The sequence below is a fragment of the Actinomadura litoris genome (assembly GCF_009733595.1).
Lineage (GTDB): Bacteria > Actinomycetota > Actinomycetes > Streptosporangiales > Streptosporangiaceae > Spirillospora > Spirillospora litoris.
In genome coordinates this window covers 1-56,174 of record NZ_WOFH01000018.1, presented here as the reverse complement: position 1 = coordinate 56,174, position 56,174 = coordinate 1, and the positions used below count along the sequence as shown (strand labels likewise).

51 protein-coding genes (1 of these 51 running past the window's edge) are annotated in these 56,174 nt (G+C 74.0%); 20 read left to right on the top strand and 31 right to left on the bottom strand.

What is annotated here, in order from left to right:
- The 3 genes from GNZ18_RS36600 to GNZ18_RS36590 all read right to left on the bottom strand — a co-directional run.
- Positions 1-726, bottom strand: partial view of an NAD-dependent epimerase/dehydratase family protein gene (locus GNZ18_RS36600; RefSeq protein WP_156221466.1) — the 5' portion only. The gene continues 189 nt to the left of window position 1, outside the view; 726 of the gene's 915 nt are visible here — the first part of the coding sequence; its start codon is at positions 724-726; its stop codon lies beyond the left edge, outside the window.
- 80 nt (positions 727-806) lie between these two features.
- Complete coding sequence (locus GNZ18_RS36595; protein WP_156221464.1) at positions 807-1,868, bottom strand: hypothetical protein; 1,062 nt, start codon at positions 1,866-1,868, stop codon at positions 807-809.
- On the bottom strand, positions 1,865-2,230 hold the full coding sequence (locus GNZ18_RS36590; RefSeq protein WP_156221462.1) for a PadR family transcriptional regulator: 366 nt from the start codon (positions 2,228-2,230) through the stop codon (positions 1,865-1,867). The genes GNZ18_RS36595 and GNZ18_RS36590 overlap by 4 nt, the downstream gene beginning before the upstream one ends.
- 79 nt (positions 2,231-2,309) lie before the next feature.
- Between GNZ18_RS36590 and GNZ18_RS36585 the strand changes: the two genes are divergently transcribed.
- Together GNZ18_RS36585 and GNZ18_RS36580 are read left to right on the top strand one after the other, a co-directional pair.
- Positions 2,310-2,960 carry a TetR family transcriptional regulator gene (locus GNZ18_RS36585; RefSeq protein WP_156221460.1) on the top strand — a complete coding sequence of 217 codons (651 nt, stop codon included), beginning with the start codon at positions 2,310-2,312 and terminating at the stop codon, positions 2,958-2,960.
- A gap of 54 nt (positions 2,961-3,014) precedes the next feature.
- Complete coding sequence (locus GNZ18_RS36580; RefSeq protein ID WP_216651562.1) at positions 3,015-3,542, top strand: DUF488 domain-containing protein; 528 nt, start codon at positions 3,015-3,017, stop codon at positions 3,540-3,542.
- 117 nt (positions 3,543-3,659) lie between these two features.
- On the opposite strand, the gene GNZ18_RS36575 is transcribed toward GNZ18_RS36580, so the two are convergent.
- The 4 genes from GNZ18_RS36575 to GNZ18_RS36560 form a co-directional block, all read right to left on the bottom strand.
- Positions 3,660-4,022 (bottom strand): DUF2516 family protein, encoded by a 363-nt coding sequence (locus GNZ18_RS36575; RefSeq protein WP_242891293.1) that lies wholly within the window; start codon positions 4,020-4,022, stop codon positions 3,660-3,662.
- 187 nt (positions 4,023-4,209) lie between these two features.
- A complete protein-coding gene (locus GNZ18_RS36570) occupies positions 4,210-4,629 on the bottom strand; it encodes a hypothetical protein (RefSeq protein WP_156221458.1) in 420 nt (139 codons plus the stop codon).
- A gap of 56 nt (positions 4,630-4,685) precedes the next feature.
- Positions 4,686-5,084 carry a helix-turn-helix domain-containing protein gene (locus GNZ18_RS36565; RefSeq protein WP_156221456.1) on the bottom strand — a complete coding sequence of 133 codons (399 nt, stop codon included), beginning with the start codon at positions 5,082-5,084 and terminating at the stop codon, positions 4,686-4,688.
- 67 nt (positions 5,085-5,151) lie between these two features.
- Positions 5,152-5,931, bottom strand: a complete 780-nt coding sequence (locus tag GNZ18_RS36560) for a TetR/AcrR family transcriptional regulator (protein WP_156221442.1) — start codon at positions 5,929-5,931, stop codon at positions 5,152-5,154.
- 123 nt (positions 5,932-6,054) lie between these two features.
- Here GNZ18_RS36560 and GNZ18_RS36555 point away from each other — a divergent pair, with 123 nt between their 5' ends.
- Both GNZ18_RS36555 and GNZ18_RS36550 read left to right on the top strand, forming a co-directional pair.
- On the top strand, positions 6,055-7,701 hold the full coding sequence (locus GNZ18_RS36555; RefSeq protein ID WP_156221440.1) for a carboxylesterase/lipase family protein: 1,647 nt from the start codon (positions 6,055-6,057) through the stop codon (positions 7,699-7,701).
- 65 nt (positions 7,702-7,766) lie between these two features.
- On the top strand, positions 7,767-8,330 hold the full coding sequence (locus tag GNZ18_RS36550) for a dihydrofolate reductase family protein (RefSeq protein WP_156221438.1): 564 nt from the start codon (positions 7,767-7,769) through the stop codon (positions 8,328-8,330).
- Between the two features lie 81 nt (positions 8,331-8,411).
- On the opposite strand, the gene GNZ18_RS42800 is transcribed toward GNZ18_RS36550, so the two are convergent.
- Entirely contained in the window at positions 8,412-9,308 is an 897-nt protein-coding gene (locus GNZ18_RS42800) for a neutral zinc metallopeptidase (RefSeq protein ID WP_308165908.1), read from the bottom strand.
- A 120-nt stretch (positions 9,309-9,428) separates the two neighbouring features.
- Here GNZ18_RS42800 and GNZ18_RS36540 point away from each other — a divergent pair, with 120 nt between their 5' ends.
- The 6 genes from GNZ18_RS36540 to GNZ18_RS36515 all read left to right on the top strand — a co-directional run bounded on the left by GNZ18_RS36540 (position 9,429) and on the right by GNZ18_RS36515 (position 14,757).
- Positions 9,429-11,153, top strand: a complete 1,725-nt coding sequence (locus GNZ18_RS36540; protein WP_156221434.1) for a DUF2207 domain-containing protein — start codon at positions 9,429-9,431, stop codon at positions 11,151-11,153.
- A 76-nt stretch (positions 11,154-11,229) separates the two neighbouring features.
- On the top strand, positions 11,230-11,598 hold the full coding sequence (locus tag GNZ18_RS36535; RefSeq protein WP_156221432.1) for a hypothetical protein: 369 nt from the start codon (positions 11,230-11,232) through the stop codon (positions 11,596-11,598).
- Positions 11,599-11,754: 156 nt separating this feature from the next.
- Positions 11,755-12,495 (top strand): FadR/GntR family transcriptional regulator, encoded by a 741-nt coding sequence (locus GNZ18_RS36530; RefSeq protein ID WP_216651561.1) that lies wholly within the window; start codon positions 11,755-11,757, stop codon positions 12,493-12,495.
- The gene (locus GNZ18_RS36525) at positions 12,495-13,760 is read left to right on the top strand and encodes a CynX/NimT family MFS transporter (protein WP_246251138.1); all 1,266 of its coding nucleotides are present in this window, start codon (positions 12,495-12,497) and stop codon (positions 13,758-13,760) included. Before GNZ18_RS36530 ends, GNZ18_RS36525 begins: the two co-directional genes overlap by 1 nt.
- Positions 13,761-13,884: 124 nt before the next feature.
- Complete coding sequence (locus GNZ18_RS36520) at positions 13,885-14,166, top strand: hypothetical protein (RefSeq protein WP_156221428.1); 282 nt, start codon at positions 13,885-13,887, stop codon at positions 14,164-14,166.
- 75 nt (positions 14,167-14,241) lie between these two features.
- The gene (locus GNZ18_RS36515) at positions 14,242-14,757 is read left to right on the top strand and encodes a VOC family protein (RefSeq protein WP_156221426.1); all 516 of its coding nucleotides are present in this window, start codon (positions 14,242-14,244) and stop codon (positions 14,755-14,757) included.
- On the opposite strand, the gene GNZ18_RS36510 is transcribed toward GNZ18_RS36515, so the two are convergent.
- Together GNZ18_RS36510 and GNZ18_RS36505 are read right to left on the bottom strand one after the other, a co-directional pair.
- A complete protein-coding gene (locus GNZ18_RS36510) occupies positions 14,758-15,351 on the bottom strand; it encodes an O-methyltransferase (RefSeq protein ID WP_156221424.1) in 594 nt (197 codons plus the stop codon).
- Positions 15,352-15,375: 24 nt separating this feature from the next.
- Entirely contained in the window at positions 15,376-16,059 is a 684-nt protein-coding gene (locus GNZ18_RS36505; protein WP_156221422.1) for a TioE family transcriptional regulator, read from the bottom strand.
- Positions 16,060-16,149: 90 nt separating this feature from the next.
- Here GNZ18_RS36505 and GNZ18_RS36500 point away from each other — a divergent pair, with 90 nt between their 5' ends.
- Complete coding sequence (locus GNZ18_RS36500; RefSeq protein WP_156221420.1) at positions 16,150-17,316, top strand: erythromycin esterase family protein; 1,167 nt, start codon at positions 16,150-16,152, stop codon at positions 17,314-17,316.
- A 48-nt stretch (positions 17,317-17,364) separates the two neighbouring features.
- Here GNZ18_RS36500 and GNZ18_RS36495 read toward each other — a convergent pair whose 3' ends face one another.
- The gene (locus GNZ18_RS36495; RefSeq protein WP_156221417.1) at positions 17,365-18,330 is read right to left on the bottom strand and encodes an asparaginase; all 966 of its coding nucleotides are present in this window, start codon (positions 18,328-18,330) and stop codon (positions 17,365-17,367) included.
- Positions 18,331-18,356: 26 nt separating this feature from the next.
- A complete protein-coding gene (locus GNZ18_RS36490; RefSeq protein WP_156221414.1) occupies positions 18,357-19,184 on the bottom strand; it encodes a beta-keto acid cleavage family enzyme in 828 nt (275 codons plus the stop codon).
- Positions 19,185-19,204: 20 nt separating this feature from the next.
- Between GNZ18_RS36490 and dtd the strand changes: the two genes are divergently transcribed.
- A complete protein-coding gene (dtd, locus tag GNZ18_RS36485; protein ID WP_156221413.1) occupies positions 19,205-19,630 on the top strand; it encodes a D-aminoacyl-tRNA deacylase in 426 nt (141 codons plus the stop codon).
- A 12-nt stretch (positions 19,631-19,642) separates the two neighbouring features.
- On the opposite strand, the gene GNZ18_RS36480 is transcribed toward dtd, so the two are convergent.
- The 4 genes from GNZ18_RS36480 to GNZ18_RS36465 form a co-directional block, all read right to left on the bottom strand.
- Positions 19,643-20,140, bottom strand: a complete 498-nt coding sequence (locus tag GNZ18_RS36480) for a hypothetical protein (RefSeq protein WP_216651560.1) — start codon at positions 20,138-20,140, stop codon at positions 19,643-19,645.
- A 95-nt stretch (positions 20,141-20,235) separates the two neighbouring features.
- On the bottom strand, positions 20,236-21,219 hold the full coding sequence (gene ygfZ / locus GNZ18_RS36475; RefSeq protein WP_156221411.1) for a CAF17-like 4Fe-4S cluster assembly/insertion protein YgfZ: 984 nt from the start codon (positions 21,217-21,219) through the stop codon (positions 20,236-20,238).
- Between the two features lie 48 nt (positions 21,220-21,267).
- Complete coding sequence (locus GNZ18_RS36470) at positions 21,268-21,684, bottom strand: Fur family transcriptional regulator (protein ID WP_156221409.1); 417 nt, start codon at positions 21,682-21,684, stop codon at positions 21,268-21,270.
- A 319-nt stretch (positions 21,685-22,003) separates the two neighbouring features.
- Positions 22,004-22,489 carry a heme-binding beta-barrel domain-containing protein gene (locus tag GNZ18_RS36465; protein ID WP_156221408.1) on the bottom strand — a complete coding sequence of 162 codons (486 nt, stop codon included), beginning with the start codon at positions 22,487-22,489 and terminating at the stop codon, positions 22,004-22,006.
- 200 nt (positions 22,490-22,689) lie between these two features.
- Between GNZ18_RS36465 and GNZ18_RS36460 the strand changes: the two genes are divergently transcribed.
- Positions 22,690-23,052 (top strand): DsrE family protein, encoded by a 363-nt coding sequence (locus GNZ18_RS36460; RefSeq protein WP_156221406.1) that lies wholly within the window; start codon positions 22,690-22,692, stop codon positions 23,050-23,052.
- Between the two features lie 19 nt (positions 23,053-23,071).
- On the opposite strand, the gene GNZ18_RS36455 is transcribed toward GNZ18_RS36460, so the two are convergent.
- The 6 genes from GNZ18_RS36455 to GNZ18_RS36430 form a co-directional block, all read right to left on the bottom strand.
- Positions 23,072-23,722 carry a DUF2238 domain-containing protein gene (locus tag GNZ18_RS36455; protein WP_156221404.1) on the bottom strand — a complete coding sequence of 217 codons (651 nt, stop codon included), beginning with the start codon at positions 23,720-23,722 and terminating at the stop codon, positions 23,072-23,074.
- Positions 23,723-23,829: 107 nt separating this feature from the next.
- The gene (locus GNZ18_RS36450; RefSeq protein WP_156221403.1) at positions 23,830-24,630 is read right to left on the bottom strand and encodes an NAD-dependent epimerase/dehydratase family protein; all 801 of its coding nucleotides are present in this window, start codon (positions 24,628-24,630) and stop codon (positions 23,830-23,832) included.
- A 77-nt stretch (positions 24,631-24,707) separates the two neighbouring features.
- Positions 24,708-25,247: a YdeI/OmpD-associated family protein gene (locus tag GNZ18_RS36445; protein ID WP_156221401.1), complete on the bottom strand. Its 540-nt coding sequence runs from the start codon at positions 25,245-25,247 to the stop codon at positions 24,708-24,710.
- Positions 25,244-25,654 carry a VOC family protein gene (locus GNZ18_RS36440; RefSeq protein WP_156221399.1) on the bottom strand — a complete coding sequence of 137 codons (411 nt, stop codon included), beginning with the start codon at positions 25,652-25,654 and terminating at the stop codon, positions 25,244-25,246. Before GNZ18_RS36440 ends, GNZ18_RS36445 begins: the two co-directional genes overlap by 4 nt.
- Before the next feature lie 131 nt (positions 25,655-25,785).
- Positions 25,786-26,502, bottom strand: a complete 717-nt coding sequence (locus GNZ18_RS36435; protein ID WP_214616477.1) for a type 1 glutamine amidotransferase — start codon at positions 26,500-26,502, stop codon at positions 25,786-25,788.
- The gene (locus tag GNZ18_RS36430) at positions 26,492-27,742 is read right to left on the bottom strand and encodes a MurT ligase domain-containing protein (RefSeq protein ID WP_156221397.1); all 1,251 of its coding nucleotides are present in this window, start codon (positions 27,740-27,742) and stop codon (positions 26,492-26,494) included. Before GNZ18_RS36430 ends, GNZ18_RS36435 begins: the two co-directional genes overlap by 11 nt.
- 427 nt (positions 27,743-28,169) lie before the next feature.
- On the opposite strand from GNZ18_RS36430, the gene GNZ18_RS36425 reads away from it, so the two are divergent.
- The gene (locus tag GNZ18_RS36425) at positions 28,170-29,594 is read left to right on the top strand and encodes a hypothetical protein (protein ID WP_156221395.1); all 1,425 of its coding nucleotides are present in this window, start codon (positions 28,170-28,172) and stop codon (positions 29,592-29,594) included.
- A 140-nt stretch (positions 29,595-29,734) separates the two neighbouring features.
- Positions 29,735-30,877 carry a hypothetical protein gene (locus GNZ18_RS36420; RefSeq protein WP_156221393.1) on the top strand — a complete coding sequence of 381 codons (1,143 nt, stop codon included), beginning with the start codon at positions 29,735-29,737 and terminating at the stop codon, positions 30,875-30,877.
- 13 nt (positions 30,878-30,890) lie between these two features.
- Here the strand turns inward: GNZ18_RS36420 and GNZ18_RS36415 are convergent, their stop codons facing one another.
- From GNZ18_RS36415 to glf, 8 genes are all read right to left on the bottom strand, one after another.
- The gene (locus tag GNZ18_RS36415; RefSeq protein ID WP_156221391.1) at positions 30,891-33,908 is read right to left on the bottom strand and encodes an ATP-binding protein; all 3,018 of its coding nucleotides are present in this window, start codon (positions 33,906-33,908) and stop codon (positions 30,891-30,893) included.
- A 133-nt stretch (positions 33,909-34,041) separates the two neighbouring features.
- The gene (locus GNZ18_RS36410) at positions 34,042-36,138 is read right to left on the bottom strand and encodes a coiled-coil domain-containing protein (RefSeq protein ID WP_156221389.1); all 2,097 of its coding nucleotides are present in this window, start codon (positions 36,136-36,138) and stop codon (positions 34,042-34,044) included.
- A gap of 269 nt (positions 36,139-36,407) precedes the next feature.
- Positions 36,408-38,267: a class I SAM-dependent methyltransferase gene (locus GNZ18_RS41595; RefSeq protein ID WP_216651559.1), complete on the bottom strand. Its 1,860-nt coding sequence runs from the start codon at positions 38,265-38,267 to the stop codon at positions 36,408-36,410.
- Complete coding sequence (locus GNZ18_RS36400) at positions 38,257-40,944, bottom strand: HAD family hydrolase (RefSeq protein WP_156221387.1); 2,688 nt, start codon at positions 40,942-40,944, stop codon at positions 38,257-38,259. Before GNZ18_RS36400 ends, GNZ18_RS41595 begins: the two co-directional genes overlap by 11 nt.
- Positions 40,945-41,036: 92 nt before the next feature.
- Positions 41,037-41,825, bottom strand: coding sequence for an ABC transporter ATP-binding protein (locus GNZ18_RS36395; RefSeq protein ID WP_242891252.1), 789 nt, complete (start codon positions 41,823-41,825; stop codon positions 41,037-41,039).
- A gap of 2 nt (positions 41,826-41,827) precedes the next feature.
- A complete protein-coding gene (locus GNZ18_RS36390) occupies positions 41,828-42,694 on the bottom strand; it encodes an ABC transporter permease (protein WP_156221385.1) in 867 nt (288 codons plus the stop codon).
- Entirely contained in the window at positions 42,691-44,730 is a 2,040-nt protein-coding gene (locus GNZ18_RS36385) for a glycosyltransferase (protein ID WP_312874947.1), read from the bottom strand. Before GNZ18_RS36385 ends, GNZ18_RS36390 begins: the two co-directional genes overlap by 4 nt.
- A complete protein-coding gene (gene glf, locus GNZ18_RS36380; RefSeq protein ID WP_312874946.1) occupies positions 44,727-45,893 on the bottom strand; it encodes a UDP-galactopyranose mutase in 1,167 nt (388 codons plus the stop codon). Before glf ends, GNZ18_RS36385 begins: the two co-directional genes overlap by 4 nt.
- Positions 45,894-46,072: 179 nt before the next feature.
- Here glf and GNZ18_RS36375 point away from each other — a divergent pair, with 179 nt between their 5' ends.
- The 3 genes from GNZ18_RS36375 to GNZ18_RS36365 are packed head-to-tail and all read left to right on the top strand — an operon-like array spanning position 46,073 to position 49,433.
- Positions 46,073-47,290 carry a hypothetical protein gene (locus GNZ18_RS36375; protein ID WP_156221383.1) on the top strand — a complete coding sequence of 406 codons (1,218 nt, stop codon included), beginning with the start codon at positions 46,073-46,075 and terminating at the stop codon, positions 47,288-47,290.
- A complete protein-coding gene (locus GNZ18_RS36370; protein ID WP_156221381.1) occupies positions 47,287-48,498 on the top strand; it encodes a hypothetical protein in 1,212 nt (403 codons plus the stop codon). The genes GNZ18_RS36375 and GNZ18_RS36370 overlap by 4 nt, the downstream gene beginning before the upstream one ends.
- On the top strand, positions 48,495-49,433 hold the full coding sequence (locus GNZ18_RS36365; RefSeq protein WP_312874945.1) for a glycosyltransferase: 939 nt from the start codon (positions 48,495-48,497) through the stop codon (positions 49,431-49,433). Before GNZ18_RS36370 ends, GNZ18_RS36365 begins: the two co-directional genes overlap by 4 nt.
- Here the strand turns inward: GNZ18_RS36365 and GNZ18_RS36360 are convergent.
- Positions 49,415-50,881 carry a family 43 glycosylhydrolase gene (locus tag GNZ18_RS36360; RefSeq protein WP_156221379.1) on the bottom strand — a complete coding sequence of 489 codons (1,467 nt, stop codon included), beginning with the start codon at positions 50,879-50,881 and terminating at the stop codon, positions 49,415-49,417. The two genes, GNZ18_RS36365 and GNZ18_RS36360, sit on opposite strands and share 19 nt — an antisense overlap.
- 195 nt (positions 50,882-51,076) lie before the next feature.
- Here GNZ18_RS36360 and GNZ18_RS36355 point away from each other — a divergent pair, with 195 nt between their 5' ends.
- Both GNZ18_RS36355 and GNZ18_RS36350 read left to right on the top strand, forming a co-directional pair.
- Positions 51,077-52,582: a sulfatase family protein gene (locus GNZ18_RS36355; protein ID WP_156221377.1), complete on the top strand. Its 1,506-nt coding sequence runs from the start codon at positions 51,077-51,079 to the stop codon at positions 52,580-52,582.
- A 168-nt stretch (positions 52,583-52,750) separates the two neighbouring features.
- Positions 52,751-56,053 carry a beta propeller repeat protein gene (locus tag GNZ18_RS36350; protein ID WP_156221375.1) on the top strand — a complete coding sequence of 1,101 codons (3,303 nt, stop codon included), beginning with the start codon at positions 52,751-52,753 and terminating at the stop codon, positions 56,051-56,053.
- Positions 56,054-56,174: the final 121 nt, after the last annotated feature.

Below are 56,174 nucleotides of genomic sequence, written 5' to 3'. Positions count from 1 at the left end.
GAGAGCGCCCGCGATGGCGTCCGTGATCGCCTTGAAGGACGCCTCGCCGCTCTCGACGAAGTAGAACGAACCGGCGGGGGCTCCCTCCAGCGCCCGCACATAGAGCTCCACGACGTCATCGACATGGACGGTCGACCAGATGTTGGCCCCGGGACCGATGTGCCGGGCGACACCGGTGCTCTCGGCCTGCCGCACGAGCAGCGGGATCTGGACGCTGTCCCGCGCGACCCCGCGTCCGTGCCCGTAGATCAGCGTGTTGCACAGCACCACCGACCGCACGCCGTGGTCGGCGGCGCCCAGCACCCGGCGGTCGATGGCCACCCGGGCGGCCTTGTCCGGCGACGGCCGCCAGCCGGGGGCCAGCACCTCCTCCTCGGTCCAGACCCGGTCGGACGCCTCGCCCCGCGCGTCGTCCCCGACGATGCTGGACCCGCTGGTGTGCAGCAGCGGCTTGCCGGAGCCCTGGAGCGCCTCGACGAACGCCTCGACCGCCCCGGCGTGGTCGCTGTCGGCCGCGTTGACCACCGCGTCGGCCTCGGACGCGGCGCGCGCGAGCACGTCGCCGTCGTCGAGCGTCCCCGCGACCGGTTCGATCCCGATCCGGCGGAGCGCGTCCGCCCCTGCCGCCGAGCGGGCCAGCCCGGTGACCGTGTGCCCCTCGGCGACGAGCCGGACGCCGATGGAGCCCCCGATGTAGCCGGTCGCGCCGGTCAGGAAAATACGCATCAGACCTCATTTGTGTGCACTTACACTATCTGCATATACATATATCTTGTGCACCACGCGCCCCACCTGTCAAGCCGCGATCAGGCCGGGGGCCTCCCGTGTCGCCGTGCTCGCGCCCTGGAGGGAAGCTCCACGCCCCGGACGCACAGCATCGCCAGGGCGAAGCCGAGCGCCCCCTCCGCCACCAGCCGGAAGACCGCCTCGGACTCGCCGAACAGCCCATCCGGAACGAGGTCCACGCGGACGAGCAGCGGCGCCACGGCGACCGCGAGGAGCGCCCAGGCTCGGCGCCCCTGGGCGGTGCGCGCCAGCCCCGCCGTGACCAGGACGGCGGCGAGCCGCACGACGGAGTTCTGGAGCAGGTCCCAGGTCCACGAGTAGGTGATCAGGCGGTCGACGTCCATGGAGACCATCTCCTCGAAGTCGAGGTCGCCTCGGAGCAGGAGGCTGAACAGCGGGGTCGTGGAGAACGCGACGAGGGCGGCGGCGACGGCGCCCGCGCCGAGGACGTGGCGGCGTCCCAGGAGGCGCGCTCCATGCGCGGGCCCCGGGGAGAGGAGGAGCGAGGCGGTGGCCAGCACGGCGAGCGCCAGCGGGGGGCCCGCCAGCGACGTCCCGAGCCACGCCCACGGACGGTCGTAGGCGGACGTCCCGTACAGGGCGAACGCGATCTGCGCGGCGGTGACCGCGCAGGCGCCGATCGTGGCCGCGCGCCGTCGTCCACGCCAGAGGAGCAGTGCGATGACGACCCAGGCGAGCCAGTAGGGAGCCGTGCCGAAGTGGAGGGCGACCGTCCGGGGCAGGGAGCCGCCCGTGTCCGGCGGCTCCGGAAGGACGGTGACCCAGTAGGGCACGTTGACCGCGAACCGGAGCCCGTCGGCCAGCAGCAGGCACACCGCCAGGAACCCGGTGATGGAGAACGCCCCCGGCCACGGCGACCCGCCCTCGCCCGCGGCCAGATGGCGCAGGCGGATCCGGAGGGCGCCGTAGAGCAGGTCGGCGGCGTCGGCGGCGGAGGGACGCCGCTGACCGGGCCTCGCGGCGGACAGCAGGACGTCCAGCATCTCCTCCCCGTGCTCCGCGCGGTGATCGGCCGGATAGCAGGCGAGCAGGCGCCGGTAGCGGCTCTCCAGGGCGCTCAACGCGGCCCCCCGTCGAACGCGGGGGCGCCGCCGCCGCGCAGGCGCGGGAGGGCGGCGAGGCGGCGGGCGGCGACCTCCGTGCGGCGGCGCAGGGCCTCGACCTCGGCGGCGAGCGCGGCGGCGCCCTCGTCGGTGAGCCGGTAGTAGCGGCGCAGCCGGCCGTCCACGACCTCTTCCCGGTCGGGGGCGACCAGCCCTTCGGACCGGAGCCGGTCGAGGGCGGCGTAGAGGGTGCCGGCGCGGAGCCTGGTGCGGCCCGCGGAGATCCGCTCGACGTCGGCGATGATCCCGTAGCCGTGCTGGGCGGCGTCCGCGAGCGCGGTCAGGATCAGGAACGTCGGTTCCTGCATCATCTTGCTCATGCGATCTTTATATATCGATCATCTGACTGTAGCAAGTATGCAGTGATTGCAACTTTGCACTCATGGTAATCTTCGCCGCATGGACGAGCGGCCGGCCCCGCGACGCGAGCCCGGAACCGGCCCCGAGCAGGGGCTCAGGGAGCTGAAGAAGCAGCGCACCCGCCGCGCCATCGCCGCCGCCGCGCTCCGCCTGTTCGCCGAGCGCGGCTACGAGGAGACCACGATCGCCGACATCGCCGCCGCGGCCGAGGTGTCCCCGCGCACGTTCTTCGGCTACTTCCCGAGCAAGGAGGACGTGGTATTCGCCGAGGTCGACGACCGGCTCGCGGAGGTCGCCGAGCGCCTGCGCGGGACGCCGGGCGAATCGCCCCTGGAGACGATCCGGCGCGGCGTCGTGGACGTCCTGGAGGCGATCGTCGGCGAGCACGGCGAATACGGATCGGTCCGGACAGGGCTCGTCCTGGAGCACCCCGGGTTGCAGGCGCGCGCGCTGCGACGCCTGACCGCCGCCCAGGAGGCCGTCGAGAACCTGCTGCGCGAGCTGTGCCCCGGCATGGACGAGATCGACGCGGTCGCCTCGGCGGGCGTCGCGGTCGGCGGGATGCGGGCGGTCATCGTCCACTGCCGGCGCCACGGCCACGGCCCGGCCTCCATGCGGACGGCGCTCGACCGGGCGACCCGCGTCGTGGAGAACGGCCTAGCCTCGGTGGAGACCCTCGTCCGCCCGTGAACCCGATCGGGATACACGACACAGGATGTCGTGTTTCGTTGCGAGGCTGGTCGCATGACCAGCAAAGACACCGGCCACCGAACCGGGGGTGAGGCGATGCGCACGATGGTGACGATCGGCGTCTACGGCTTCGACGGCGAGTCCTTCCTGCGGCGGCTGCGGGAGGCGGACGTCCGCCTGCTGCTCGACGTCCGCCAGCGCCGCGGCGTCCGCGGCCCCGAGTACGCCTGGGCGAACTCGCGCCGGCTCCAGGCCGCCCTCGCCCAGGCCCGGATCGCCTACGAGCACCACCCCGAACTCGCCCCGACCACCGAGCTGCGCCGGCTCCAGTACGCCGAGGACGACCGCCACGGGGTCGGCAGGCGCTCGCGCCGCGCGCTGGCGGCCGACTACATCCGCCGCTACACCGCCGAGATCCTCGACGCCGCCGACCTCGGGCCGGTCCTGTCGGCGCGGCCGGACGGCGGGAGGGCCGCGCTGTTCTGCGTCGAGCGCGACCCCGAGGCGTGCCACCGCTCGCTGATCGCCCGGCGGCTGGCCGAGCGGCACGGCGTCACGATCGAGGACCTGCGCCCGCTGTGAAGCCGCGCGCCGGGCTCGCGGCCGTTCGGAGATCCCGACGCGCGGGCGCCGGGACGGCGGCCTCCCGTTCGCGCGGGTCCTGGTCGTCCGGTTCGAGCCGGGTGGTGCGCCTCGCGGTCACCAGGGGCCGTAGGGGCCCATGTTGCCGCCGCGCCCGCCGTTCTTCTTCTTGTACGGGGCGACCGCCGGACGGACGTCCGCCAGGTACACCGCCGCCGCGATGAACGCCGCCACCGGCAGGATGCCGAGCAGCAGCCCCACCGGCCTGATGCCGAGCGCGAGCGGCGCGACCGCGTGCGCGATGCCGAGCACCGCGGCGACGATCAAGATGATCAGCCACAGCTTCTTGCTGAGCTTGCCGGCCGCCGCGTACGCGCCCTCCGGCACGGTCAGCGCGTCCAGCAGCGCCCACCCCTCCATCACGAACGCGATGATCAGGAGAAGCCAGAAGAAGTAGTCCAGCACATTGAAGTCCGCCACCGGGGATCAGCGCTCCTGCCTGTCTCGGACGGCGACTCCACGTCGCACCCATGGGATCACCGTCCCAACCCTACGGGCCTTGTCCACCCTCGGACGGGGAGGCGCCGCGAGGCGCGTGGAATGCCGCGGCCACCTGGAAAGACGACGGGGCCCGGCCGGGTGTTCCCGGCCGGGCCGCCCGCCATGATCAGGCGCCGCGCGACGACCCGCCATCGGTGATCTCGGCGGCCTCGCCGTGCACGACCTTCCTGCCGCGCTCGGCGAGCCCGTCGATGAACTCGACCGTCCGGGTGCCGACGTGCGTCACGTAGGCGATGGCCGCGCCGGGCAGTTCCTTGGTGTCGACCCGGTCCTGCACCTTGGTGACCTCGACGCGGTAGCGGCCCACGGCCTCGCGGACCTGCTCGCGGTACCGGCCGACCGTCCCGCGGACGTCGCCCTGGTAGCGCGTCGCGGCCTCGCGCGCGCGGTCCTGGTAGCGGTCGAGGTTCTCGCGCGCCCGCGTCATCTGCTCCGGGACCTCGCGAAGCTTCTCCACCGCGAGATCGCCGGCGCCGGCCACGGTGTGGACCGCCTTGTTCTCTCGGAGGCTGCTGGCCAGCGTCATCTGACCCCGTCCTTTCCGCTCGTCTGTCTGCTTCGGGTGCCGCGCGGGGCGGCTCGTCATGGCGCGCGGGTCGTGTGCTCGTCGCCGAGCGCGGCCTCGTCCTCCTTGAGCGCGGCCTCGTTCTCCTTGAGGAACGAGGCGTAGATGTCGAGGAGCACCTGCTTCTGACGCTCGCTCAGAAGGGCATCGGCCCGCACGGCGGCCATCACATCGGTGTCGGCCTCGCGGTCCTCAAGGATTCCGGCCTGCACGTACAGCGCCTCGGCGGAGATCCGCAGCCCCTTGGCGATCTGTTGCAGTATCTCGGCGCTCGGCTTGCGCAGCCCGCGCTCGACCTGGCTCAGATACGGGTTGGAGATGCCGGAGGAATCCGCGAGCTGCCGCAGCGAGATCTTCGCCCGGGTGCGCTGCTCGCGGATGTACTCCCCGAGGGAGCCGACCTTGGAACCTGCCATGGCTCCACCATGCGCCAGCATGCTTGCAATTGCAAGCGCTCTAGCTAGCACTCACCGGTGATACCCCTCACAACGGCTTTTCGCGTGATCGACTCCGCGAAGGCGGCTCCGCGGCACGTTTCGCCGCGACCAGCACGCCGATCCCGTCCAGGATCCGGTCGAGCCCGAAGGCCACGTCGTCGTCGACGACGTCGTCGGTGTAGTCGTCGCCCTCCATCATGGACGCCAGGACCGAGTGGCCGCGTTCGCGCAGCCGGGGCAGGAGGAACGCGGCCACGGTGTCCGACCGCGTCGGAGCCGCGGTGCTGTACCGCAGGTCGCGGCGCATGCCGCCGATCTGCCGCGCATAGCCGTCCAGCACGAACGCGCACCCCAGAGCCTCGGCGGGGGTCAGCCCGGCGCCGGTCAGCACCTTCAGGATCGCCTCCGTCCAGTCCAGCAGGTTCGGCGTCACCGGGGCCCCGCGGACGGGGAGATCGCACAGCCAGGGGTGGACCTCGCACCGGTCGATCATCGCCCGCGTCCACCCGCTCGCCGCGTCGCGCCAGTCCCCCGTCCCGGACGCCAGGTCCGGCGCCGCGCCCCAGGCGGCCTCGGCGACCAGGACCAGCAGCTCGTCCCGGGACCTCACATACCGGTAGATCGCGTTGGCGGTCAGCCCGAGCCGCCGGGCGATCCTGGGCATCGACAGGGCCTCGAATCCGTCCGCGTCGGCCAGTTCGAGGGCCGCGGCGACGATCTGCTCGACGCTCTGCGACGGCTTGCGCCCGAGCTTGGTCGTCTTGACGGGGAGGCCCCACGCCAAGGCCAGCCCCGGCGGCAGCCCGGGGTCCTCCGCGATCGGCATCCGGCGGCCTCCTCCGCTCGACCGGGGATCCCTGTCACGCCGACTCTACCTTGACTTCGTGTATGCCCCACACTTAAGTTTGTGTGACCCACACACGAATAATGATCGCAGAGGGAGCGCGACATGGAACCGCCGTATCGACACCCCGCGCCGGGCCGGCGCACCCGGCGGCTCGGCGGTGTGGTGGTGCTGCTGACCGCGGCGTTGCTCTCCGGCTCGGTCGCCGGCGGAGGGGCGGCCGACGCGCTGCCACCGGACCGCGGCGACGCCGTGGTCCGGACCGACGCCGGCGCCGTCCGCGGCAGGGTCGATTCGACCGCCAGGGTGTTCCAGGGGATTCCGTACGCCGCGCCACCGGAGGGCGACCTGCGCTGGGCCTCGCCGCAGCCGGCCGAGCCGTGGCGGGGAGTGCGGGACGCCACCGAGCCCGGCAACCGCTGCGCCCAGGCCAAGGGGCTGGTCGATGAGGCCAGCACGGACGAGGACTGCCTGTTCCTCAACGTCACCACGCCGCGCCACACCGGGAAACGCAGACTGCCGGTGATGGTGTGGATCCACGGCAACGGGTTCATCAGCGGCGCCGCCAGCCTGTACGGCGCGAAGCGGCTGGCCGCCGAAGGCGACGTGGTCGTGGTCAGCCCGAACTACCGGCTCGGAATCTTCGGGTTCCTGACCCACCCGGCACTCGACCACGGCAAGGCCCGGAACCTGTCCGGGAACTTCGGTCTCGAAGACCAGCAGGCCGCACTGCGCTGGGTGCGGCGCAACGCCGCGGCGTTCGGCGGCGACCCCGGCAACGTCACGATCTTCGGCGAGTCCGCGGGCGGGACCAGCGTCTGCGCCCAGCTCGCCGCGCCGTCATCGGCGGGGCTGTTCCATCGGGCGATCGTGCAGAGCGCGCAGTGCACCGGTGCGAAGTGGTCGCCGGGGCCTGCGACCTGGTTCCCGCTGCCCCGCGCCGACCGTCGGAAGCACGGTCTCAAGGTGGCGGCCGAGCTCGGCTGCGCCGACCCGGCGACCGCGGCGACCTGCCTGCGCGACGTGGACCCCGGCGAACTGACCAGGTGGTCCGACATCGGCGTCGGGTCGGGTCCCACCGTCGGTGGCGGTTTCCTGCCGCTCAGCCCGGAGCGCGCCTTCGCGACCGGCCGCTTCAACCGCGTCCCTGTCATGCAGGGGACCACGCGGGACGAGCACCACCTGTTCACCGCGGCGATCGAGGCCGCCACCGAAAAGGAGACCACCCCGGAGAGCTATCGCGAGCAGCTCGCCGCCTTGTTCCGCCCGGCCGACCTGCGGCGGGTCATGGCCCGGTATCCGGTCGCCGGGTTCCACTCCGCGGGCGAGGCACTGTCCACGGTCGTGACCGACTGGGCCTGGGGATGCCCCGCCCAGGACCGGGACCGCGCACTCGCCGCGCACACCGCGGTCTACGCCTACGAGTTCGCGGACGACACGGCGCCGTGGTTCAAGACCCTGCGCAAGCCGAACTTCCCCACCGGCGCGTTCCACGGTGCCGAACTCCAGTATTTGTTCGACGACGAGCAGCTCCCCGGCCCGCAGACGCCCGCCCAGCAACGGCTCGCCACGACCATGATCAGCTACTGGTCCCGGTTCGCCGCCGCCGGAAACCCCAACAGCAGCGGACGACCCCGGTGGATGCCCTTCCAGGGCGACGACGGGGTGCAATCACTCGCGACCACCACGATCGGCCAGACCGACCGCGACGCGGAACACCGGTGCGCCTTCTGGAGGACCATCGATTCCTGACCCGATGATTTTCGCGCGCCGTGCTGGTCTGTACGCCGAGTACCGAATCACAGGAGGCGCACGCGATGCGGAAACTGACCTTCGGCATGAACATGAGCTTGGACGGCTACATCGCCGCGCCCGGCGACGACCTCGGCTGGAGCGCACCGAGCGACGAGCTGTTCCAGTGGTGGTCCGACCGGGTGGCCGCGACGGAACTGGCGCTGTACGGGCGCAGGCTGTGGGAGACGATGAGCTCGTACTGGCCGACCGCCGACCGGGAGCCCGGCGCCGCACCGGCGGAGATCGAGTTCGCCCGCCGCTGGCGGGACATGCCGAAGGTGGTGTTCTCCTCGACGACCCGCGCGGTCGACTGGAACACCCGCCTGGTCACCGGCGACGCGGTCACCGAGATCACCCGGCTCAAGGCCGAGGACGGCGGCCCCATGGACATCGCGGGCGCCACGCTCGCCGCGGCGGCCATGCGGGCCGGGCTGATCGAGGAGTACCTGGTCGTCACCCATCCGGTCCTGCTGGGCGGCGGCACGCCGTTCTTCACGGCCCTGGACAACTGGGTGAACCTGAGCCTGGCGGAGACCCGGACGTTCCCCGACGGCGTACTCCTGGCCAGGTACGAGACCAGGCGCTGAGGACCCGGCCCCGGCGACGCGGAACGGCGCCTCGGGCTCCGGCCGGTGCGCCACGACGGACCAGGTGGTCGGTCCCGCCCGTCAGCTCACCTTTTCGGGGCGGGCCGTCCAGGTGTTGCAGACGGCCAGGCGGCGGCCCTGGAAGCCGGTGACCACCCAGCCGGCGTAGTTGCGGCCCGAGCCGTGGTCGCGTTCCTCGGGCGGCAGCCGCTCGTCGCCGCGGCCGCGCACGTCCATGACCATCGCGACGTACTGCTCGCGCGTCATCGGGAGCGTCGCGCGCTCGGCGCCGAGGAAGGCGCCCGCGAAGCACTGCGCCTGGAGCTCGATGCGGCGGCTGGCCTCGTTGCGGGCCATGATGTCGGCCTTCTCCATCTCCTCGTGCCCGTAGAGGAGGATTCCGGCGCGGTCCTGGACGTGGTGCCCGTACTCGTGCGCGATCACCCGGGCGAACACCGCGAAGTGCGACAGCGGCTCGCCGCCTGAGGTCTCCACGATGTGCCGCAACCCCACGTACATCGTGTTGTTGGCGGGGCAGTAGAACGCGGACGCGCCGGGGCTCGGGTACGTCCCGCACGGGCTGCGGCCGGACTGCTCCCAGAACACCCGCTTCGGCGGGTCGAACCGGGCGTCGATCTTGGCGAACTGGCGCGTCCAGGACGTGTCGAGGCAGTCGCTCAGCACGTCCATGAACCGGCGCATCGACCCGGCGGCCGGGGTGATGCGCGGCAGCGCGCACCGGACGGGGGTCAGCGCGCCCGTCGTGTAGAGCTTGTTCGCGGTGGCCGCCGAGCGCGGCGCGCCGCCGCCGGAGGCCGAACCCGGCCGCGCGCCGATGCCGCCGATGCCCCCGATACCTCCGTCGCCGCCGAGGACCGAGAAGGCGAGGATCGCCAGGACGACCAGCGAGGTCAGCCCGCCCACGACGCCCGCGACCGTCCCGCCGGCGCTGCGGCGCGGCGGCCTGCGCGCGGGCACGTACCGGTACTGCGGCGGGCGGTAGGCAGGCGGACCGTACGGTGGCGCCGGCGGGGGCGGGGGGCGGTGACCTGCCATAGCGAAGAATCATCGCACGCGTTCCCGATACTATTTGCGCCCATGTCTGCTCATGCGGCGTTGTGTCGTCTGCGACCGGCGGTCCTGATCTTGACGGCCGCCGTCCTCGTCCCGCTGACCGCGAGCGCCCCCGCGGCCGCGGGGACCGCCGCGTCGGAGCGGGTCCTCAAGGACGAGGTGGTCCTCACCGCGGGCAAGGGCGGCCTGACCCGCGTGAAGGAGACGATCGTCTACCGCTTCGCGGGCAGCAAGGGCTTCAAGCGGACGTTCGTCACCCGCGACCACGACAGCGTCACCGAGGACCGCGTCTACAGGATCGAGGGCCTGCGCGCCTCCAGCCCCAACGGCGGGCCGACGAAGGTCCACACGTCCGAGAGCGGCACCCGGACCATCGTCAAGGTCGGCGGCGGGACGTCCCTCACCGGCGAGCGGACCGTCGTCCTGGAGTACGGGCTGCGCGGCGCGATCGCCCGCATGGACTCGGTCGAGGAGCTGCGCTGGCCCGCCGTCGGCGGCTGGAGCGTCCCCGTGGACGAGGCGCGCGCGACCGTCACCGGCGGCGCGACGATCAACAACGTCAACTGCTTCGCGGGCCCGCCCGGGAGCACGATCGGCTGCACGCAGTTCTACACGAACCACACGCGGACCGAAGGGATCTTCAGCCAGCAGCGGATGCTGTCCGGGGAGTCCCTCACGGTCGTCGCGGGCTTCCCCGCCGGGACCACCGGCGGCACCGCCCTCTACGAGCGCCGGCACAACGTCGCGACCGCGTTCTCGGTCAACGCCGTCACCGGCGGCGCGCTGCTCGGCCTGCTCGTCCTGCTCGGCGGCGGCCTCGCGGCGCTGTACCTGCTGCGCGGCCGCGACGCCCGCGTCGTCGGCAAGAAGGCCGCCGAGGGCGACCAGCCGCCGGTGTCGGGGGCGGAGTTCGAGCCGCCGGACGGCGTCCGCCCCGGCCAGATCGGCACGCTGATCGACGAGCAGGCCGACGTCATCGACGTCACCGCCACGATCGTGGACCTCGCCGTCCGCGGCTACCTGCTGATCGAGGAGGAGGACCGCGCCGCCACCGGACGCCTGGACTGGACGCTGCGCCGCCTCGACCGCCCCGTCGTCGACCTGCTCCCCTACGAGCGGATCCTGCTCGACGCCCTCCTCACCGCGCCCGACGGCAGCGGGCGCGACTCGGTGAAGCTGTCGCAGCTCGGCGGTACGTTCGCGACGCGGCTGGCCCAGGTGCGCTCCGCGATGTACGACGATGTCGTGAAGCAGGGCTGGTTCGCGCGGCGGCCCGACACCGTCCGGTCCCGGTGGACGGTCGCCGGGATCGTCGTGACCGTCCTCGGCGTCGCCGGCACCGTCGCGCTCGCCCTCACCACCGAATGGGCCCTCGCCGGGCTCGCCCTGGTCATCGCCGGGGCCGCGCTCGCCTACGGCGGCCAGTACATGCCCGCCAAGACCGCGCGCGGCGCCACCGTGCTCGCGCACACCATCGGCTTCCGCGCCTTCCTGGAGCGGGGCGTCCTCCCCGAGGGCGACGCGTCCCGGCAGCGCATCGCGCTGTACTCGCGCTTCCTCCCCTACGCGGTCGTGTTCGACGTCGTCGCGAAGTGGTCCGAGACCGTCAAGGACGCGGGGCGGCAGGGCGCGGACAACCTGTACTGGTACGAGGGCCCCGCCGAGTGGGACCTGTCGAAGTTCGCCGAGTCGATGCGCGCGTTCACGCTGACGACGTCCGGCTCCATCTCGCAGTCGCGCGGCTTCTGAGCCGCCGCCCCGGCGGGGCGCGGAGGGTTGGGATCCGTGTGCCGGGTAGAGCGTGGTGGCGAGGAGGTGGCGCCGCATGCTCGCCGACACAGGCATGGTGGGGGACGCCCGCCTGTGGGTGTTCGGGCCGATCATCGTGTTCGCCGCGCTGGCCGTCTGGCTCACGCTCACGCTGACCGCCGCACGCGAGCGGAAACGCCCCCGGGGCAAGGACCCGGGACTTCCGCACCGGGGCGCGGTGACCGGCGGGATCATCGAGGGCAGCCCGGCCCAGCGGACCCGCCGCGACGCCGCCCCCACCGAACCCGAACGCGAGGCCGCCGCGGGCCGCGCCGCCGCGCTCGCCGCCGAACGCGAGCGGGCACGGCGTGAGGCGGAACCGGAGCGGCGGCGCGCGTCGTCTCGCAGGAAACGCCGCCGGCACCCCCTGCTACGCCGCCGCTGACCCCCTCGACACGGCGCCCGCCGGACCGGAGCGCACTCACCTCCCCCGCACCCCTCGGTCCGGCGGGCGCCGTCCGCCGTCCGCGTGATCACCGACACGTTTTCCCGCGATCTTCGCGGAAGTAAGATGTCTGACGTCTTACTGAGAGAGGCTCTTGTGGTTCTTCATCCAGTTCCGGGCGGGTCGACCGTCGACGCCGTCCTCGACCAGCTCCAAGCCCAGGTCAGCGAGGGCTCCTGGCCGGTGGGCGGCCGCATCCCGGGCGAGGTGGACCTGGCGGCCCAGCTCGGGGTGAGCCGGCCGGCGGTCCGGGAGGCGATCCGGGCGCTGACCCACGTCGGCGTCCTGGAGGTGCGGCGCGGCTACGGCACCTACGTGCGCAGCAGCGCGAACCCGCGCCCCCTCCTGCGCCGCGTCGCGCGGGCCAACCTCCGGGACGTCTTCGAGATGCAGCTCGCCTACGACGTCCAGGCCGCCCGGCTGGCCGCCCGGCGCCGCACCGACGCCGACCTCGTCCGGCTCGAAGAGCTCCTGCGCGCCCGCGACGAGGCCACCGAGGCCGACGCGTTCGGCGCCGCCGACGCGCTCTTCCACCTCGGCGTGGCGGAGGCGACGCGCAATCCCGTCCTGATCGAGGCGATGCGGTTCTTCATCGACCGCCTCCAGGAGTCGATGCGGGCGCTCCGCCTCGACCAGGAGGTGCCGGAGGCGGGCCCGGCGCGGCACCGGGCCGTCCTGGACGCGATCATCGCCCGCGACCCCGTCGCCGCCGGTGAGGCCGCCGCGGCGGTGGTGGAACCGGCGCTGGCCGTCCTGGAGACCCTCGTCCCCCGCGAGGAGGGGTCCGCGGCGGCGGGCGGGCCCCGCCGGCCGGACGGCACCGAGGAAGGGCGATGATGGCGGGCCGACCCGAGACCGGCCCCGAGCACGCGGCCGCGGGACGCGGCGTGGTGGTCGGGCAGCTCGTGCTGATCGTCATCGTCGCCGTCAACCTGCGTCCGGCGCTGGCGGCGGTCGGGCCGCTGCTGACCGAGATCCGCGACGCCTTCCACCTCTCCGGGACGGCGGCCGGGGCGCTCACGACCCTGCCGCTGGTCTTCTTCGGCTCCTACGGCCTGCTCGCCCCGTTCCTGCGGCGCCCGCCGCGCAGCGAGACGCTCCTGGTCACCGCGATGGGGCTGCTCCTCGTCGGCCTGCTGCTGCGGCTGGTGGACGCGACGTTCGCGCTGTTCGCCGGGTCGCTGGTCGCCGGAATCGCGATCAGCGTCGGCAACATCGCGATGCCGGCGATCATCAAGCGCGACCACCCCGCCTCGATCACGGTCGTGACCTCGGTCTACACGGTGGCGATCACGGTCGGGGCGTGCCTGGCGTCCGGGCTCGCGGTGCCCGTCGAGAACGCCTTCGACGCGTCCTGGCGGCTGCCGCTCGGGCTGCTGGTGGTCCCGACCGCGGTCGCGGGCGCGATCTGGCTGCCGCGGGCGCTGAGGTCGGCGCGCGCGGCGCGGTCGGCCCCCGCCGCCCCGGTGGCGCGCGGCGCTGCGTCCCGGGTGTGGCGGTCGGGCCTGGCGTGGCAGGTCACGTTCTTCATGGGCCTCCAGTCGCTGCTCGCCTACGTGGTGCTCGGCTGGCTACCGACGATCTGCCAGGACCGCGGCATGGGCGAGGTCCCCGCCGGCTACGTGCTGGCGCTGTCGGCGGCGGTGCAGGCGCTCGGGTCGCTGTCGGTCCCGCTCCTGGAACGGCGGTCCCGCGACCAGCGTCCGCTCGTGATCGCGACGGCCGTGCTGAGCTTCGTGGGGTTCGCGGGCATCACCTGGGCGCCGATCGGCTCGGTCTGGGGCTGGACGGTCGTCCTCGGCTTCGGGCAGGGCCTCGGCTTCGCCACCGCGCTCTCGTTCATCGGGCTGCGGGCCCACGACGCGCGGGTCGCGGCGCAGCTGTCCGGGATGGCGCAGGGCACCGGCTATGTTATCGCGGCGCTCGGCCCGCTCGCGGTCGGCGCGCTGCACGACGCCACCGCTGGATGGACCGTTCCAATGATGGTCGTCCTGGCGGTCGCGACGGTCATGGTCGTCCCCGGCGCCGCCGCCGGACGGAACCGGACGATCGGCGCCGCCCCCTCCCCCGAGACCTCCGACGCCTCGCCCGCGCTCAACTGAGGTCAAGCGGTCGCCACGACGTCCCCTCGGCACGGTCTCCGCCGGGGGGACGTCGCGATTGATCGGCGTTTGCCCCCATATCGTCCCTGGCAACGGGCATGTAACCCACGAGGAGGTGGACGGCATGCTCGCAACCGTCCTGGCCGGGTCGTCGGATCTGGCCAACACCGCTCCCCACGGCGCGATGCCGTGGGCGTGGCTGATCCCGGTGCTCGCCTCGGTGGCCCTGCTGAGCTGGCTGGCCCTGACCGTCGAGGCCTCGTCCAGGAAGGTGAACCCGAGCCGCCGCAACGACCAGGACAACCACCGGGGCGGCGAACAGGGCGGCTACTACGTCTATACGCCCGGAATCTACTCGCACAGCTACCCGCCGGGTGAGGCGAAGTACAACGACGAGCCCTCCTAGGGCGTTATGGAATAGAGCATTCCGTTCTGATAGCGTGAGGTCGACCGACCGCCTCACACGCGAAGGAGTGCCGCCATGACGACACCGCGCCCCACCCCGGTCCCCGACGGCTACACCACGGTCACCCCGTGGATCGTCACCAAGGACACCGCCGGGCTCATCGACTTCATCACCGAGGCGTTCGGCGCGGAGGAACTCAGCCGCCTCGACGTGGGCGACGGCGTCATCGGCCACGCCGAAGCGCGCATCGGCGACTCGATCGTGATGATGTTCGACTCGCCGTTCGCCATCGAGACCCCGGGCCTGCTGCGCCTTTTCGTGGACGACGCGGACGCGGTCGTCCGGCGGGCGGTGGGCGCCGGAGCCACCGTGGTGACCGAGCCGACCGAGCTGTTCTGGGGCGACAAGGTCGGCCGGGTGCGCGACCCGCTCGGCAACCTCTGGTGGATCCAGCAGCGCCTCGCCGAACCGACCCCCGACGAGATCGCGGCACGGGCGCAGGACCCGAGGTACGCCGAGGCGATGACCTACGTCCAGTCGAGCCTGGGCCCCGCCCTGCCCGCGCCCCGGAGCGCCGGCGCCCCGGCCTGACTAGCGCGCCCTGGTCCCGACCAGCAGCGAGTTCCGCAGGTCGGGGAGGACGACCTCGGTCGAGACGAGCCGCCGGTCGCCGAAGAACGCCCGGCGCTTGGGGTCGTCGGCGAGCAGCGGCGAGCCGGGCGGAAGCGCCGCCCTCGGCGTCAGGTCGTCCATGACGACGCGCCCGCCGATCCGCAGCAGGCCCACCGGGTCGACGCCGTGGGCACCGGCGTCGCTGAACACGAGGTCGAACGGCCCGCGCGCGGGCACGACGTCGGCGGCCTCGCCGGTGAGGACCTCGACGCGCGCGTCGCCGGACAGCAGTTCGCGGGCCACGGCGGCGAAGCGCTCCTCGACCTCCACGGTGACGAGCGTGCAGTCGGCGGGCATGGCGTCCGCGATCCACGCGGCCCCGACGCCCGTGCCCGTCCCGAGTTCGGCGATACGCCCGCCGACGCACCCGGCCGCCAGCACCGCCAGAAAGCGGCCGACGCCGGGCAGGCAGGCGGACGACGCACCGGCTCCCGCGTCCTCCCTGGTGAGCGCGAACCCCGCCGCCCGCGCGAGCTCGAACGCGCGCGTCACCAATGCGGGAAACTCCTCCACTCCGACCTCCTCGGAACTCCGGCCTCAAGGCTCGCGGACGCCGAGGTAGGCGTCCAGTTCGGCGGCGCCCCTGAGCATGGCGCGCCCCCGGGCGGACAGCCGGGCCTGCCAGTCGCGCAGGGCCGCCTCCAGCGGGGCGACGCCCCCGGCGGAGCGGACCTGCTCGATCAGCGGCGCGATCTGCTCCAGCAGGTAGCCGCCCCGCCTCAGCTGGTGGGCCAGCCGGACGTCGCGGACGTCGGCCGCGCTGTAGACCCGGTAGCCCGTCCGGGGGTCGCGGCCCGGCCGGACCAGCCCGGCGTTCTCCCATTTGCGCAGCGTGGCGGGGCGGAGGCCGAGCCGCCTGGCCAGCGGGCCGATGAAGGTGCCGCCGTCCTCCGGCGGCACGGGCGCCAGATCGCGCAGCGCGGCCTCCACGGCCTGGAGGGTGGCGCGGTCGTCGAGGAGCTGGCCGTGGCTCTGGTCGATGAGGCGCAACGCGTCCTCGACGGCGCCCCGGTTGACCGCCCGCATGATCGACGTGGCCGTCCGGTGCCCGTGCCCCGGCAGGAGGGCGAGGAACGCGCGCAGGGCCTGCGCGTGCGGCGGCCGGTAGGTGCGGTAGCCGTGGACGCTGCGTCCGGCGGCGGGCAGGATCCCGGCGTCCTCGTAGTTCCGCACGGCCTGGGTGGAAAGACCGTGCTCCCGGGCCAGGTCCACCGGCCTCATGGATGCACCGCTGTTTGAGGCTTCACCGCACCGTCCCGCATCCTTTGAGAGCAAAGTTTACACTGAAAGTTCAACGATACCGTCGAAGGCATGGGTATCCAGGACACGGCCGGCCCGCTCGACGGCACCGGCATCTCGACGTTCCTCCGCTCGCTCCCCGCCCGTCCCGTGCTGCTCGGCCTGGGCGAGGCCAGGCACTTCGTGGGAGAGCTGGGCGAGGTGCGCAACGAACTCTTCCGGCACCTGGTCGAGCACGAGGGCTACCGGGCGTTCGCGATCGAGAGCGACTGCCTCAGGGGCCTCGTCGTGGACGACCACATCGCGACGGGCGCGGGCGGGCTCGACGACGTCATGGAGCGCGGTTTCAGCCACGGCTTCGGCGCGTCACCGGCCAACCGCGAACTCGTGCGCTGGATGCGCGCCTACAACCGGGAGCACGACGAGAAGCTCCGGTTCTTCGGCTTCGACGGCCCCCTGGAGTACTGGGCGGCGAGCCCGCGCCAGGCGATCACCGCCCTCCACGACCTCCTCGACGGCCCCCTCCCCTGCACCCGCGAAACCCTCGACGCGCTGCTCGGCCCGGACGAGCGGTGGTCGAACGAGGCCACGGCCATGGACCCGTCCCGGTCGATCGGCCGGTCCCCCGAGGCCCGGCGGCTGCGCCTGATCGCCGACGACCTGGTCGCGCTGCTCGAAACGCAGGCACCCCAACTGAGCGCGGACGACCGGGAGCGGGCGGCCCTGTACGGCCGCACCGCCACCGGCCTGCTCCGCTACCACTACTGGATGGCGGACACGTCCCCCGTCCGGTGGCCCCGGCTGTCGGCGCTGCGCGACGCGATGATGGCCGCCAACCTCCGTGCCGTCGCCGAGCGGGGCCCGGCCCTGGTCTTCAGCCACAACCTCCACCTGCAACGCGGCAGAAGCCGCATGTCCTTCGGTGACCAGGAGCTGGAGTGGTGGAGCGCGGGCGCGATCACCGCGACGCACCTGGGCGACCGCTACGCGTTCCTGGCCTCGGCCTTCGGGACGGCCGGCGAGGACGCCCCGCCGCCCGGCACCGTCGAGGGCGCCCTGTCCACGCTCCCCTGGGACCGCTCGCTCGTCGACGCCCGCCGCCTCGCGGAGACCCTCCCGTCGCCCTCCCCGCGCGTCTCCCACGACTTCGCCTATTTCCCCCTCGACCCGACCCGGCTCGATCTGATCGACGGCATCGTCTTCCTCAAACGCGCCGCCGATCTGACCGGACCCGGCTGACGGGGGGCGAGGCGAAGACGACGATCGCCGCCCCCGGCGCCTGAGCGGCTACGGCGTGAAGACGTCGGGGGCCGGGCGGATCGTGCCCACCACCGCGTCGCCGCCGTGGAGCGGGACCGTGGCGAGTTCGTCCAGGGCCGCGGCGTCGACGTCCGGGGCGGTGTCGATCCTCAGGGCTCTGAGCAGGGCGGTCGTCACGGGGGTGCGGGCGCGCATGGCGCCGTCGTCGATCTTGACGGCTCCGGCGCGGCCGTCGGCGTGGGCGAAGGCGTCCACGCCCTCGGCGCCGCATTTGACGAGGAGGCCGGGGACGGCGTCCATCAGGCGGCGCTCCTCGCGGCGGGTGCCCGAGGTCCATCGGGGATGGGCGCGCATGGCGTCGGCGACGCGGCGCTCGGGGGTGCCCGGCTCGGCCAGGACGAGGGCGCGGAACGCCCTGGCGACGGCGGACGTGGAGATCGCGAACAGCGGGGCGCCGCAGCCGTCGACGCCGACCGCGACGGGGCGTTCGCCGGAGAGGGACTCGACGGTCGCGCGGACGGCGCGTTGCAGCGGATGGGACGGGTCGAGGTAGGAGGCCGTGGGCCAGCCGGACACCGCGCAGGTGGCGAGCATGGCGGCGTGCTTGCCGGAGCAGTTCATCCGGAGCCGGGACGGGCCGCCGGCCGTCCGCGCGACCTCCAGGTCGATGGGCCACTGTTCGGGGCAGCGCAGGTCCGCGGCGCCGAGGCCCACGCCGGCGAGGATCTTCTCGGCGCCCGCGACGTGGAAGTCCTCGCCGGAATGGCTGCCCGCGGCCAGGGCGAGGAGTTCGCCGTCCAGGTCGAGGCCGGAGCGGAGCATGGCGACCGCCTGCATCGGCTTGTTGGCCGAGCGGGGGAAGATCGGCTCCTCGGGCGTCCCGGCGCGGACGGCCGCCGAGCCGTCCGCCGCCAGGCCGATCGCGGCGCCGCGGTGCCGTGACTCCACGAACCCGGACCGCTCCACCTCGACCAGCACCGGATTGCCCCGCATCGCGCCCCCACTCGTCGCAAGCACCGCTAGCGCCGTTTCACGGCCAGGAGCGCGCGGGCCTCGGCGGGCGGCATCGGCGGGCGTTGCGCCAGGTGGGCCGCCGACGCGGCGCGTTCCACCAGTTCGACGTTGGCCGTGACCGGGCGGCCCTTCGCGTAGGTGATCGTGTCCTCCATGCCGACGCGGAGGTGGCCCCCGGCGGACAGGGCGGCGAGCAGGACGGGCAGGGTCGTGCGGCCCACCCCCGTGGCCGACCAGGTCGCGCCCTCCGGGAGGGCCTCGACGGCGGCGACGAGGGTGCGGGTGTCGCCCGGCATGCCGCCCGGAACGCCCATGACGAGGTCGCAGTGGACGTGCCCGCCGTAGGGCGGGCCGTGCCTGTCCAGGAGGCGGTGGAGGGCGGCGACCTGTCCGAGGTCGAACAGCTCGAACTCCGGGACGACCTCCATCGCCTGGGTGCGCTCGTACAGCTCGGTCATGAACGGCCAGGGGTTCATGAACACGTCCGCGCCGAAGTTGACCGTCCCGCAGGTGAGCGAGCACATGTCGGGTTCGGCGTCCAGGACGCGGAGGCGGTCCTCGTAGGGGTCGGTGACCGCGCCGCCCGTGGAGAGCTGGACGATGAGCCCCGTGCCCTCCCGCAGCGCCTGCACCGTGTCCCGCAGGCGGGACGGGTCGAGCGTGGGCCGCGCGTCGTCGTCGCGGATGTGCACGTGGACGACGGCCGCTCCCGCCGCCTCGCACTCCTTCGCCGTCTGGACCAGTTCATCCAGGGTGACGGGCAGGGCCGGGACGTCCGCCTTCGCGGACTCCGCGCCCGTGGGCGCCACCGTGATGAGCGTCGTTGCTCCCATAGGGGGCAGAATGCATGGTCATGCGTGCCGTAGTCCAGCGGGTGAGCCAGGCGAGCGTGTCCGTCGACGGTCGTGTCACCGGGGAGATCGAGGGGCCGGGCCTCATGGTGCTCCTGGGCGTCACCCACGACGACGACGCGGAGAAGGCCCGGAGGATGGCCGCGAAGCTGTGGGGCCTGCGGATCCTCGACGGCGAGAAGTCGTGCTCGGACGTGGACGCGCCGCTCCTGGTGGTGAGCCAGTTCACGCTCTACGGGGACGCGCGCAAGGGCCGCCGCCCCACCTGGGTCGCCGCCGCGCCCGGGCATGTCGCCGAGCCGCTGGTGGACGCGGTCGTCGCCGGGCTGCGGACACTGGGCGCCGAGGTCGCGACCGGGGTCTTCGGGGCGGACATGAAGGTCGCCCTGGTCAACGACGGTCCGATCACGCTCGTCGTGGACATGTGACCGGCGGGTGACTCAGAAGCCGTAGACCATTCCGATCAGGGTCACGACCGTCCCCGCGGCGGCCAGCAGGACGAGGACGCGGTCGGCCGGTTCCAGGCTGATCTTCGCGGTGTCCGTCGACCCGGCCCGGAACGGGTTGCGGAGCCCGACCAGCTTCCAGAGCGCGTCCACCTTCGCCTGCTGGTGGCTCGGTCCGCATGCGAACAGCCTGCCCCGGGCCCGCTCCGTGCAGTAGTGCCCCTCCCGCGTCCTCACCCGGCAGAACGTCGGGACGAGCATGAACTGGTACAGGCACCACGCGAGCAGGCCGAGGAGCGCGACGGGCCACGATCCCAGCATCCAGGCGGCGACGGCGAAGACCGCGAACACGCCCCACCACACGAGGGCCGACTCCCGCCGGCGGCGGCGCCGGGTTCCGCGCCTGGCGGGCGGGGGCTGCGTCGGGGTCTGGTTCGGGGGCTGGTTCGGGGGCTGCGTTGGGGGCGGCGTCCTCCCCAGGTTCGCGACCATCGTAGGAATCCACCTTCCCCGGCCGGTGGCCCGGCAGAAATCATCAGCTTCTGATGATTTGCCCGGAAGATCGCGGTTTTACGCCAGGTTCACCGTCATGCGCGGCTCGCCGGACGGCGCCGAAGATCGATCTGCGCGTTCGCGCCCGTGTCCGGCGCCACCACGACCTCCTGGGCCGCGGCGATGCCGCCCGCCAGCAGCTCGTCGGTGACGGGGACGTTCCGCTTCACGAGCGCCAGCGCGACCGGGCCCAGCTCGTGGTGCCGCGCGGCGGAGCCGACGGCGCCGACCGTCCGGCCGCCGGGGATGTCGACGGGGTCGCCCTTGGCGGGCAGCCGGTCCACGCTGCCGTCCAGGTGGAGGAAGACGAGGCGGCGCGGCGGCCGGCCCAGGTTGTGGACGCGGGCCACGGTCTCCTGCCCCCGGTAGCAGCCCTTGCTGAGGTGCACCGCCGTCTCGACGAGCCCGACCTCGTGCGGGATCGTGCGGTGGTCGGTGTCGAGGCCGAACCGGGGCCGGTACGCGGCGATCCGGAGCGCCTCGTAGGCCCAGATGCCGGCGGGACGCAGGTCGGCGGGGAAGCCGTCCGCGCGGGGGACGATCCGGGTCTCCGTCCCCGACACGTCGGGCCACGCCAGGCCCTTGCCCCGCGGCGGCCCGGTGATGACGGCGTACTCCGCCGAGACGTCCTCGACCTCCACGCGGAGCATGAACCGCATCTTGTCCAGGAACTCCACCAGGGACGGGGCGTCGCCCGGTTCCACGTGGGCCCAGACGGCCTCGCCGTCGTCGATGACGTGCAGATGGTGCTCGATGTGCCCGTTCGGGCTGAGCAGCAGCGCCTCGGTGGGCTCATACGGCTTCAGCCCGTCCAGCCGCTGGCTCAGGAGGCTGTGCAGCCAGCTCAGCCGGTCGGGCCCGGAGACCCGCACGACGCCGCGGTTGCTCCGGTCGACGAACGCCGTCCCGGCCTCCAACGCGCGTTGCTCCTGCGAGGGCTCCCCGTAGTGGGCGGCGACCTCCTGGTCGGGCGCGTCGGCGGGGACGGCACCGGGCGACTGCAACAGCGGGCTCTCCATGATTCCCAGGTTATGCGCCCGCCCCGCGGTTGCGCGCTCCGGTGCCGACTACGTCGCGCGGCAGTCCTTGCACCGCCCGTAGACGGTGAGGTGGTGGACGTCGGTCTCGAAGCCGAAGTCGCGCTCCAGGCCCCCCGCCAGGCCCGCCGCCGCGCGCGGGTCGACGTCCTCGACCGTCTGGCACTCGCGGCAGACCAGGTGGATGTGCTCGGCGTCGGCCGCCAGGTGGTAGTTGGGCGGGCCGTGCCCGAGATGGGCGTGCTTGACGAGCCCGAGCCCCTCCAGCAGCTCCAGCGTCCGGTAGACGGTGGAGATGTTCACGCCCCGGGCGGTGCGCTGCACCTCGGTGCAGATCTCCTCGGGAGTCCCGTGCTCAAGGTTGGTGACCGCCTCCAGCACCAACTGGCGCTGCGGCGTGACCCGGTATCCCTTCGCCCGCAGCTCCTCCTGCCACGACTCGACCATGGGTCGAGTGTATGCCGGAAGAGATCGCCGGAAACTCGCTTGCCTCCTCGCGGCGGCTCACATAACGTGCCGGTACGCGCGAAAGGAGGTGGTCCAAGAAAATGATTGATTCTAGGACTCGCGAGGTGGCTGTCCGCTAGTCGCCGTTCCGCCTCGGCGCCGCCGCCCCCGGCGGCGGCAACCGGTCGCGACGGTGACCGGCGAATCCCAGGCAGTTACCCGATCCCCGGACCGATGGACCAGTCCTGTCCGTCGCCCCGCCCATGCGGGAAGGTCCGGGGATCGCTCATTTCTCCAGGCCGCCCGGCGCCCTGCTCGCTCAGGCGACGCGCTTCAGCTGGGCCGACAGGTGCGACTGGAGCTTCTGGCCCATCGCCGCCATGTCGTAGGCCCACCCGAGGTCCTCCCCGATGAGGCCGTAGAGGCGGGTGCCGCCGGTGACCTCCTTGGCCGACTCCGTCCGGGCGACGACGTCGGTCTGGAGCTCGACGCGGTTGAACGCGACGTTGCCGACGTAGATCTCGACGATGCCGGTCGGGTGGGCGAGCGTCACCTCGACCTGGTGGTCGGGACGCGGCCGCCAGTAGCCCGTCTCGGTGCCGAGCGGGCGCCCGAGCGTGCCGTCCTTCTCGATCATCCAGGTGCGGCTCGCGTAGATCAGGAAAGGCTTTCCGTTGTGGGTGAAGGACATCTCCTGGCCGAAGTTGAAGTTTTCGATCGTGGGATAGCCACCGACACCGGCGCCCTCCCACGTGCCCAGCAGGAACTTCAGAGGCTCAAGGTCGGGGTGCAGCTCAGGCTCCATGGGGACCGAGCGTAGCGGCGCGGCGCGGGCGAGGGGACGCGCCCGCCGTCCCCGCCTCCGGCGCGGGCTACTTCAACCGGCCGAGCTTGACCACCAGCAGCACGGCCGACACCGCCACCAGCGCGAGCACGACGACCAGGACTCCCGCGTTCACCATGCCGCCCACGGCACGGATGCTACAGCCCGGCTAGAGTTTTCGTATGGCGAGACCTCTGGTGATCAAGGTGACGGCGGGGGCGGACGCGCCGGAGCGGTGCAACCAGGCGTTCACGGTCGCGGCGGCGGCGGTGGCGAGCGGGGTGCCCGTCTCGCTGTGGCTGACCGGGGAGTCGGCGTGGTTCTCGCTCCCGGGCCGCGCGGCGGAGTTCACGCTCGCGCACGCCACCCCGCTGGAGGACCTGCTCGCCGTGATCCTCTCCGCCGGGCGGGTGACCCTGTGCACGCAGTGCGCCGCCCGCCGCGACATCGGGCCTGACGACGTGCTCCCGGGCGTCCGCATCGCCGGTGCGCCGACCTTCGTCGAGGAGATCACGGCGGACGGCGTGCAGGCCCTCGTCTACTGATCGGGCCCCTCCGCGCCGATCAGGGCCGGGTGACGCGGTCGAGTTCGGCGACGGACGGCGCCGGACGCCGGTCGGAGGCGTTCCGGCGGACGCGCGGGCGGGAGCGGACGGCGACCGCCGCGGCGGCGAGGCCCGCCGTGGTGGCGCCCGCCAGCCCCAGCATCAGGTCGCCGATGGTGTCGCGGTAGATGGTGACGGTCTCCGGGGTGTCCAGGATGAAGACCCAGTACTCGAAGAACTCCCAGAGGATCGCGGCGATGGCGCCCATCCCCGCGCAGGACACGGCGATGGCCCAGGGCCTCAGGGAGGCCCATCGGTGCAGGGCGACCCCCGCCGCGGCGCCCAGGAGCGCCCAGTTCGCGTAGTGGCAGAAGTCGTCGAACCCCTCGACGGTGTCATAGAGGTCGGCGGCGTTGCCCGCGACGTCGATCAGGAACGGCGCCGTCACCAGCAGGTCGATGTCCCACGGAAAGGGCGTCCCGCGGCCGCGCCCCCGCAGCAGCCAGATCAGTGCGACCACCATGACGGCGCCCGGGTAGGTGAACGCCCGGACGTCCATCGCCTTGTCGGCGAACCGGTCCCATTCGGGGAACACGAGGGCGAGGGCGAGCAGCGCGGCCAGGGCGGCCTTCGCGAGAAGGGCGGGCGGCCGCCACCGTGGGGTGTCCATGCCCGTACCCTCTCCGGCCGGGCGGCCCGCCGGCATCGGCGCGGATACTCAGATCCCCCTGAGTGCCCGTACGGGGCCTCGACCGGGGACGACCCCGCCGCCGGCCCTCAGACGCCGAAGTCGGGGCCGCAGAAACGGCCGCCGAGCCAGCGCGCGTCCGGCGACTCCGGATCGAGGGTCCCGAAGCGCTCGGTCAGTTCCGCCGCGTAGGGTTCGGCGTCGTCCTGCGGTTCGTATCCGATCGCGCGGGCCTCGTCGAGGGAGAACCATCCCCGGGTGTTCGCGGACACGCCCCACACCACCCGGAAACCGGGGCTCGGCGCGGAAAGGCCCGCCTCGAACAACCGCGCCGCGTCGCCGGGCGAGAGCCAGGTCGCCAGGGAGCGCAGGTCGGGCGGACGCTCGTTGCAGGTGAGGATCCGGATCGCGATGACGTCGAGCCCGTAGCGGCTGTGGTAGAGGCTGCCGAGGGCCTCGCCGGTCACCTTGCTGACGCCGTAGTAGGTGTCGGGGGCGGGGAACAGGTAGTCGGGGGCCGGTGCTTCGTCGGACGGATGGAAGCCCGCGGCATGGTTGCTCGACGCGAACACCACCCGGCCCACGCCGGTCCGGCGGGCGGCCTCGTAGATGTTGTAGGTGCCGTTGATGTTCACGTCGGCGATGTCGTTCCACGGCGCCTCGGACGCGAGCCCGCCGAGGTGGACGACGGCGTCCACGCCCTCGCAGGCCCGCTCCAGCGCGGCCAGGTCGGTCACGGAGGCCCGCAGATGCTCCTCGCCCGCTCCCGCCTCCCCCATGTCGGCGATGTCCAGCAGGCGGAGGGTCCGGCCCGGCCGGGCGAGCCTCGGCCGCAGGAACGACCCGATCAGTCCCGCCGCGCCGGTGATGAGAATCCGTTCCGCGCTCATCGTCATTACGCCCCTGCTCCGTGTGGCATGTCCGCCCGACAGTATGACCGCAGGCGAAGCCGGCGCCTCAGGGCGGGTCAGGCGGACAGGTCGGCGACCGTCCTCTCGATGCGCGCCGCGCGCCCGGCGGCGGTCCTCGTCTTCAGCAGCGGGAGGATCAGTTGGTACCGGCCGGTCTTGCCGAGCGCCTCGAACCGGGCGGCGGCCCGCGGGGACGCCTCCAGCGCCGCGAGCAGATCGGCCGGGACGGCCACGTCGCGCTGCCGCGCGTACGCCGCGTCCCAGCGCCCGTCGGCCTTCGCGGTGTCGATCTCGGCCTGGCCGGGCGGGCGCATCCGGCCCGCCGCGATCAGCGCCTCGGCCTTCTCGACGTTGACCCGCGACCACGCGCCCCCCTTGCGCCGTCGCGAGTACCGCTGGAGGTAGCCGTGCTCGTCGAGGGACCTGCGCTGGCTGTCGATCCAGCCGTAGCAGAGCGCGACGTCCAGCGCCTCCCCGATGGTGATCGAGCCGGAGGGCGATCCCTTCTTGGCGATCCGCAGCCACACGCCGCCCTCGTCGCCGTGGTGGTCGGCCAGCCACGCCTCGAACGCGGCGGCGTCCGCGAAGTCCATCATCGTCCCACCACGTCCAGGTAGTGCCGGTTGTACATGATGCCGAGGACGTTCCCGAACGGGTCGACCACGGACGCGGTGACGAACCCCTCCCCGCGCTCGGTGATCGGCTGGTACTCCGCCGCCCCCATGGACAGCAGCTTCTCCAGCGTCCCCTCAAGGTCGTCGACGTGCCAGTACATGAGGGCCCCGCCCGGCTCGGAGGCCGATCTGCCGGGCGGCGCGAAGCGCCCGTCGATCAGGCCCAGCTCGTGCTCGTTGTCCCCGACGCGGAACTCGTAGTAGGCGGGGCGTCCGTCCGGCCCGGAGCGGCTGAAGTACGGCTCGAATCCCAGGAACTCGGTGTACCAGCGCTTGGCGGCGTCCAGGTCGTCCGCCCAGAAGTTGGTGGTGGCGGGTCCTCGCAGCATCGGTTCTCCCTCTCGTCGTGCCGTTGACCACCACGTTAGGGGCCCAATAGGTCAGCGAATGTCCTACTGGGACATGGGCGCGCAAAAAGGCCGTGGACGCGGGTTCGCGTCCACGGCCGGGGAGGGCGGGATCAGGTCAGGACGGCGTTGAGCCGCTCCTCGCGGAGGCGGCCCGCCCAGGAGTCGTCGATGGGCGGGAGCTGCCGCCCGACGGCCCAGGTGAGGATGAGGTCGGCCAGGCCCGGGTTGCGGACGAGCGCCGGCCCGTGCATGTAGGTGCCGAGCACGCGGCCCGCGTAGGCGCCCTCGAAGCCGCTGCCGTCGCCGTTGCCGATCCCGGAGATGACCTTGGCGAGGGGCTTGGCGCCGGGGCCGATGCTGGTGGCGCCCTGGTGGTTCTCGAAGCCGGTGATGCGCGGGACGTTCAGCTCGGCGGAGACGTCGCCGACGACCTCGCCGACGGCGCGGGTCTGGCCGCGGCCGGAGTGGATGTCGAGGATGCCGAGCCCGGGGACGGGCTGCCCCTCCTCGCCGCCGAACTCGTGCCCGAGGATCTGGAAGCCCGCGCAGACCGCGAAGATGACCGCCCCGCGCTGCGCCGCGTACTGGAGGCCGCCGTCGTTGCGCAGCCGCTGCGCCGCGAGGATCTGCGGGCGGTCCTCGCCGCCGCCGAGGAGGTAGATGTCGCCGTCCTGCGGGACGGGCTCGTCCGAGCGCATGTTGACGGTCTCGGTCGGGATGCCGCGCAGCGCGGCGCGGCGCTCCAGGACGATCGTGTTGCCCTGGTCCCCGTAGGTGCTGAGGAGGTCGGGGTAGATCCAGACGATCTTGATGCGGTCAGACGACACGGCCGTACCTCGTTCGGATGTTCTGGAAGGCGGTGTAGTTGGCGATCACGTCGAGATGGCCGGGCGGGACGGCCATCACGGCCTGGTCGATGTCGTCGACGAGCGTGAAGGCGACCTCGGCGGCCTCCAGCCGGGCGGCGAGGTCGATGCGGCGCTCGCCCGCGACCCAGACCGGGCGGCCGCGCAGGATGCGGTAGTCGACGTCCCAGAGCCAGGACGTGTCGCGGCCGTCGGGCCCCTGCGCGTTGATCGACAGGGCCACCGGGCCGGGCGGCGGCTGCAGGACGTCGAACGCCTCCAGCCAGCCCGCCGGGTTCTTCGACAGCAGCAGGCGGATGCTGCGGCCCTCGTGCTCGACCGTGGTGTAGCGGCCCGCGACCGAGGTGACCTGCGACAGCAGCGGCAGCGCCTGCTCGGGCGGAACGCCGAACTGGGCGACGACCGCGAGCGCGATCAGGGCGTTGGAGCGGTTCGCGCGGCCGGGCAGCGACAGCCCGGTGAGGCCGAACGTCCGGCCGTCGGGGGCGGTGATCAGGTCGCCGTGCAGCGCCCAGTCGGGACGCGGCCGGGCGAAGTGGCACTGGCGGCAGCGCCAGTCGCTGTCCTCGCCGGTGTCCTGGCGGTCGAGGGGGCCGCCGCACTCGGGGCAGCACCAGGAGTCCTCGCGCCAGTGCTGCCCGGCGGCGACCCACGTCACGCTCTTGGCCGTGGACGCGCCCCAGGTGACCAGCGGGTCGTCGCAGTTGGCGATGACGTGGCTGTTCGGGGACGCCTCCAGGGCGCGCCGCCACTTGCCCGCCAGCAGCCAGATCTCGGCGGCACGGTCCATCTGGTCGCGGCTGAGGTTCATCAGCGCGACGATGTTCGCGCCGGTCTCGGCCAGCACCATCGGGACGTACTTCTCGTCGCACTCCAGCACGCCGTACCGGGCGGTCGGGGCGGACGCCAGCGCGGACACGTGCCCGGTCGGCATGTTCGCGCCGAACGCGTTGGTCGCGACCTCGCCGAGCGGCGTCATCGCCGAGGTGATCAGCCGGGTCGTCGTCGTCTTGCCGTTGGTGGCGCTGACGAGGACGAGCTTGCGGTCCTTCGCGAGCCTGGTCAGCAGCTCGGGGTCGAGGCGCAGCCCGATGCGCCCGCCGATCACCGAACCGTCCCCACGGCCCGCGATGCGGGACATCTTGGCGGCCGTACGACCGAGCGCGACGGCCAGCTGCGAACGCAGCGGAAGATCGCTCATTGACTCCGTCTTCTCTGGATGCGCCGGGGAAACCGCTCCGAGCCTAGCCGCTGGACGGTCCGCACGCGCGCGGAGCCGTGACGCCCGACGCTCCGTGGACCGCCTTTGACGCGCCGTGGACGGGAAGGGGACGGGAAGGGAATGGAAGTGGGTCGGAAGATGGACGGAAGACCGCGCGGCACCCGGCAATGCGATGAGCATCACAGCGGATCGTGTAAACCACTCCCGGCAATCTTGACCTTCGGCGAGGTGTCGTGATTCGGTGCGACCCCGACTGCGGTGAGCCAGATTCCCATCCACGCGTCCTGGATCGACGTCACCCACTACTTTTGTCGGGAGCCCTGCGGTTTGCGGGGAAGCTGTCCGCCGCGAGGGCGGACCGGGATCGCAAGCGTGGACGAAGCGGCGACAAGGCGAGGTCTGAGCGATGCAGTGTCCGACGTGCGGTTCCAACACGCCCGGGACGCTCGGCAAGTGTTCGAACTGCGAGGCGCCGATCGACGTGTACTCGGTCGGCCCGGCCGCTCCGCTGGCGGCGCCGACCGCCGGCGCGCTGGGCGACAAGACGTTGATGGTGCCGCCCCCGACGCAGGCGCCGACGCAAGCACCGACGCAGGCGCCGCCACCGGCGTGGGCGCCGGAGACCCCGCCGGCGGCCCCGCCCCTCCAGCCGCCCGCGCCGCCCGCGCAGCAGGGCCCCGGGGCGCCGGAGGCCGTCGACTCCGAGTCGACCTCGCCGTGGGCGTTCGACCCCGACGCCGACAGCGGCGCCTACGACACCGTCGCGCCCGCGCCGGCACCGGCACCGGCACCGGCGCCGGTGCCCACGTGGGCCGAGCTGCACGCGCCCGAACCCGAGCCGTCCGGGCCGCAGTCGATCGTCCCGGAGTCGTGGTTCGCGCAGCCGCGCAAGCCCCAGCCGGTGGAGGCGGACGCGACGCAGGTGTACGCGCCGCAGCCCGCGCCCGCCGACCAGGGATGGGGCGCGCAGCCGCCCGTCCAGCCGCAGCCGACGATGATGGACGCGAACGGCGCCACCCAGATCGCCCCGATGGGCCACCCCGGCGGGCCGGGCCTCGGCGACGGGACGCGCCTCGACTTCAACCCCGGCGCGGCGCCCATGGGCGCCCAGATGGGCGCGCCCATGGGGCCGCCGCCTATGGGGGCGCCGCCGATGGGGCCGGGCGAGCCCCCGTACGCGGGCTACCCGGGCCAGGGCCCGACGCGGTCCGGGGGCGGGACGAGCAAGCCGCTCATCGTCGTGGTCTCCGCGCTGGTGACGGTCGCGGTCGGGGCCGTCGCGTTCGTCATGTGGCCCTCGGGCGATGACAAGGCGCCCTCGGCGGGCGGCACGCCGACGCCCGCCAACAGCAAGGTCGCGCAGACCAACAAGATCCCGAGCGCGGCGCGGGAGCAGGCGGCCGCGATGAACGCGGTGCTGGACGCCAGCGTCGACACCCGCCGCGTCCTCGCGGGGGCGCTCGGCCGGGCCGGCACCTGCAAGGAGCTGCCGCAGGCGATCCAGGGGTTCCAGACCGTCGCGCAGCGCCGCCAGAACCAGCTCCGGCGCACCAAGAACCTCAAGCTCGACAAGCTGAGGAACGGCGAGCGGCTGCGCGGGTCGCTGAACCAGGCGCTGCTGGCCTCCCTCCAGGTCGACCAGGTGCTGCTCCAGTGGGCACAGCGGAACCAGGCCAAGTGCAAGGGCAAGCCGCGCCCGGACGCGGCGCACGTCCCCGGCCGCGCCGCCGGGGAACGCCGCGCCACCCGCGCCAAGCGGCAGTTCGTCATCGCCTGGAACCCGGTGGCGAAGGCCACCGGACAGCCGCAGCGGAGCTGGCAGCGGGTCTGATCCGCCGATCACGACCGCGTTGCGACTGGCGCCGGGGCGTCCACGCTCGGGGACGGCGCGTTATCTTGGCCACCGGCGAACCTGACGGCTAAGGGGTCGGTATGCGGTGTCCGGGCTGTGGCAGCGACACCACGGCGGCGTTGCCCCGGTGCACCCGGTGCAACGCCCCGCTGGACGAGGCGTCCGGCGACGACGAGACGGCGACCTTCGGCGGGGCCTACGACGCCGCCACCGGCGGGCCCCCGCCCGGCGGACCCCCGCCCGGCGGGCCTCCGACCGGCGGCCCCCCGCCGGGCGATCCGGCGGCGGGCGACCCGGTACCGGGCGATCCGGCGCCGCACGGCAACCTGTTCGAGCCGCGCCGGCGCAACCCGTTCGCGCATGATGCGACCGCGAGGGACGACGAGCAGGCCCCGGGAGAGTGGGGCGGCGTCCCCCCGCGGGAGAACGAGCCGATGGCGCCGCCGTGGGCGTCGCCGCTCTGGGGCGAGCAGGCGCAGGGGCCCGCCCCGTGGCCGCAGGGTCCGGCCGGTCCCCCCGGCGCGCCGGGTCCCCCGGGCGCGTCCGGGCCGCCCGACCACACGTTGCACATGCCGCCGTCCGGGGAGACGTCGATCCCGCTGTCGCCCGAGCCCTGGGCGTCGCCCGAGCCGTGGGCGGAGCCGCAGATCTGGCGGCCCCCGCCGCCGCCCAGGAGGAGCAAGGCGCCGTACCTGCTGATCGCGGCGGGCGTCGTGCTGCTGGCGGGGATCGCGCTCGCGATCGTCCTGTGGCCGGACGGCTCGTCCTCGCCCCCGGCGGCCAACGCGGGCTCGCAGCAGAGCCCCGGCGTCACCCCCGAGACCCCGGGCACCCCCGACGCGACGACCAGCCCCCCGGCCGCCGAGGGCGACCTCGACGCGGAGGCCGAGGAGGTGGACGGGCTGCTGAAGGAGATGTCCGGCACGCGCACCGACCTCGGCTCGGTGGTGGCGGCGGGCTGCGGCACGGCGGGCCTGGAGCGCATCCGCGACCAGCGGCAGGAGCAGCTCGGCAAGGCGAAGGCGCTGGAGGTGGGCGCGCTCCTGGAGGGCGAGGCGATGAAGGAGGCGCTGGTCCGCGCGCTGGAGGCGTCGGTCGAGTCCAACCAGCGCTACCTCGACGCGGCGCCCGGCTGCCCGTCCGACGACGAGGTCGCGGGCATCAACCAGCAGGCCAGCGACGCCAAGACCGAGTTCATCCGGCTGTGGACGCCCAACGCCGAGAAGGTCGGCCTCGACCCGCGCAGCGAGTCGGTGATCTGACCGGCCCGGCGCCTCACTCGCTGAGGAACGGGAGCGCCGCCGCCGGGTCCTCGAAGGGGTCGATGAAGCGGTCCGCCCAGCACAGCACGGGCTCCAGCCAGGAGTCGACGCGCATCGTCGCGGCGACGTACCCGACCTGCTCGTCCTCGTCGACGCCGAGCGCGACGACCGGCAGGTCGCGGAAGAAGCCCGCGTGGTCGTCGTCGCCGTACAGGGCGGTGAGGGCGAGCGGGCGGTTGCGCGCCAGCTCCATCGACAGCGGGTGGCGGCGCAGCGCCCGCAGCCGGTGGCCGAGCCGGGCGTCCGGGGGCTGCTTGAGGCCGGGGAGCTGGTAGTCCAGCGGTGGCGCGGGCGCGTGCTTGTCGGGGACGGGCCGGTCGTGCGGGAACAGGCGGTCGAGCTCGTGCAGCCACCGCACCTGCGGGATGACGAACGCCGGGCCCGGCGCGCTGCCGGTGGCGCCGCCGCCGAGGACGCGCTGCGCCACGTCCGCGACCCGGCCGGTCAGGTCCGCCGGCGGGTAGGCGGTGCGGAGCGCGCGGGAGCGGCGGGACACGGCCTGCTCCAGGACGGTCGCGAGCGCGCACTCGCGCAGCCTCGGCCGCAGCCGCGACCAGCCGCGCAGCAGGTCGGGCGGGACGGCGGGCAGCGGCCGGTTCACCACGTGCGCGAGCACGAGCGTGTCGGCCCACAGCCGCAGCCAGCCCCGGTCGGGGTGGCCCGCGACGAGGTCGGCCTCCCGCAGCTCGTAGAGCGTGCAGGCCCGCCCGGAGCGGCACTCGCAGCCGCAGGCGGCCGAGCGGCGGCCGTCGACCGGGGGCGGCGGCCCCGGCAGCTCGGCCTCGCGCCCCTCCCCGAGCGGGACGCGGACGCGCAGCGGCCGGTCCATGCCGTCGGCGAACACGGCGGCGACGCCGGGGCGCAGCGACACGACCTCGCGGGACTGGTCCTCGTCGAGGTTCATCGCGGCGCCGACCTGGTGCCGGTCGTCGTGGGCGGGCAGCCGGTGCACGACCTTCAGCGCCGTGTTCTTGATGACGTCGGGGACGAGCTTGGTCGGGATCTGCTCGGCGACGATGATGCCCTCGCCGTAGGCGCGGATCTCGGCGAGCATCCCGGCGAACAGCTCCACGGCGTGCGAGCTGGTGCGCTCGGGGCCGCGGTTGCGCAGCAGCCGGTGCGCCTCCTCGATCACGATGACGTGCCGGAGCGCGGGCCCGGCCGAGCCCGCCCGGTCGCGGCGCCGCTCGCGCATCCGCAGGTGCTCGACGATGCGGATGATGAGCGTGCCCATGAGGAACGCCTTGTCCTCGTCGTTGGCGACGTCCTCGATGGCGAGGACGATGTTGTCGCGGAGCATGCCGCCGATGTCGGCGGGGTGGCCGCCCTCGAAGAAGCGCCCGGCCGAGCCGATGCGCAGGGAGCGGAGCCGCACGTCCACGAAGCCCTGGACGTCGGCCATCAGCTCCCGCCCGTACCCGACGTCGGAGATGACCTGGAGCGCGGCGTTCTGGAGCTGCTCCAGCGTCGGGACGGCGGGCTCGATCAGCGACCCGGGGACGCCCGCGCCGGTCACCACGTCCCAGCCGTTGGTCTCGTAGACGCGCTGGAGGGCCTGCGCCATGATCTGCGGGAACGGCTCCTCGGCGTCGAAGGCGGCCTGGAACAGCGCGCGGACCATGTCGATGTGCGCCTGCACCGGGTAGCCGGGCTCGGGCGCGAGCGGGTTGACCGACAGCGGCACCGCCGCCGGGTCGGAGGGGTTGACGACCGTGACCTGCCCGCCGAGGTCCTCGATGCGCCCGGCCATCGCCGCGTACTCCGACTTGGCGGGCTCGATCGCGAGCCACGGGATGCCCGCGCGGGTGAGCTGCTCCAGCAGGTGCCGGACGGTCTGCGACTTGCCCGCGCCGGTCGCGCCCGTGACGAACACGTGCCGGTTGATCGTGGACCTCGGGACGGTGAACCGGCCGACGTGCCGGTCCTGGCCGTCCAGGATGGCGCCCAGCTCGATCCGCGCGGCGGGCTCGGTCGGCGGCGCCGCGTGCCCGTCGGTCTCGGAGGTGACGTCGAAGTACCCGGCGTCCAGGACGCGCAGCCCCGGCACCTCGCGGCGCGGCAGGCCCGCGAGCGCGGCGAGCGCCCCGGCGGTCGCGACGAACGGGAACCGCTGCTCGGACTCGGCCATCGCGCGCGCCGGGGCGGCGGGCTCGGCGGCGGGGCGCAGCGTCTCGCTGAACGGCCCGCTGCCGTGCCCGGACCTGAGCCGGTAGGGGTGGTGGCCGAGCTCCATCGACCCGACGAGCACGGGCGCGATCTGGCCCAGCTCGTTCTGGTCGGCGGCGCCCGCGACGACCCGCACCTGCCAGAGCCCGGCCTCGCGGAACGCGTCCAGCTCGGCGAGCCGCCGGTCGGCGCGGGCGACGGCGAGCCTGGCCTGCTCGTCCTCGCCCCGGCGGAGCATCCGCAGCTCGTGGTGCAGCTCGCGCATCTCGGTGTCGATCAGCCGCTCGTCGCACGGGTCGGCGACCAGGAACCAGCCGAACGGCCGCTCCATCAGCGTGACGAGCGTCGACTCGAACAGGCCGGGGCCGAGCGGCGCGGCGGCCGGGGCGGCGCCCGCCTGCGGGGCGAGGCGTCCGGGGCAGCGCGTCCAGGCCATCCGCTCGGCCTGCCGCAGCCAGCCGTCGCCGACCGGGACGCCGCGGGCGCCGCTCGGGAACAGCAGCCCCCGCGCCTCGCCGCCCTCGACCGGGACGGCGCCGATCGGGCCCGCGTTGGTGATCAGCTCCAGCGGCGCGCCGCCGCCCGCCGACAGCCAGCCGACCACGAACGGGGTGCCGCGCCGCGCCGCCGACAGCGCGGCGGGGAGCACGCTGACGAAGTCCGACTCGGCGGAGGCGTGCCGCTCCGGCGCGGGGATCGCCTGGATGCGGTACCAGGGGCCGGGGAGCGCGAACGGCTCCGGCGCCGCCGCCCGCCCGGCGCCCGGATCGCGCACGGCGGACGAGCGGGGTTCGGCGCCCCACATTCCGGGAGGCGGTGTCCCGGGCGTCCCCGGCGTTCCAGGTACGCCCGGCGTCCCCCCGGGCCGCCTGGGCGGCATGCCTGACATCACCCCAGCATCCTTGCGCTCCCTCCGCCGACGCGCCAGACGCGGGCGGTCAGGACGGCGGATCGGCCTTGTGGCGGCCGGCCCGTTTGAGGGGCGGGACGATCCGGGGCCCGCGCCCGTTCGCGCCCCGGGGGAGCGCGTGCCGCGGCCGCGGCCCCGAGGCGGGCCGGGACGGCGCGGCGGGCTCCTGCTCCGCCGCCTCCGGCTCGGGCGGGACGGCGGGCCTCCCGGCGGGCGGCTCGGCGCCGGGGAGCTCCGGCGCGGGCGGCGCCTGGGCCTGGGCGCGCACCTCGCGGACGTACTCCTCGAACTCCATCGAGTGCGCGGTGGGGAGCGTGATGATGCCGGGGTTGGCGTCCACCAGCATGATGCGGCGGCCGGTGGCGCCGGCGTGGGTGAACACCATCGCGGTCGGCGGCAGCTCCTGGAGTTGCAGGGGCTCGGCGAGCAGCTCGCGGAAGCGCTGCTTGGCGGCGCGCCGTTCGTCGGCACGGCGCGGCGAGACCGTGCGGCCCCAGGCGGTGGCGGAGCTGATGCCCTCGACGAGCGCGGTGTCGTCGGCGGCCGGGGCGGGCAGCGGCGACCAGGCGGGGTCGGTGAGGCCGTCGCCGCTCGGCCGCGCGTAGGCGACGGTGCTGGCGTAGCTCTCGCCCGCGAAGTCGAACAGGGTCTCCCCGGCGGAGTCGGTGATCTCGGCGACGAGCAGCGGCTGGTCGGCGCCGATGTGCTCGGCGGCGACGCGGGCGTCCTCGGGGTTGCCGAGCCGCATGAACCCGACGGCGGCGTGGCCGCGCCGCCCGAGCCGCTCGCGGACGTGCGCCGGGATGGAACGGTACATCAGGACGAGCCCGGTGCCGGTGGCCTCGCAGGCGTCGATGAGCCGGTCCAGGACGTCGCCGCGCAGCTTCTCGGCCCCGCACAGGAACAGCGTGTGGTCCCAGCGCCCGCCGGGCGGCGCCTCGCGGACGCGGTGCGTCAGCGCGGTCGTGACGTAGGTGCCGAGGATCCGGTTGGTGAGCACCCCGGCGCGGCGGTCCATGGACACGACGTGCAGCCGGGACGGCGGCAGCGCCACCCGCTCGGTCGCGAGCCGCTCCAGCTTGCGGAGCTGCGCCTCCAGGGCCCAGGCGCGGCGGATCACGATGCGGTCGGTGGCGTCGCGGCCGAACAGGGTGGCGATGCGGTGCAGCTGCTCGTCGGTGAGCAGGCCCCGGCGCAGGTCGTCGCGGGGGTCGCCGACCTGGGCGAGGACGCGCAGCGCGGCGGTGATGCGCGGGATGCCCGCGCCGGGGCCGAGCACCTCGATGAGCCGCTCCAGGATGGAGTTGTCGAAGGAGAGGTCGCGGGTGCCGTCCTGCTCCTCCCCCGCCGAGACCACCAGCGACAGGACGTCGGCGAGCGCCTCGGGGCGCAGGCCGCGCGTCACGTCCAGCCGGGGCAGGTCGGCGGGCAGCACCCAGACGAGCGGGTCGTCGCCCCGGTCGGCGGCGAGCCGCAGCAGGTCGTGCGCGACCGCGCCCTCGGACAGGTCGATGACGGTGAGCCGGGCGCCGACGGCCAGCCGCGCGGCGCCCATCGTGGTGACGGCGGCGGACCAGCCCGCGAGCGTGCCGCCGACGACGTCGACCCGGTCGACGCCGGGCGGGACGGCGACGGGGTACCACTCGCGCTGGCTCTCGTAGGCGGCGTGGCGGCGCTCCCACTCCGTCCTGGCCTCGCCGTAGGCGCGCTCGGCCTCGGCGCGCTCGCGGTCGCGGGCGGCGCGCTCGCGTTCGTCACGTTCCCGTTCGGCGGCCAGGCGCTCGCGGACGGCCCGCTCGTCCCGCCAGAGCGGACCGCCGGTGATCCCGAGGACGACCGCGCAGGCCAGCAGCGCGACCCCGGCGAAGGGCCAGGGCAGGAAGCCCGCGATCCCGCAGGCGAGGAACAGCGCGGCCCCGGCGATCGCGCCGCCGGCGGCCGTCCGCAGCGGGCGGGCGGCCATGTGCTCGGCCGGGCGCCGGGCGGTCGAGGGCACCGGACCGGGCCGGGTGCGCTCGGGCAGGCCGGGCGGCGGCCCGGGGTCCGGGTGCGCCTGCGCATAGCGCCAGCCCACGTGGACGCGGTCGCCTTGGGTGAGCCGCGCCGTCGCGGACCCGCTCGCCATGTCAGTCACGTCGAGAGACCCCTGGGAGTTGCGGGATGAGGAGGAACGCCTGGGGGTGGTCGGGTTGGTTTCTTACACCACACACAGTAAAGAGATTGCCGGGTTTCCGCGTGTCGTTCGAGGAACAGGACCCATGATGACCGACTTGCGCCTGCAATTCGGTCACCACGTCAACCTGCGGGAAACATCGGGCGCGCCCGGTCCGGAGGGTGGCCGGATCCGGCCACCGCGAACTGGCATGGACCGGTGCGAGGGCCCCGCCGGGGAGGTCAGCCCGCCCGGGGCGCCTTCACCGGCATGAACGCGTCCAGCTCCATCGTCGGGTGGGGGTACTTCCAGTCCGCCCCGTCGAAGGGGACGTACATGCCCTCCGGCGTATCGGCGAGGAAGTAGTTGCCGTTCCACCGGTTCGGGTGCGTCACCGGGGCGTCGGCGGGGTAGCGGGCGCCGAGCGGGTGGTACTTCACGTCCACGCCGAACATCGCGTGGACGGCGGCGTCCACGAAGTTGCAGTGCTCGATGGCGCCGCGCAGGTGGGTGTTCTGGACCACGACGCCGTGCACCCGGTCGCGGGCGAAGTACAGCGCGCTGAGGTCCTTGACGACCTGGTCGAAGTCGTGGGCGCCGTCGTGGTGGACGAGCGCGCGCGTCCCCTCCTCGGCGAGCAGGACGTTCCGCACGTAGGTGGGCAGGTCGCCGAGGAACATGCGGACGCGCGGCATCGCGCCGGGGAAGACGCGCCGCACCCGCTCGTAGGCGAACTGGAGGAAGCCCGGGTTGACGTCGACGAGGTCGAGTTCCAGGCCCATCGGCTCGACGCAGCCCGCGAGGACGGCCGCGGACCCGCCCATGAACACGCCGACGTCCACGAGCCGGGTGACCGAGCGGTGCTCGCGCTCGACGCAGCCGAACACGTCGAAGTAGTGCTGGGCGCTGCACTGGTCCTCGTAGGCGAGGTCCACGCCCGCCGCGCGGGCGGCGATGCGGTCGAACACGGCGTTGCGCCCGGCGAAGGCGCCGAGGTCGGCGCGGTGGCCGCCGAGGATCGGGATGCCGAGCAGGTCGTGCGGGTCAGCGGCGGCGGCGAGGTCGCCGTCGGGGGCGAGGAAGCCGCCCCACCGCTCGTCGTGCATGGCGACGCTCTCGACGAAGCCGCCCGCCGCGGGCCCGCCCGCCGGTCCGTCGTCGGGCCCGGCCGGGTCGCGGTCCCCGGCGCGCAGGCGCTCGATCTCCTGCCGCTGCGCTGTGATCGTCTCCGTGAGCCGGTTCGCGTCCGCGATCCGCGCCTTCGCCTCGTACTGCAACTGGAGGACGCGCGTGTACAGCGCGATCCGGTTGTTCTCCAGGGTCGCGAGCAGGCCCGAGGAGGTGTAGGGCCGCAGCGCCTCGACGACCTCCGCCGCGCCGGGCGCGCCGTCCCGGACGAGGACGCCGAAGCCGAACACGGCCGGGACGACCTCGAACCGCCAGCCGTCCGCCTCCCGCACGGCGTCCTCGACGGCGGTGAGGACGCCGTTGCGCTCGCCGCCCGCGTGCCGCGCGACCGTGTACGCGCCGCCGCCGACGAACCCGGCGGGGGTGGGGTCGTCGTGCCAGACGGTCGGGCCGTCCGGGGTGTCGGGGTGGAGGTCGCCGGGCGGCAGCGGGGACGGCTGGTAGTAGGTGTCGCGGCGCCCGCAGGGCCACAGCACGTCGTGCAGGACGACGACCGCGTCGGGGGCGTGCTCCATGATCCAGGCCAGCTCGGCGCGGACGACCGCGTAGTTGTGGTCGCCGTCCAGCACGTAGAGGTCGGCGGCGGGCAGACCGGCCAGCGCCCCCGGGGACGCCTCCTCGACGAGGTGCAGCCGGGGGTCGGCCGCGACGACGGCGCGCATCTGCGCGTCGGGGCTGGGCTCGACGCAGTGGACGTCGGCGCCGAGGTCGGCGTACAGGGAGCTGACCTGCCCGGACTCCACGCCCACCTCGACCACCGTGCCGATCCTCCGGCACCGCGCGATCGCCTCGAACAGCTCCCGGAACACCGACATCGAGTGGACGAGCAGGGGCAGCCCCCGGGCCGCGCGGGCCTGCGCGTGCGGGTCGTCCCGCGTCCCGGTCACGGGCGGGGTCCAGCCGTCATGTGCCATCGCCGAGCTTCCTCCTGGCCACTCGTCCGGCGCCCGCCGCGACGCCCTTGACCCCCGCCGCGCGGTACTCCTCGCGCAGCCGCTCGGTGAGCCGGGCGGCGCGCGCCGACCGCTCGGCCCGCCGGTCCACCGGCATCCGCGGCGCCATGCCCGTCATCGACTGCGGCAGCATCGCGAACGCCACCGTGACCTGCGCGGAGGAGACGACCCGCGTCCCGGCGCGGCGGGCCAGCGGAAGCCACACCGCCGCGTAGGAGGTGTCGAACTCCATCAGGTTGCCGCCGAGGTAGCGGCAGTCGGCGTAGTGCAGGCCGACGAAGTCCTCGGGTCTGTCCCAGCGCAGCACCTCGCCGTGGCGGCGGCCGCCCGCGATGACCTCCGCCTCGATCCAGTCGACCCGGACGATCGCCGGGCGCCCCGGGATCGCGATCGAGATGTCGACGGTGTCGTGGTGCTCGAAGCGGAACCGGGCGAACGACAGCCCGTTGTGGTTGATCCGGACGCGCCGCCGGATCGGCTCGTGCCACCGGTCGTCGGCCGTCCGGTAGCGGAGCCTGCTGTCGTGGGGCTCGCCCGCCGGGTCGAACGCCTCCCGGTCGATCGCGCCCTCGGCGACGGCCCGCGCCATCGCGCCGAGCCCGGTGTCGGACGCGGAGATCAGCGCGGGCCAGAACGAGTCGCGCATGTCCAGGTCGTGGAGGTCGCCCGGGGACAGGTACGGGATCGCGGGCTTGAGGTCGCGGGGCAGCAGCGTGGTGACGGTCGCGGAGCCGAAGTTGTCCTCGTGCACCCAGTTGCCGAACACGGCGGCCTCGTCGGCGGTCGGCGACTCCAGCGCCGCGACGAGGATCCGCGCCAGCCGGTTCCGCGCGGCCTCCGGCTCGGCGAGGTCGGGCCAGGGAGCCTCGCCCGCGGTCGCGGCGGCGGTGACGTACCGGTTCCAGAGCCGCTGGAAGGCGAGCACGCCGTCCTGGACGGTGCGGCGCTCGGCGTTCTGCGACGGCGAGTCCGCCGCGACGCCGAGGATCGGCGCGGCGTCCTCGGTGAAGCCGATCAGCGACCCGCACAGCGCGTTGACGCACTGCTCGACGATCTCGGGGCTGCGGGTCACGGTCGCGGCGACGTCCGCGGGGTGCCCGGCCTGCGCGAGGTAGCCCTCGGCACGCAGCCCGGCCAGGTACACCCGCTCGGCGCGGGCGTCGGTGGCGAGGTAGAGCCCGGCGGGCGCGATGTCGATCCGGGCGATGTCGAGCGCACGGGCCAGGTGGCGCTGGATCGTCCCGCCCCAGCCGAGGTCGACCAGCGTGAGGTCGGGCCCGTCGAGCGCGCCCGCCTCCCGCAGCGCGCGGATCAGCCGCTCGCGCGCGGCGGTGACCGTCACCGCGAGCCGGTTGCACAGGTGCGGCGTCTCGGTCAGCGCGCGGGCGACCCGGTCGGCGACGTCGCCGTTGTCGATGACGGTGTCCAGCTCGGTGGCGAGGCCGGGCACGTCGCCGGGCTGGAGCTCCAGCACCGACAGCGCCTGCCGGACGGTCAGCCGGTAGCCGGTGCGGATGAAGGCGTGCACGGCCTCGGTGTCGTGCGCGTCGAGCCCGGCGAGCGAGGTCACGAACCGCGACAGCCACACCGGCCTGGCCTCGACGTCCAGGCCGCGCGCCCGCGCCGCGTCGTTGATGAGCTGGGAGAGAAGCTCGCCTTCGCGCATCGTGCACCACAGCACGCGGGTGCCGGTCTCGTGCGCGCGCCGCGCGGCCCACTCCGCGAACCCGGTCAGCACCGGGCCGAGGACGCCCGCGCCGAACCGCCACGCGACGTCCAGCGCCGAGGTCGAGTACGGGACGCCGGAGTGGACGGCCTTGGCGCGCAGGCTCGTCAGCCCGAAGTCGCCGTGCCGCTCGTCCAGGTCGGGGGCGTGGTCGCCGTGCGGGTCGACGGGCTCGCGCTCGCGGCGCAGCACGTCCCGGTAGGGGTCGTCGAGCCTGCGGTAGTGCACGGTCCGGACGCCGAGGCCCGCCGGGACCTCGTCGTCGGCGACCGGGTGGTCGCCGATGTGCACGATCTGCTCGGGCGCCCGGCCGAGGTCGCGCAGCACGATCTCCCACAGGCCGGTCGACTTGGCGGTGCCGTGCTGGTTGGAGCGGAAGACCCGCACGTCCTCCATCGGCCCCAGCTCGGGCCGGTCGAGCAGGTGGGAGAGCTGGTCCTCGGTGAAGTAGGTGTCGGAGACGAGGACGACCTCGACGTCCTGCTTGCGCGCCGCCCGGATGACCTCGGCGATGTCGAGGTCGACGACGGTCAGCTCGCGTTCGAGCGCGACCTCGGCGGCGACGAACCGCTCCAGGGGCGTGTCGCCGAACGGCGCACCCGGGGTGTCGAGCGGCATGAACCGCCAGATGTCGGCCAGCGAGACCTCGGAGCCGAGGCCGACCCGGCCGCGCCGGGCGGTCTGCTCGGCGCCGATCCGCATCCGCCGGAACGTCGCGTCGCCCATCCAGGGCGGGCACAGCCCCTCGGCGCGCAACCGGGCGCCGAGCAGCGCGAACACGTCCTTCGGGCGCGGGACGCGGCGCCACAGGATCGTGTCGAAGACGTCCAGCGACAGGACCGCGCAGCCCCGGTCGGCGATGACGCGATGGACGTTGTCGAGCAGCGGGACCGCGTTCTCCTGCTTGGCCAACGCCGCACCTCTCTTCCGGACCCCGGGCGTGGACCGGGAGCGGGGTCCTCACGTTCTCGGGCCGCCGCCCGCCACAGCCCGGGACACCTTATCTAAGTCGATTTCGGGATTTGGGAGCTCGATCCGTCCGGCAGCGCGGCGGCGGCGCGGCGCGCCTGGCGGTCGGCGCGGACGAGCGCGCCCGCCTCGGCGGTCGGCCCGTCGAAGGCGACCCGGCCCTGCCGCATCGTGATCCCCCGGTCGCACAGCCCGATGAGCATCTGGATGTCGTGCGCGACGACGACCATCGTGCGGCCCTGCCCGCGCAGCTCCCGGATCCGCTCCAGGCACCGCTCCCGGAACGGCGGGTCGCCGACGGCCAGCACCTCGTCGATCAGGAACACGTCCGGCTCGGTGTGCGCGGCGATCGAGAACGCCAGCCGCATGAACATGCCGGACGAGTAGAACTTCACCTGGTCGTCCAGGAACCGGCCGATCCCCGAGAACTCGACGATCGCGTCGAACTTCCGCTCGATCTCCGGCCGGGTCATGCCGAGGATCGCGCCGTTGAGGCGGACGTTCTCGCGCCCGGTCAGCTCGGGGTGCAGCCCGGCGCCGACGTCGATGAGCCCGGCGACGCGGCCCCGGACGAGCACCCGGCCCTCGTCCGGCCGCATGACCCCGGAGATCAGCTTGAGCAGCGTGCTCTTGCCGGACCCGTTCAGCCCCATCAGCGCGACGGTCTCGCCCCGGTCGATCGTCAGGCTCACCCCGTCCAGCGCCCGGAACCGGTCCGACAACCGCTCGCCGCGCAGCGCGCGGACGCTCATCTCCTTGATCGAGCGGGCGTGCCGCAGCGTGAAGTGCTTGGTCACGTCGTCGATGACGATCGAGGGGGTCACGGCTACAGCTCCTGCGCGAATCGGCGCTGCATGCGGGCGAACAACGCGTGCCCGGCGAGGAACACCAGCACGCTCACGCCGAGCGACAGGCCGGCGCGGGCGTACAGGTCCGGCGGAAGGGTGAAGTCGTCGCCGGTCGCGGGCGGCCAGAACGCGCGCTGGAACAGCGAGACGGCGCTGACCAGCGGGTTGGCGAGGTAGGCGTCCAGGACCCAGCCGGGCGCGTGCTCGCGGACGTGCGTCCACGGGTAGATCATCGGCACCGACCAGGTGATGACGATGACCGAGATGTCGATGACCTGCTCCAGGTCGCGGAAGAACACGTTGACGGCCGCGCACGCCAGCCCGAGGCCGAGCCCGAGCACCACGATGATCGAGAACCCGAGCGCGGCGGCGGCGAGCGCGGCGGGCGAGGGGCGCCAGCCCGCGGCGGCGGCGCCGCCGAGCAGGATCACCATGCCGGGCAGGAAGTGCACCAGCGACACCAGCGCGGACGCGGTCGGGAACAGCTCGCGGGGCAGGAACACCTTGTTGACCAGCGGCGCGTTTCCCGTCACCGACCGGGTCGTCGAGTGCAGCGTCTCGGTGAACAGGTTGACCAGCACCATGCCGGAGAACAGGTAGACCGGGAAGTCCTCGATCTGCTTGCCCATGCCGAGGAAGACGCCGACCACGGAGAAGTAGACCGAGAACGTCACGGCCGGCCGCACGTAGGACCAGCCGAGGCCGAGCAGCGACCCCTTGTAGCGGGCCCGCAGCTCCCGGCGGACGAGCAGCCGCAGCAGGTACCTGTTCCGGAACGTCTGCCGCAGGCCGCCGTCCTCACCGGGAGGGCGCAGCGGCGGATCGTCCAGGAGGGGCGCCGTCATTCGCCGCCCGGCCCGGCCTCGGCGACCTCGGGGAGTCCCGTCGCCTCGGCGGCTCCGACCGCCTCGGCGGCCGCGAAGGTGGCGCGCCACGCCTCGGGCGAGGTCAGCTCGGCCACGGCGTCCCGGTAGCGGCGGCTCAGCTCGGGCCACTCGCGGCTGAGCCGGGCGTGCAGCAGCGACGACCGCGTCAGCAGCCGGCGGAACCGCTCGGGGTCGCGCTGGTACCAGGCGACCTTCGTGCCGTCCGCCGAGGAGACCAGCGCGCTGTCGACCTGCGCGAGCAGGCTCCAGTGCCGGTCGATGTGCGGGACGACGACCTGCGGGTGCGTCCGCCCGGCCGGGTCCAGCGGCCGGAGCTGCTTCAGCGTGCCGAGCATCGCGCTCGCCAGCACGTTCACCCTGCCGCGCGGCGGCTTGAACCCGCGCCCCCGCTTGGGCGGCTTGCTCCGCCGCACGCGCGGGAACTCCTCGTGGCTCGGCCGGCTGTGCGCGTCGGGGAACTCCGCCCGGAACGCGGTGATCTCCGCCAGCTTCCCGGTGATGCCCGCGTGCATGTGCCCGGGCCCGCTCAGCACGTCCTCGATCGCCGACAGCATCAGTTCGGCGGTGGAGTACTGCATGGCGAGGGCGTGCTTCACCGAGATGATGTAGCTCTCCTTGACCAGGTTCCCGCCGCGCTCGTAGGGCGAGTGCGTGAGCGCGGTGACCAGCCGGTTGCGCTCGTGGAAGTAGGACTGCCAGTCGATCCCGTCGTCCTTGTCCTGCCAGGGGACGTGCCAGGCGGCCATGCCCGGCAGCGTCACGGTCGGGAAGCCCGCCGCGCCCGCGCGGACGCAGTACTCCGCGTCGTCCCACTTGATGAACATCGGCATCGACAGGCCGACCTTGCGCAGGACGTCGACGGGGATGAGGCACATCCACCAGCCGTTGTAGTCGACGTCCACGCGCCGGTGCAGCCACTTGGTCTCGCGCAGCCCGCCCGCGCTCCCGCGCAGCCGCGGGTTCGGGTTCGTGTCGGGTTCGGCGGCGAAGTCGTGCTCGCGCCTGGTGTGCGGCGCCTCCTCCCACCACCAGCGGTACCGCCCGATCGTCTCGCCGTAGGCGTGCAGCTGCGAGCGGGCGAACAGGTTGAACATGTGCCCGCCGACGATCGTCGGGGTGCGGGCGAAGTCGGCGAACGCGACCGCGCGCAGCACGCCCTCGGTCTCGGTCACGACGTCGTCGTCCAGGAGCAGGACGTAGTCGCTGGTCCCGGCGCTGAGCGTCTCGTCCATCGCGCGGGAGAAGCCGCCCGAGCCGCCGAGGTTCGCCTGCCGGATCAGGCGGAGCTTCGCGCCGAGCGCCTCGGCGGCGGCGGCGAAGCCCGCGTCATCGCGGACGAGCCGGGTGCCCTGGTCGACGACGAGGACCTCGTCCACGACGTCCAGGACCTCGGGGGCGCCGCCGAGCGCGGCGAGCTGCGCGACGCAGAAGTCGGGCCGGTCGTAGGTGGTGATCCCGAGGCTGACCCTGCCCTGCCGGACGCCGCCCGCCTCGGCGCACCAGTCCGCGCGCTCCAGGACGGCCGCGTCCTCGCCCGCGAGGACGTCCATCCAGTACCAGCCGCCGTCGATGAACGGGTCGAGCGTCAGCCGGAACGTCTCCTCGCGCGGCGCCCGCGAGTCGAACCGGACGGACGCCACGCGCTGCACGTGCCCCTTCGCGCTCGACCGGTAGACGATCACGTTGGCCTGCCCGCGCATCCGGACCCGCAGCACGACCTCGTCCACGCTCGTCCAGCGCCGCCAGTAGCTCGCGGGGAACGCGTTGAAGTAGGTCGCGAACGAGACCCGCCCGCCGACCGGGACGACGAGGCTGCGGCGCCCGACGGCGTCGGCGGAGGCGGCGCCGTCCTCGGCGGCGGCCTCGGCCGCGAGCGCCTGCGCGCCGCGTCCGATCTCGCCCTCGACGTACAGCTTGAGCACGTCGAGGTCGCGGTCGACCGGGATCACCACGCGCTGCAGCACGCGCAGGTCGGTTCCGTTCTGCCCGGTCACTCGTGCACACCTCCGGTTGTCAGGCGGGCGGCCCCCGTGAAGTGGGGGCGCAGCTTGTTGTCGACCATGCTGAGCGCTCCGGCGATCGCCATGTGCATGTCGAGGTACTTGTAGGTGCCGAGCCTGCCGCCGAACAGGACGCCCCTCTCGCCTCTGGCCAGCTCGCGGTAGGCGAGCAGGCGGGCGCGGTCCGCGGCGGTGTTGACCGGGTAGTACGGCTCGTCGCCGCGCGCGGCGGCCCGCGAGTACTCCCGCATGATCACCGTCCTGTCGGACGGGTACTCCCGCTCGGGGTGGAAGTGGCGGAACTCGTGGACGCGCGTGTAGGGGACGTCCTCGTCGGCGTAGTTCATGACGGGCGTCCCCTGGAAGTCGCCGGTCGGCCTGACCTCGGTCTCGAAGTCGAGCGTCCGCCAGCCGAGGTCGCCCTCGGCGTAGCCGAAGTAGCGGTCGAGGGGGCCGGTGTAGACGACGGGGACGTTCCCGGCCGCGTCGTCGCGGACGCCGAGGAAGTCGGTCTCCGTCCGCACCTCGATGCGGGGGTGGTCGGCCATCCGCTCCAGCCACGCGGTGTAGCCGCCGGTGGGGAGCCCCTCATAGGTGTCGTTGAAGTACCGGTCGTCGAAGGTGTACCGGACGGGCAGCCGCGTGATGATCTCGGCGGGCAGCTCGCGCGGGTCGGTCCGCCACTGCTTGGCCGTGTAGCCCCGGATGAACGCCTCGTAGAGCGGGCGCCCGACCAGCGAGATCGCCTTCTCCTCCAGGTTGGACGGGTTCGACACCTCCGCCGCGTGCCCGGCGACCAGCGCGCGCGCCTCGTCGGGGGTGAAGGCGCGGCCGAAGTAGGCGCAGATCGTGCCGAGGTTGATCGGCATCGAGTAGACCCGGCCCTTGAACGTCGAGAACACCCGGTGCCGGTAGCCGGTGAACGTCGTGAACCGGTTCGCGTACTCCCACACCCGCCGGTTGGAGGTGTGGAACAGGTGCGCCCCGTACCGGTGGACCTCGATGCCCGTCTCCGGGTCGGGCTCGCTGTAGGCGTTCCCGCCGATGTGCCCGCGCCGTTCGAGCACCAGGACGCGCAGGCCGAGGTCGGCGGCGCACCGTTCGGCGACCGTGAGCCCGAAGAACCCGGATCCGGCCACCACGAGGTCGACATTCACTGACGGCGTCCATCCCGTGCGGGGGGAGCGGTAGACCCGGTGTCGCGGACGGTGACGCGAACGCGACGCACCGGTCTGTTGGTAGGGAATGCGGCTAAGATACCCGGGGTTCGATCGGTACCGGCAAGAACCCGAGGATCGCGGTGGCCCGACCCACTCCCGGCGGAGAGCCGCGGCCCGTGGTCTACCTGCATGTCGGTGCGGCCAAGAGCGGCACGACCTACCTCCAGAACGTCCTGTGGCACAACCGGGAGCGGCTGCGCGGGGACGGCCTCCTGTACCCCGGCGGCGACTCGGCCTCGCACGTCCGCGCGGCGTTCGACCTGCGCGAGACGTTCTTCGGCGGGGCCGCGGACCTGTCCGTCCGGGGAGCGTGGCCCGCCCTCGTGGAGGAGGCCCGCGCCTGGCACGGCGACGTGATCCTCTCGCAGGAGCTGTTCGCGCCCGCCACCCAGGAGGAGGTCGCGCGGGCGCTGGCCGATCTCGGCTTCCTCGACGTCCACGTGGTGTTCACGGCCCGCGACCTCGCCCGGCAGATCCCGGCGCACTGGCAGGAGGACGTCAAGAACCGGTTCACGACGTCCTTCCCCGACTTCGTCGCGGCGCTGCGGCACCGGAACTGGCAGGGGATCGACAGCGCGCGGCTGTTCTGGGGCCTCCAGGACCCGGTCGCGGTGCTGGAGCGGTGGGGCGCCTCGCTGCCGCCGGACCGCGTCCACGTCGTCACGCTCCCCCGGCCCGGCGCGCCCCGGGACCTGCTCTGGCGGCGGTTCTGCGCGGCGGTCGGGCTCGTCCCGGACGGGTACGACCTGGCCGTGCCGTACACGAACCCGTCGCTGGGGCTGGCCGAGACCGAGTTCCTGCGGCTCCTCAACGGCGCGCTGGACGACGGCCTCGGATGGCCCGCCTACAACGACGTGGTCAAGCACTACCTCGCCCAGGACGTGCTGACCGCCCGTCCGGACCCGGTCAGGATCAGGCTGCCCGCCGGCGACCTGCCGTGGGCGACCGAGCGGGCCATCGAGACGGCCGAGGGGCTGCGCGCGGCCGGGTACCACGTGGTCGGCGACCTGTACGAACTCGTCCCGGTGGAGGGCGCGGCGGAGGCGGAGTCGGCGGAACCGCCCCCCGCCGACCTGGCCGACGTCGCCGTGGACGCGGCCGCGGCGCTGCTGCTGCGCGTCCGGGAGCGGGAAGGGCGGGCCGAGGGGACGCCACCGGCGCGCGATCAGATCGACCGGCTGCGCGGCGAGGCGGCCGAGCTGGCGGACCGCACCGGGCGACTGGCCCACGGCGCGCTGCCGCTCGTCCACCGGGCCGCGCGGAACGCGGCCGAGCGGTACCCGGCCGTGCGGCGGGTCGGGGGCGCCTACCGCCGCATCCAGGACAGGAGGTGAGGGCTCTCGTGGGCGAGCATGGTCCGGAGAAGAGGGTGTGGCTGCATGTCGGCGCGCCCACCGCCGGGGACGCGTTCCTCCAGCGGGCGCTGTGGGCGAACCGGCTGCGGCTCGGCGACGCCGGGGTCTGCTACCCGGTCACCGCCCCGCAGGAGGACTTCGCGGCGGTCATGGACCTGCGCGAGATGAGCTGGGGAGGGCACCGCGACCCGTCCTGGGACGGGACGTGGGAGCGCGTGGCCGGGCGCGCCCGCGACTGGGACGGCGGGACCGTCGTCCTGTCGCAGGGGCTCCTCGGCGGCGTGTCGAAGAAGCAGGCCGCGCGCGCGGTGGCGGACCTGGAGCCCGCCGAGGTGCACGTGGTGTTCGCCACCCGCGACCTCGGCTGGCAGCTCATCCTCGACTGGCAGGAGCAGGTCCGGCACACCCACTCGATCACGTTCGAGCGGTTCGTCGACGACCTGGTCGCGTTCGGGATCGACGCGCCCGAGCCGTACGGGGAGATGTTCTGGGGGCTGCACGACCCGGTGCGCGTCCTCGCGACGTGGGCGACGGCCGTGCCGAAGGAGCGCGTCCACGTGCTCACGCTGCCGCCGCCCGGCGGGTCGCCGGCGCCGCTGTGGACGCGTTTCTGCGCGCTGACCGGCATCGACGCCGGGGCCTGCGACATCGAGGGCATCGACGCGGACGAGCCGCTGTCGGCGGTCGAGGCCGAGCTGCTGCGGCGGCTGAACGTGCGGATCGCGCCCGCGCTGGGCGCCGACTACGAGCGGATGGTCGGCGACCACCTCGTGGGGAGCGGGCTCGCCCGCGCGGCCGACGAGACGGGCCGCACGCCGATGGGCCTGCCCGAGCGGCACCGGGAGTGGGCCGCCGCGCGGACGCGGGAGACCGCCGCGTCGCTGCGCGCGTCCGGCTACGACGTGGCGGGCGACCTCGCCGACCTGACGACGGCCCGGACGCCGGTGGAGGCTGCGCTGCTGCCCGGCGACGTCCCGGAGGAGCTGGTCGCGGCCGCGGCCGTCGGCGCCGTCGCGCACCTGCTGGAGGGGCTGGCCCGGACGAACGAGCGGATCGGGCTGGCGCACCTGCACGGTGAGATGGCCGAGGTCAGGCAGAACCTCGAACGGCTGCTGAAGGCCGCCGAGGCGCCGTCGCCCGTGCTGCGGCGCGCCGCCCGGCGCGCCACCGGACGGCGCGCCCCGTGAGCGCGGCGCCGACCGTCGCGGCGGTCGTGGTCACCTTCGACCGGCGCGAGCTGCTGGCGGAGGCGCTGACCGCGCTCGGCGCCCAGACCCGCCCGCCCGACCGGATCGTCGTCGTCGACAACGCCTCGCGGGACGGGACCGCCGCCATGGTCCGCGACCGCTTCCCCGGCGTGGAGCTGCGGGAGCTGCCGCGCAACGTGGGCGGCGCGGGCGGCTTCGGCGCCGGGATGGCGCTCGCGCTGGACTCCGACCTCCTGTGGCTGCTGGACGACGACACCGTGCCGGAGCCCGGCGCCCTCCGCGCGCTGCTGGACGCGCGCGACCGCGCCGCCGGTGGCCCTCCGACGCTCGTCGCCAGCCGCGTGGTGTGGACCGACGGGCGCGACCACCCGATGAACACCCCGCGCGCCAAGCCCCGCGCGTCGGCCGCCGAGACGGAGGCGGCGCGGGCGGCGGGCTGCGTGCCGATCCGCTCCGCGTCGTTCGTGTCCGTGCTGGTGGACGCGGCGGCCGTGCGCGAGCGCGGGCTGCCCGTCGCCGACTACTTCCTGTGGAACGACGACTTCGAGTTCACCACGCGGCTGCTGCGCGGGCGGCGCGGGCTGCTCTGCCCGGCGAGCGTCGCCGTCCACAAGACCCGGGCGTTCGGCGGCACCGAGACCGACCCCGGCGACCGGTTCTTCTACGAGGTCCGCAACAAGATCTGGCTGTTCACCGGCAGCCGGGGTCTCGCGCCGCCCGAACGCGTCCTGTACGCGGGGTCCACGGCGCGGCGGTGGGCGCGCACGTTCGCCGCGTCCGAGGACCGGGCCGTGCTGCGGCGGGCGCTGGTGCGGGGCGTGCGCCAGGGACTGTTCACGCGTCCGCGGCCGACCGAGGCGCTGCTGCGCGAGGTGGGAGTGGAGCCGCCCGGTCCCTACCGCAGTTCCAGGTAGTCGACCTGGCCCTGGCCGGTCAGGCGGCGCAGGCCGAGCGTGTTCCATCCGGCGCCCAGCTCGACGTCCGCCGCGGCCGAGGTCCAGTCGGCGCCCCCGGTCGCGCGCAGCCGCACCGGGGCGCCCGCCGTCCCGTTCACCGACAGCTCCAGGTCGGTGTCGCGGCCCGACCGGTTCGCGTACTGCGTCCGGACGGTGTAGCGCCCGGCGGTCGGCGCGAACACCGGCACCTCCAGGCGGCAGCCGTCGCGGTCGAACGGGCCGACCGCCTTCCGGCCGGAGGCGTTGGGGCGGTCGAGCGCGGAGACGCAGCCGTTCAGCCGTCCGGCCTCGGCCTCGTACCGGACGGGGACGCCGCGCACGACGGGCCGCGCCCCGTCCCAGCCGAGCGGCGCCACGTACATGCCGCGGTTCACGTTCGCACCGCCGTGGTAGCCGATGATGCCGTGGAAGACCAGGTAGTCGCCGGTGTCGTCGCTGAGGACGTCCGCGCTGCCCGGCCCGTCGATCCGCCGCCCGTACGCCTCGGTCGACTGGAGCGGCGCCGGCGCCTTGGTGTAGGGGCCCTCGATGGACGGCGCGGTCGCGTACCGGGTCTGGTAGTTCGACCGGAAGTACCAGCCGGAGGAGTACAGCAGCACGTACTTCCCGCCCCGCTTGACCAGGTCGGGCGCCTCGACCAGGACGGGTTCGGACTCGTGCCCGATGAGCTTGACCGGCGCGGCGGCGATGCCGAGGCCGTCCGGGCTCAGCCGGACGAGGAAGATCGACGACGTCTCCCGCGCGTCGCTCTTGTAGAGCAGGTAGCGCGTCCCGTCGGGCTCGATGTGGGACGCCGGGTCGATGGCGCCGCCGAGCTGCCGCGGGCACACGAGCGGGTCCCCCTCGACCGGGACGAACGGCCCGGCGGGCGACGACGCGGTCGCCGCCCCGATGCACTGGACGTCGGCGTCCTTGCGGCGCGCCGAGAAGTAGAGCGTGTAGGACGCCTGGCCCGGACGCGGCGGAACGACCTCCGGCGCCCACGTCCGCCCGGTGGTGGCCCAGGCCGGGAGCCGGGCGAGTCCGTCGCCGGGCGTGCGCGTCCACGGGCCGGTGGGCGAGGGCGCGGTGGCGACGGGCATCGCCGCCTCGCCGTTGTTGGTGCCGTAGGCGAAGTAGGTGCCCGCGACCTTGATCACCGATGGGTCGGCGAACGGCCGGCCGAGCACGGGCCTGTCGGGCGCGTATCCGGGCGGGGTGATCGGCCCCGGCGTCCCGGCGGGGCTCGGCACGGGCGCCCCGGACGCCGCGGCCGGCCTGCTCGGCCGCGCCTCCGGTCTCCCCGAGCCGGGCACGCACGCGTTCGCGACCGCGACGACGAGCGCCACGACGGCGCTGATGGCGGCCCCGGCGATCAGCGGCGTCAGCGGCCCGCGCAGTCGCGGATCCCCGGCCCATCTGTTCATCCCCCCGCATGATGCCAACAACGTGACTGCCACCGCGAACCAGCCCGCGAACCGGCACCGCGAACCGGCATCGCGAACCGGCATCGCGAACCAGCAGCACAAGGCGGGCGAACCGTCACTCTCCGAGCGAAACGCCCATCGAATCGTTACGCTGCCAACGGCACTTGATCATCGGCACGGGACGGGGCGGCGGGCTTGATCCATCGACGGCGGCTCCCGAGACCCGCGCCGGCGGCCCTGTTCTGCCTGGTCCTGGCGCTGGCACTGGTCGGGTGCTCGGGCGGCGAGGGCAAGGGCGGCGCCCCGAAGGCGGCGCCGCCGGGCAAGCCGAACATCGTCTTCGTGCTCACCGACGACCTCTCGTGGAACCTGATCGCGCACATGCCGCAGGTGCGCGACATGCAGGCGAAGGGCCTCACCTTCGACAACTTCTTCGTGGCGGACTCGCTGTGCTGCACGTCCCGGTCCACGATCCTGACCGGCAAGTACCCGCACAACACCGGGGTGCGCACCAACTTCCCGCCGGACGGCGGCTACCGGGTCTTCAAGGCGCACGGCGGCGAGCAGGCGTCGTTCGGCGCGGGGCTCCAGCGGGCCGGGTACCGGACGGCGTTCCTCGGCAAGTACCTCAACGGCTACCAGCCCGGCGACAGGCAGGGCGGCCCGGCGCCGTACGTCCCGCCCGGGTGGAGCGAGTGGTACGTCACGGGCAACGGCTACCCCGAGTACAACTACAACCTGAACGAGAACGGGCGCCTCGTCCACCACGGGCAGGCGCCGCAGGACTACCTGACCGACGTGCTGTCGGGGAAGGCGGACGACTTCGTCCGGCGGGCGGCCGCCGCCGGGAAGCCGTTCTTCATGGAGGTCGCCACGTTCGCGCCGCACGGGCCGTTCGTCCCGGCGCCCCGGCACGCGGGCGCGCTCCCCGGGGTCCGCGCGCCGCGCACGCCCGCGTTCAACGAGGCCGACGTCGGTGACAAGCCGTCCTGGCTGCGCGCGCGTCCGAGCCTGCGCAGCCCGGGGCTCCAGGGCATCGAGCGCGGGTTCCGCGACCGCGCCCGCATGGTCCAGGCGGTGGACGAGATGATCGCGCGGTTGCGGCGGACGCTCGCGGCCAAGGGCCTCGACAAGGACACCTACCTGGTCTTCGGCTCCGATAACGGCTTCCACATGGGCGAGCACCGGCTCGCGGGCGGCAAGATGACGGCGTTCGACACCGACATCCGCGTCCCCTACGTCGTGGTCGGGCCGGGCGTCGAGGCGGGCGGCCGCACCGGGGCGATCGTCCAGAACACCGACCTGGCGCCGACGTTCCTGGACATCGCGGGCGCCGCCGTCCCGCCCGCCACCGACGGGCGCTCGCTCGTCCCGTTCCTGCGCGGCGCGCGGCCGCCGGACTGGCGGACCGCCGCGCTGGTCGAGCACGTCAAGCCGCCGCCGTCGCCGCAGGACCCCGACCGGCAGGACTCCTCGCCCGGCGCGCCGCCCACCTACAACGCGCTGCGCCTGCCCGACGCCCTCTACGTGGAGTACCAGAACGGCGAGCGCGAGTACTACGACATGACCCGCGACCCCCACCAGCTCGACAACCTGGGAGGACGGCTCCAGCGTGACCGGCGGCGGCAGCTGTCCGCGCTCCTCTACGCGCTGACGCACTGCTCCGGCGCGGGCTGCATGTCCGCGGGACGCACGCGCTAGGCCCGGTTCCGGGCGCCGAGCGGGGCCGAACGAGGGCACCCGGACCGATCGCTATCATCGCTGGCGACACATTGGTCCGCGGAGGTCATGGATCGACCGACCCGACCTGATCGAACCGTTCGACCGCACTGGCCGACCGACCCGACCGACCGACTGGGGGAGACGGGCGTGACCCCACCCAAGGCTCCGGACACGCCGGACGACGAGAACGGCCACGACCGGCCGGAGGCCGCCCCGGACGGCTTCGGCGCCCCGCCGCCGCCCCAGTGGCTCTCGGACGGCCCGCGGCCGGGCGGCGCGAACCTGCTGCCCGAGCCGCCGCCCGCGCCCCCCTCGCCCCCGCCCGCCGAGGAGACCGTCGCCGAACCGGCCGTCGAGCCCGGCGAGCCCGGTGACGACTCCGAGAACGACAAGACGATCGTCGGCGGCGACCTCGCGGGCGCCTACAAGACGCAGGTGTTCGAGAAGCGGAACCCGCAGGACGAGCGGCCGGAGCAGGAGGAGCGGCCCGAGGACGAACCGAAGCCGCCCGCTCCCCCGGCCGCCGAGCCGGAGCCGGACCCGGACCCGGCCTCGCTGACCTCGACCGACATCCCGCTGCCGCCGCCGTTCCCGTACGCGGACGACGACAGCGCCCAGAACGACAGTGCCCAGAACGACAAGACGCAGTTCGACTTCCCGCAGCCCGACCCGGACGTGACGCACATCGACACGCCCGTGCCTCCGCCCGCCCGGCCTCCGGCGCCCCCGCAGCCCGACGTGCCGCCCGCGCCCCCGGCACCTCCGGTCCCGCCCGCGGCGTCCGCGCCCCCGCCGTTCCCGTACGCGCAGGAGATCCCCGGCACGCCCGCTCCCGCCCCCGCCCCGGAGCCCTTCCCGTACGCGCAGGAGATCCCGGGGACACCCGGCCCGTCGTCCAGTCCCCCGGCCGCCGAACCGTTCCCCTACGCGCAGGAGATCCCCGGCGGTGGTGCGCCGCCCCTGCCGTCCACCGGCGGCGGCGCCGAGCCGTTCCCCTACGCGCAGGAGATCCCAGGGCACCCCCCGCAGCCCGCCTACGAGAGCCCGCAGCCCGCCCCGCGACCGGCGCCGCAGCCGGCGCCGCTCCCCGCGCCGCCCGCGATCGACGAGCCCTGGCGCACCGCCGGGCCCGGCAAGACCAAGCGCAAGCGCGGCAAGAAGCCGCTGCTCGTCGGTGTCGCGGGCGTGGCGGTCGCGGCGGTGCTCGCCGCCGGGGGCTTCTTCGCCGTGACGAGCCTCGGCGGCGACGACGGCGACGGCGGCGGCAAGGAGAGCGCCAGGCTCGCCGCGTCGCTGTTCCCGGTGGAGGGCGGCGCCCGCACCGACGGCCGCGACCAGGAGCTCAACGGCGTCGCGTCCGTGGGCTCGACGGTCGTCGCGGTCGGCGGCGAGAGCGACGTGCAGGCCGTGCGCGGCCTGTTCCTGGTGTCTGTGGACGGCGGGCGCACGTTCAAGCCCGCCGCCCAGCAGGGCCCCGACGGCGGCGCGCCGCGTCCGGGCGAGACGCCCCAGGCGGTCGGCGGGTCGGCGGAGGGCTGGGTCGCCGTCGGCACCCGGACCGGCGGCACCGGCGTCGTGTGGACCAGCGAGGACGGCCGGGAGTGGCGGCGCGAGCCCGACGCGGTCGGCGGCGTCTTCGGCGCGAACGACCGGGTCCGGCGGATCGTCGCGTCCGGCGGCGGGTACATGGCGGTCGGCGACCACTCGCAGAAGGGCGACTTCAGCGACGCCGCGCCCGCCGTGTGGCTGTCGGCCGACGGGCGCCGCTGGGAGGCCCGCACCGGCGACCAGATCGGCGTGCAGATCGACCGGGGGACGTTCTCGCTGGTCGAGGCCGCCGCGAGCGGCAAGGTGATCCTGCTGGAGGGCCTGGTCACCCCCGGCCGCAACAAGCCGCCCTACCGCAAGGTGTGGCGCTCCGACGACGGCGGCCGCACCTGGTCCGCCTCGGACGTGCCGGTGCCGAGGGGCAGCCGCGGCCTGATCATCGGCGGCGGCGGGGGCGGGTTCCTCGCGCTGCGCGAGATCCGGGCCGGCGGCAAGGCGTACGCGCAGGCGTTCGCGTCCAGGGACGGCTCGCAGTGGCGCAGGGCCGGCAACCTCACCACCGGCGGCTACGAGCGGACGAGCCAGGTCCTCGGCGACGAGCGCGGGTTCGCGGCGGTCGTCGTGCGCGGCCGCGACGTGCTGCTGTCGCGCAGCGCGAACGGCGCCGCGTGGAAGGACGCGGGCACCGTCGAGACCAGGCCGCAGCGGGAGATCCGCGGCGGCGCGCTCGCCGGGGGGCGGACGGTCGTCGTCGGCCGCGAGCCCGGCGGCGGCGACATGGACCCCATGCTCGGCGTGTGGGACGCGGCGGGCACCGCCGTCCCGGTCGACCTCGCGAAGGTGCCGGGCGCGATCCGTCCCGACCACACCGTCCGCACGGTCGGGGTGAACGGCGACCTCGCGGTCGCGGTGGGCAGCGCGTCCGGTGACGCCGCCGCCTGGACCTCGGCCGACGGCGGCGCCTGGAAGCCCGCGCAGGGGCTCGGCGCCGCGTTCACCCGGCCGGGGCCGCAGCAGCTCATCGACGTCGCGGGCGGGAAGGCGGGCTGGCTCGCGGTCGGCTACGACCAGTCGGCGCCGCGCCGCGCGCTCGTGGTGACCTCGGCGGACGGCGCGACCTGGCAGGCCGCCGACAACGCCGCCGCGTTCCGGGCCACCCGGAACGGCGTCCCGGTGACCTCCGCCGCCGCGTCCGGTCCCGGCGGGTACGTGGTCGTCGGCATCGAGGGGTTCTCGGCGGTCACCTGGTACTCCGGCGACCTCAAGAACTGGGAGCGCGGGACGAGCGGCGGCCGGAACGCCCTCGAAGGCGCCAAGAACCGCAGCCACTGGATGCTGGACGTCGCCTCCGCCGGGTCGTCCGGATTCGCGGCCGTCGGCGGCGAGCGCGACGCCAAGGGCAACCACCCCGCGGTGTGGACGTCGCGCGACGGCAAGCGGTGGTCGCTCCAGAACCTGCCGCTGCCCGGCGGCATCACCGAGGGCCACCTCACGCACATCGCCGCGCGCGGGAACACGCTGGTCACCGCCGGAATCGCCGCGACGCCGCGGGGCCTCGTGTGGCTGGGCTACACCTCGTCCGACGCGGGCCGGACGTGGCGTCCGCTGCCGGTGCCGGGCGGCGGGACGAACGAGGTCATCACGACCGCGCTGGCCGCGACCCCGAAGGGCTTCGCGGGGACCGGCACCGTCCAGCAGGACGGCGCCGCCGACGTGGTCTCGTGGACGTCCGCCGACGGCTCGTCCTGGAAGAGCACGACGCCCGGCGGCACCGGGCTCGGCGGGGCGGGCGACCAGCAGGTCACCGGGCTCGCCGCGTTCAGGAACTCGCTGCTCGGCGTCGGGCGCAGCACCGACGCGGGCGCCGACCAGCCCGTGCTGTGGAGCCGTCCCGTCCCCTAGGTCCTGTCCGGTGGATCTGGGTGTTTGGCTGAGGCTGATCTGTGTCCTGGGTTGTGATGGTGGACATGGTGCGTCGTCATGAGCTCACCGATGCCGCCTGGGCGCGGATCGAGCCGTTGTT

Coding starts and splice junctions, on each gene's coding strand:
- dtd (WP_156221413.1), top strand. CDS start 19,205: ATGCGTGCCGTAGTCCAGCGGGTGAGCCAGGCGAGCGTGTCCGTCGAC.
- GNZ18_RS36555 (WP_156221440.1), top strand. CDS start 6,055: ATGGAACCGCCGTATCGACACCCCGCGCCGGGCCGGCGCACCCGGCGG.
- GNZ18_RS36535 (WP_156221432.1), top strand. CDS start 11,230: ATGCTCGCCGACACAGGCATGGTGGGGGACGCCCGCCTGTGGGTGTTC.
- GNZ18_RS36410 (WP_156221389.1), bottom strand. CDS start 36,138: ATGGCGAGCGGGTCCGCGACGGCGCGGCTCACCCAAGGCGACCGCGTC.
- GNZ18_RS36565 (WP_156221456.1), bottom strand. CDS start 5,084: ATGGCAGGTTCCAAGGTCGGCTCCCTCGGGGAGTACATCCGCGAGCAG.
- GNZ18_RS36425 (WP_156221395.1), top strand. CDS start 28,170: ATGCAGTGTCCGACGTGCGGTTCCAACACGCCCGGGACGCTCGGCAAG.
- GNZ18_RS36450 (WP_156221403.1), bottom strand. CDS start 24,630: ATGAGCGCGGAACGGATTCTCATCACCGGCGCGGCGGGACTGATCGGG.
- GNZ18_RS36360 (WP_156221379.1), bottom strand. CDS start 50,881: ATGAACAGATGGGCCGGGGATCCGCGACTGCGCGGGCCGCTGACGCCG.
- GNZ18_RS36585 (WP_156221460.1), top strand. CDS start 2,310: ATGGACGAGCGGCCGGCCCCGCGACGCGAGCCCGGAACCGGCCCCGAG.
- GNZ18_RS36505 (WP_156221422.1), bottom strand. CDS start 16,059: ATGAGGCCGGTGGACCTGGCCCGGGAGCACGGTCTTTCCACCCAGGCC.
- GNZ18_RS36415 (WP_156221391.1), bottom strand. CDS start 33,908: ATGTGGGGCGCCGAACCCCGCTCGTCCGCCGTGCGCGATCCGGGCGCC.
- GNZ18_RS36430 (WP_156221397.1), bottom strand. CDS start 27,742: ATGAGCGATCTTCCGCTGCGTTCGCAGCTGGCCGTCGCGCTCGGTCGT.
- GNZ18_RS36590 (WP_156221462.1), bottom strand. CDS start 2,230: ATGAGCAAGATGATGCAGGAACCGACGTTCCTGATCCTGACCGCGCTC.
- GNZ18_RS36540 (WP_156221434.1), top strand. CDS start 9,429: ATGTCTGCTCATGCGGCGTTGTGTCGTCTGCGACCGGCGGTCCTGATC.
- ygfZ (WP_156221411.1), bottom strand. CDS start 21,219: ATGGAGAGCCCGCTGTTGCAGTCGCCCGGTGCCGTCCCCGCCGACGCG.
- GNZ18_RS36480 (WP_216651560.1), bottom strand. CDS start 20,140: ATGGTCGCGAACCTGGGGAGGACGCCGCCCCCAACGCAGCCCCCGAAC.
- GNZ18_RS36500 (WP_156221420.1), top strand. CDS start 16,150: ATGGGTATCCAGGACACGGCCGGCCCGCTCGACGGCACCGGCATCTCG.
- GNZ18_RS36460 (WP_156221406.1), top strand. CDS start 22,690: ATGGCGAGACCTCTGGTGATCAAGGTGACGGCGGGGGCGGACGCGCCG.
- GNZ18_RS36560 (WP_156221442.1), bottom strand. CDS start 5,931: ATGCCGATCGCGGAGGACCCCGGGCTGCCGCCGGGGCTGGCCTTGGCG.
- GNZ18_RS36390 (WP_156221385.1), bottom strand. CDS start 42,694: ATGACGGCGCCCCTCCTGGACGATCCGCCGCTGCGCCCTCCCGGTGAG.
- GNZ18_RS36580 (WP_216651562.1), top strand. CDS start 3,015: ATGACCAGCAAAGACACCGGCCACCGAACCGGGGGTGAGGCGATGCGC.
- GNZ18_RS36445 (WP_156221401.1), bottom strand. CDS start 25,247: ATGATGGACTTCGCGGACGCCGCCGCGTTCGAGGCGTGGCTGGCCGAC.
- GNZ18_RS36495 (WP_156221417.1), bottom strand. CDS start 18,330: ATGCGGGGCAATCCGGTGCTGGTCGAGGTGGAGCGGTCCGGGTTCGTG.
- GNZ18_RS36470 (WP_156221409.1), bottom strand. CDS start 21,684: ATGGTCGAGTCGTGGCAGGAGGAGCTGCGGGCGAAGGGATACCGGGTC.
- GNZ18_RS36550 (WP_156221438.1), top strand. CDS start 7,767: ATGCGGAAACTGACCTTCGGCATGAACATGAGCTTGGACGGCTACATC.
- GNZ18_RS36490 (WP_156221414.1), bottom strand. CDS start 19,184: ATGGGAGCAACGACGCTCATCACGGTGGCGCCCACGGGCGCGGAGTCC.
- GNZ18_RS41595 (WP_216651559.1), bottom strand. CDS start 38,267: ATGGCACATGACGGCTGGACCCCGCCCGTGACCGGGACGCGGGACGAC.
- GNZ18_RS36525 (WP_246251138.1), top strand. CDS start 12,495: ATGGCGGGCCGACCCGAGACCGGCCCCGAGCACGCGGCCGCGGGACGC.
- GNZ18_RS36520 (WP_156221428.1), top strand. CDS start 13,885: ATGCTCGCAACCGTCCTGGCCGGGTCGTCGGATCTGGCCAACACCGCT.
- GNZ18_RS36570 (WP_156221458.1), bottom strand. CDS start 4,629: ATGACGCTGGCCAGCAGCCTCCGAGAGAACAAGGCGGTCCACACCGTG.
- GNZ18_RS36440 (WP_156221399.1), bottom strand. CDS start 25,654: ATGCTGCGAGGACCCGCCACCACCAACTTCTGGGCGGACGACCTGGAC.
- GNZ18_RS36465 (WP_156221408.1), bottom strand. CDS start 22,489: ATGGAGCCTGAGCTGCACCCCGACCTTGAGCCTCTGAAGTTCCTGCTG.
- GNZ18_RS36515 (WP_156221426.1), top strand. CDS start 14,242: ATGACGACACCGCGCCCCACCCCGGTCCCCGACGGCTACACCACGGTC.
- GNZ18_RS36455 (WP_156221404.1), bottom strand. CDS start 23,722: ATGGACACCCCACGGTGGCGGCCGCCCGCCCTTCTCGCGAAGGCCGCC.